Here is a 57,671-nt window from a genome sequence, read left to right as displayed (position 1 = left end):
AGCTGAATCATCAGAGAAGTTAAACTTCATTGTCTTATCAAATGAACTCACTGCTTCTTGCACCTCTCTTCCAACATTCTACTAGCAAGCTTTTTTCTAACCGCTCATCTAATACCATTATTCTACACTACATCGCCTGATTATAAAACGGATTTGACAGATTCTTCGACAGTTGCCAGTGCTTCTTCTAGCTTTTCCGGTTGTTTACCGCCTGCTTGTGCCATGTCTGGACGTCCGCCTCCGCCTCCGCCGCAGATTTCAGCTGCCTGCTTCACAAGTTTCCCTGCATGCAGACCTTTTTCGATGACGTCTTTTGTTACTCCTGCTGAAATGTTTACTTTTCCGTTTTGAACGGCTCCGAGCACAATGACAGCTGATCCTAATTTGGCTTTTAAGTCATCAACCATTGTTCTTAAATGGTTCATGTCTTTCGCGTTTACTTTTTCAGTTAACACTTTCACTCCGCCGATTTCTGTCACTTTCTCTAAAATAGAGCCTGCTTCAGCCTGGCTTAATTTTGCAAGAAGAGATTCGTTTTCTCTTTGAGCCTCTTTTAAATCTGCCTGCAATGCGGCGATACGTTTTGGTACGTCTTTCGTATTTGACTTCAGCTCACTCGCTGCCTGTTCTAAAATGGCCAGCTGGTCATTTAATTCTTCGTATGCACCTTTACCAGTCACAGCCTCAATCCGGCGTGTTCCAGCACCAATACCCGATTCAGACGCAATTTTAAACAACCCGATTTCCGCCGTGTTTTGCACGTGACAGCCGCCGCATAGCTCGATGCTGTAATCGCCTACCTGGACCACGCGGACAATATCGCCATACTTCTCGCCAAAGAGCGCCATTGCACCCATTTCTTTTGCTTCAGCAATCGGCTTCAGGTCAATCGCAACAGAGATGCCTTCCCAGATTTTTTCGTTCACGATTTTTTCAATCTGAGACAATTCTTCTTTTGTCACTTGTCCAAAGTGAGAGAAGTCAAAGCGAAGTCTGTTTTCATTCACCAATGATCCCGCTTGGTTCACGTGGCTGCCCAATACATCTTTTAGCGCCTGATGCAAAAGATGTGTCGCTGTATGGTTTTTCACAATGCCTTTTCGAAGAGCTGATTCCACTTCTGCAGTGACTTCAAGTCCTTTTTTGGCTGTACCGCTTACAACCACTCCCTCATGGACATGCTGACCGTTTGGCGCCTTTTTCACATCTTTAATGTCGATGATGACTTCAGCGCTTTTTAATGTCCCTTTATCAGCCACTTGTCCGCCGCTTTCCGCATAGAAAGGTGTTTCATCTAACAAGATTTGTACCGTATCGCCTTCATGTGCTTCTGTGACAATTTCACCATTTTGAAGCAATTCGACAATGTGGGCATCTGCCGTTAGATTTTCGTAGCCAACGAATGTGCTTTCTACTTTAATATCTCCTAGAGCGCCGCCTTGAACCTGCATACTGCCGACATCTTGTCTCGCTTTTCTTGCACGTTCACGCTGCTTCTCCATCTCAGCCTGGAAGCCTTCTCGATCCACTGTCATGTTCTCATCTTCTGCGTATTCTTCTGTCAGCTCGACAGGGAATCCATACGTGTCATACAGTTTAAAGACATCTTCACCTGAAATCTGCGTGTTGCCTTTGTCTCTTTCTTTTTTGATGACTTCTGACAAAATAGCTAACCCTTCGTTCAGTGTTTCATGGAAACGTTCTTCTTCATTTTTGATGACTTTCGCAATAAATTCTTCTTTTGCTTGTACATCTGGGTAGAAATCCTTCATGATTTCCGCCACAACTGGAACTAGGTCAAACATAAACGGGCGATGGATGTGAATGGTTTTTGCATAACGCACTGCACGGCGAAGCAAACGTCTTAACACATACCCTCGGCCTTCATTGGAAGGAAGCGCTCCATCACTTACAGCAAAGGCAACCGTCCGGATATGGTCAGCAATGACTTTAAATGCTGTATCCTTTTCCTTTGTCTCGCCATAGCTTTCTCCAGAGATGGTTTCAACTGCACGAATAATCGGCATGAATAGATCTGTATCAAAGTTCGTTGGTACGTTTTGAATGACGGATACCATTCGTTCAAGACCCATCCCTGTATCAATGTTTTTCTTCGGCAGCGGCGTGTATGACCCATCTGGATTATGGTTAAATTCAGAGAACACAAGGTTCCACACTTCTAGATAACGCTCATTTTCTCCGCCAGGATATAATTCTGGATCGTTCATGTCGTCACCGTATGATTCGCCGCGGTCATAGAAAATTTCCGTATTCGGTCCACTTGGGCCCTCGCCAATATCCCAGAAGTTTCCTTCAAGACGAATAATACGTTCTTCAGGAACACCGATTTTATCTCTCCATAGAACATACGCCTCTTCGTCCTCTGGATGGACAGTGACAGATAACAAATTCGGGTCAAAGCCAATCCACTCGTCACTTGTGAGGAATTCCCACGCCCATTCAATCGCTTCTTCTTTAAAATAATCACCAATAGAGAAGTTGCCGAGCATTTCAAAGAACGTATGATGGCGTGCTGTCTTTCCTACATTTTCAATATCATTTGTACGAATTGATTTTTGCGCGTTGCAAATACGCGGATTTTCAGGTACGACGCGGCCATCAAAGTATTTCTTTAATGTTGCCACGCCGCTGTTGATCCACAAAAGTGTCGGATCATCATGCGGTACGAGTGACGCACTCGGTTCTACAGCATGTCCTTTTTCTTTAAAAAAGTCTAAAAACATTTGGCGTACTTGAGCTGAAGTTAAAGTTTTCATTCAAAAATCCTCCCTTATCATTCATCAATCTCCACACAAACGAAAAAACATCCCGCCCTATGCAAGCACAAAACGACTTACACAGGGACGAGATGCTCTCGCGGTACCACCCTGATTATAGACCTATTCGTCTATCACCTTCACATCCGATAACGCCGGAAGAGAGCGGCAGTGTTTATCTGCACTCGGGACTAGCTTCCGTTAAAGGTCTGATAAGGCTTTTCTCAGCAAAATAAAGCCTCTCTCTGCAACAGCTTTTTAACGTACTCGGGTCCGTCATTGAATTCAGTATGTATGAATCGAAATTATTATAGACAACTCGGCTCCTCTTGTCAATGAACGCTTCGTCTCATGAGGATATATTGCACAATGATCACCCTGATTATAGCAGCTGTAGGTACCGCTAAAATCATCCCAATTAAGCCAAATAACTCTCCTCCTGCGAGCAAGACAAGCATAATGACGACAGGATGCATATGGAGACTTCTCCCTACGATGATCGGACTGAGGACGTTGCTTTCTAAAAATTGCAGCACTGCTACTGTGATCAGCACAATAATAACCGATTTGACCGAGATGGTAAACGCGATAAAGACAGCGGGAATCGCGCCAATAATCGGTCCAAAATACGGAATGACATTCGTTGCGCCAATCAGCATACCTAGGACAAGCGGATACGGGATATGAAACAGCCAGAGCACAATGGCTGCTGCACCGCCGATTAAGGAACAGACAAGCAGCTGCCCTCTAATATAATTACCAAGCGATTCATCAACTGCCTTCACAAACGCATGTCCCCTCTTCCGAAATGAGGGCGGCGTTAAATACCATGCAGCCTGCTTCATCGTATTCATGTCCTTCACCATATAAAAAACAAGAAAAGGAATGAGCGCTGCAACTAATGCGTAATCAAGTAATACTTTACAGCTAAGAATCATCCGCTCAGCGCCGTTAGCTGCATATGTCTCCGATTGAACAATTAAGCGATCCAAGCGGTCGTGAAGTCCGTCAGGCCAATGGCTTGTATGACGATGAATATGTGATAAAGCGCCATTATACGTTTCAGCAAGCACAGGAATTTGTTCTGACAGCTCATTTAACTGCTTGATCATGACAGGCGCCCCTTTATAAACCGCAAGCCCAATCCCGCCAAAAAACAGTACATAAATCAATAAGAGACTAACAGTCCTTGGTAAGCCCCCTGCGTGCAATCTTTCCACTATCGGATAAAGCAGATAAGAAATAAAAATAGCAATGAGAAGCGGAATCAGAACCGCCTTTAACAACAAAAAAATAGGCATCCATAACTCGTCGAGCTGCAGTAAAATGAGCAAGGATGCAAGGACAAGCAGGACCCCTGCAGCATATATCAGAAATTGGATCGGACGTTTCTTCACCTTTTTCACCTCTTTTCTTATTGTTTAACCTTCTTCTGCAATTATCCATGTAAATAAAATTTGTCCTAACTTTGTTAAAAATGAATACACATGAAACATACAGCTCCATCAAAAGTCACTAAAATATCTCCACTGAATATTCCATCATGTACAAGAGGAGGTTTTTCATGATCACATTCGAAGAAGTCAACAAGCATTATGGCCAGTTCCATGTACTTAAGGACATTAACCTACATATTCAAAAAGGTGAGGTGGTCGTGATCATCGGTCCTTCAGGATCAGGTAAAAGCACGATGCTCAGATGCATCAATCGTCTTGAAAGCATTGATGAGGGAAAGGTACTCGTTAACCAAGTGCCTGTTCAGCATCCGAAGACCAACATTAATCTTGTCAGGCAAAATATCGGGATGGTGTTTCAGCATTTTCATCTCTATCCTCATAAAACGGTGCTTGAAAATATTATGCTTGCGCCAATGAAGGTGAAAAAGGTGAGCAAGGAAGAAGCGAGGGAAACAGCCGAATTTTATTTACATAAAGTCGGCATTCCTGATAAGGCTGACGCCTACCCTTCAAGACTCTCAGGCGGACAGCAGCAGCGTGTTGCCATTGCAAGAGGGCTTGCGATGAAGCCAGAGGTCATGCTGTTCGACGAACCGACATCCGCACTGGACCCAGAGATGATTGGAGAGGTACTAGATGTGATGAAGCAGCTCGCCCGAGAAGGAATGACCATGGTTGTCGTCACACATGAGATGGGCTTTGCCAGGGAAGTGGCCGACCGCATTGTCTTTATTGATGAAGGCAGAGTTCTTGAAGAGTCAACACCGGCTGCATTTTATGAGAAACCGCGTGAGAAACGCGCTCAGCTCTTTTTAAGCCGTATTTTAAATCACTAGGGGGAAAGATTTGATGAAAAAAATGAAACGCTTTGGCCTACTACTCTTTATGACTTGCTGTATTGCCGCTTTAGCTGCTTGCGGATCTGCTGAAAAAGGCTCAACTGATGCAAAACAAGGAAGCTCTTTAGAAGCCATTCAGAAAGACAAAAAAATCATATTCGGAGTCAAGAATGATACACGTCTCTTCGGTCTAAAAAATCCTAGCAGCGGAGATATCGAAGGATTTGATATCGATATAGCAAAAGCCATCGCAAAGGAAATGCTCGGTGATGAAGGAAAAGCAGAATTCAAAGAAGTGACATCGAAAACGAGAATCCCTTTACTGCAAAAAGGAGATATTCATGCGATCGTCGCAACCATGACGATTACCGAAGAGCGTAAAAAAGAAGTCAATTTCTCAGATGTTTACTTTGAAGCAGGACAATCACTGCTTGTGAAAAAAGGAAGCGACATTCAATCGATTGATGATCTTAAAAAAGGGACGAAAGTGCTTGCAGTGAAAGGATCTACTTCTTCTCAAAATATCCGCGAAAAAGCACCTGAAGCGTCTGTATTAGAATTTGAGAACTATCAGGAAGCTTTTACAGCTTTAAAATCAAACCAAGGGCAAGTGCTGACAACTGATAATGCGATCTTATTTGGTATGGCAGATGAGGATTCAAATTACGAAGTCGTCGGCGGCACCTTTACAGATGAGCCTTATGGCATTGCTGTAAAGAAAGGGGATCAGGAATTAACAACTGCGATCAATAAAGCCCTAAAAACCTTAAAAGACAATGGAGAGTATGACAAGATTCATCAAAAATGGATCAAAGAATAACCGTTTGACTTGTTAAGACCTATTATCTTAGGGTGAGCCGCTCATTGGCTCCCCTGTTGATCAGGAAGGAAGTGAACTGATTGCTGCGGTTTTCCATTCTCACTGAAAACTTCAATCTTTATGTAGAAGGCTTTAAATATACCATTGGTGCAAGTGTCATTGCTTTGATTGGAAGCTTTTTGATCGGTACACTCATTGCCATTATGAGAATTGCGCCACTCAGGCCGCTCAACTGGTTAGGAACGGCTTATGTGGAATTTATTCGGAATATTCCGTTATTATTGATTACATTTGTTTTCTTCTTTGGTTTACCCGTGCTAGGTATTGTAGCAGATGGCTTCACCGCTGGCACCATTGCCCTTGCCATTTATACTTCTGCCTTTATTGCTGAAGCCATTCGCGCAGGGATACAAGCTGTACCGCTTGGACAAATGGAAGCCGCCCGCGCTTCAGGTCTATCCTATGGCGGGACGATGCGGTATATCATTCTGCCGCAAGCGATTAAAATTGTCATTCCCCCTCTTGGGAATCAATTTATTAACCTTGTCAAAAACTCCTCTATTTTAGGTGTCATTGCAGGGTTTGATCTCATGTATCAAGGAGACCTCATCGCTTCTAGAACATTTGTGACATTTGATGTCTACATCTTTGTTGCCATGTTCTATCTGCTATTAACAATTCCGCTCAGTATAGGCGTTGGTTATTTAGAAAAAAGATTAGCAAGAAGCCACTAGAAAGGAGGAAACACCATGGATTTTATAGGTGCCTACCAGCCTGATCATCTCGCCTTTTTACTTGAAGGATTTGCTGTCACCTTAAAAGTGGCTTTTATCTCCATCATTTTGAGCTTTCTCATTGGATTAGTCATTGGCACATTGCGGTTCGCTCAAATTCCGGTTTTATCAAAGATACTTGCAGTCGTCGTAGAAACCATTCGAAACCTGCCGCTCTTATTGATCATCTTTTTTACGTATTTTGCACTGCCCGAAATCGGCATTAAGCTGAGCATTACAGCCTCGGCTATTGCAGCTTTAACCGTATTTGAATCAGCGATGCTGTCAGAAATTATTCGAAGCGGTTTAAAATCAATTGATAAGGGGCAGATCGAAGCAGCCAGGTCTTCTGGTTTAACCTATATTCAAACGTTAAAAATGATTATTATGCCGCAGGCTTTACGCCGAATGGTGCCGCCAATTGTCAGTCAATTCATCTCTCTTTTAAAAGATACGTCGCTTGCTGTTGTCATTGCACTTCCAGAACTATTGCATCACGCTCAAATATTAAACGGTCAGAGCCAATCTTACTTACTGCCCATTTTCCTATTAGCGGCGATGATGTATTTTGTCGTCAATTTCAGCTTATCACTACTTGCACGCCGATTAGAATACAGGCAGGCATAAAAAAGGACATCCGCTTTTGGCGGATGCCTTTTTGTTTACATCATTCTCATAACACGTTTTCTTAGCTTTTTCATATCCCGCTTTGATGGCATATCATATCGACTTGCAAAGTGATATGCGAGTGCACCTGCACCAAGCGTTAATAGTGAAGAAGTCATTTTGCCCATTCGAAATTCCCCCTTAACACTTATAGTTGAATTGAACGTTCATCATCACTAAACAGATCATCTAAGCTGCTTAGTGTCCCGTCTTCTTCCACTTGGTGTGTAGATATTTTGCCTTTTGACAGCGTCAATTCAATAAAACAGCCCCAGCAATAATATTGATTGACCCCAATTTTTCCGATGTCTTTACATTTGCAATTTGGGCAAATGAGCATAATCAGCACCTCTTTACGTTCGGTTTAGAACAAGTGCTTCCTTTTGAACGTTGATCAAGGTTCCGGCAGCCTGCAGCTGTTTTCGAATCCCTGATAGCTCTGTAAAGAAGCCGTCCGAGAGTTCATATGCTACGATTGTGCCCGAATTTGTGCAAAAGTATACATCTTCCAAAATGCCTAAATTTTCACCGTCAGGCGACTGCATCATTTTCTTTTTCAATTTCGAAAATAAGAAGGATGGGGCAGAGGAATCCATGCCTACTCCCTCCTGGCGGCTCACATATAAGCCTTTGTCTGTCAGCTGATCACCAGCAGAGAATGGAATGAGTGCACAGTCTTTCTTTTTCCCATCTAACACATATCCTCCGCAGCTGCCTCCGGCTAATAAGCAAATATCTTTAATGGAACCAAGTGAATGAGACAGCTCACCTGTATAGATTGACATTCCTTCAAGCTCTCGACATGTTCTCAAAATGTGCTCAACCACCTTTTGCGGAACAGTCTTATCGTGTGCGTTTGCTTCGATACTCATACGAAGAAATGGCTTCCATGAACGTAATATGAGGATTTCTTTTCACGCTAAAAAGGCTCCCGTATGGAAGCCTTTTATTCATGCATAAAATCAAACGGAGTGATTCCCTCCATGCCAATATTTGCGTCATGTACGCTAAACGGAAGCTCTTTTTGGAGCGCTGCAAGCTCCGCATCCATAACTTCATCAGTTTGCATCAGCCGCATCGTTAAGGACGTTTGTCTGAGCGAATCCTCATTGTTTTTCACACCCCACTCCAGCGCTGATTCCTCGCCGCACAGGATTAAAAACTTTTTACTTCGTGTAATAGCTGTGTACAGCAGATTTCGCCGCAGCATTCTGTAGTAGCTTCTCACGACTGGCAGCACAACGATTGGGAATTCACTGCCTTGTGATTTGTGGATGGAGCAGCAATAGGCATGTGTAAATTGATGAAAATCCTTTTTTGTAAAGGTGATTTCATTCCCATCAAAGGAGATCACAGCCATGTCTTCTTTTTCCGTGTTTTCTTTCGCATAAAAAATCGAGACAATTTCGCCGATATCACCGTTAAAAATATTATTTTCCGGCTGATTCACAAGCTGAAGCACTTTATCACCGGTCCGGTACACCACATCACCAAACGGGATTTCTCTGCCCTTTGGTTTTTTTGGATTCAAAATGTGCTGCAGCATTTTATTGAGCTCATTAATGCCTGCTTTCCCTTTATACATTGGCGCAAGCACTTGAATGTCTTTTGCTGAATAGCCTTTTTGAGCAGCATTGCTGACGACTTTCTCAATCACTTCTTTCATTTGATCAGCTGAGCATTTTATGAAAGATCGATCCTTTGAACGTGCGGTAATATCTTTTGGCAGGACGCCATTTTTCATATCATGTGCAAGTTCAACAATGCTGGAGCCGTCTGCCTGCCGGTAAATATCTGTCAGTGTAACAGCTGGTACGGCTTGTGAGGCAAGTAAATCCCTTAACACTTGGCCTGGTCCGACAGATGGAAGCTGATGTTCATCTCCTACCATGATCACTTGGATATGATCAGGAATCGCTTTAAACAAGTGATTCGCAAGCCAAATATCCAGCATACTTGATTCATCAATGATGACAAGCTTTCCTTCAATCGGCTGTTCCTCATCATGCGAAAAGCCCTCTGATCCGTTCCAGCCGAGCAAACGGTGAATGGTTACAGCTGGAAGCCCTGTTGATTCTGTCATCCGTTTAGCTGCTCGTCCAGTTGGCGCCGCAAGCACAAATGGAAAGGATTCATCTTTTTTGTAATCACTCGGATCAAGAGATACACCGTGAAGATCGCTGTAAAGCTCAACAATCCCTTTAATGACCGTTGTCTTCCCAGTCCCAGGTCCGCCTGTTAAAAGCAGCATCGGGGACATGAGTGCCTTTTGAATCGCTTCCTTTTGTGTCGGCGCATACTGGACGCCCAGCCGTTCCTCGAGCTCGCCAAGTGCGAGCAGGAATTCTGATTCAGGGAATTGATCTGCATATTCCGTTTGGGAGACGATTTTTTGTATCCGTTTGGCGACACTTTGCTCCGCATAAAATAAGGACGGGTGATAGCAGCGCTCATCTTCAATGATCATCTCTTTCCCTTCGCCAAGTGCAATGATCTGATTGGCGACATCCATTTCCGTCACTTTGTACTCATTGCCTGTCTGATTAAGCAGCTTGCGGGTTTCAACGATCAAATCTTTCGTTTGTATGTACGTATGACCGTCCTGAAGACTTGCTGTTTCGACTGTATAAAGCAGGGCTGCACGGATTCGCTCTGGGTCATTTCCTGAGATGCCGGTTCTAGCGCCAAGCTCATCCGCCTTAATAAATCCGATCCCTTCGACATCCTTGACGAGCTGATACGGGTTTTCCTCAATCTTTTGCAGCGTTTCACTCTCGTACACTTGGTATATCTTCATGCTGAGCTGAGGACCAAAGCCATATTGATTCAGGCTGATCATGATTTGTTCCAATCCTTGATGTTCCTGGAGCGCTGCGGCCAGCTTATCTGCCTTCTTTTTTGATAAGCGCGGAACATCATACAAAACAGCTGGGTCACGCATAATTTTATGAAGCGTCTGGTTGCCAAGCTGCCCCACAATTTCTTCCGCCGTCTTTTTCCCTATCCCCTCAAATAAATCACTTGAGAGATAATGAATGATTCCTTGCTTCGTTGTCGGTACTTCCTTTTGAAAATGAGTGGCCTGAAACTGTTCACCAAATTTCGGATGGCTTGTGACTTTGCCATAGAAGATGTAAGTTTCTTCCTCATGAAGTGCTGGGAAGTAGCCTGTGACAGATGCTGTTTTTTCCTCTAAGTTTTCCGATGTTTCAATGACTTTCACCTTTAACACCGAGTATAAATTACTTTCATTATGGAAAATAACGGCTTGAACTGTCCCCTTTAAAAACGGTTCGTCCTCAAGCTTCATTTGATCTGGATGTTCCTGCACAGGTCTTCCCTCCTTCCGTCTATTCTGCCTCTTGAATCAGCTTTTGCGCATGTAGTGCCAGCATATGGTCAGGCTGCACGTCAAGGGCTTTTCCTAGCATCTCAAGTGCTTCGTCTTTTTTCTCTAAGTATGCATACGCAACCCCTAAATTATAAAAGGCATCTGCATGCTGCGGATCACGCGCGACCACCTCGGTAAAGGTTGTCACCGCTTCTTCCAGCAATTGTTCATTGGCTAAGCACATGCCAAATTGGAATCTTGCTTCATTATCTTCTTCATTCAGTTCGATGGCACGCTGAAGATAGGGCATCGCAAGCTTCGGCTGCTCTAATTTGATGAGCGTCTGCCCCAGCATATAAAATAAATCACTATTTTCCATGCCAGCTTGTAGTGCTTGTTCAAAATAGTCTTTTGCTTTCATAAAGTCTTCTTTTAATGTGTATACATTTCCTGCCCCGTAATAGGCTGCAGCTGCGGCGTGATCAAGTTCAATGGCTTTTTGAAAGAAGTTTAACGCGCGTTCAAATTCATTGATGCTTGAAAGCAAATTCGCAAAGTTAATATATGGAACCGGGTCTTTTGGGCTTTCTTCAATGGCTTTCGTAAAAGCTTCAGCTGCTTTTTCGATGTTGCCTTGATTTAAGGCTTCTATGCCAATTTCGTTATGATTCATTCGCTCTCTCATCCTTTCATTAAAAAACCTCAACAGCGACGTTGAGGTTTTGAAAACATGTTACACATACGACAGCTTTTGACCGTCCTTAAAAACATCGTCAATTGTTCCGCCGCCAAGGCATTCGTCGCCATCATAAAAGACAACTGCTTGTCCTGGAGTCACAGCACGAACGGGTTCATCAAAGATGACCATCGCTTCTTGCTCACCTGTCATTTTGACCTTCACATGGTGATCTTCTTGACGGTATCTGAATTTGGCTGTGCATGTTAATTCACCATTTTCGCCGACAATATGAGGACGAGTCCAGCTGATATTGACGGCTGAAATGCTTTCAGAATATAAAAGTGGATTGTGGAAACCTTGTTCAACAAACAAGATATTTTGTTTCAAGTCTTTTCCAACGACAAACCAAGGATCACCGCTGCCGCCAATGCCAAGACCTTGGCGTTGACCGATCGTGTAATACATCAGTCCATCATGTTCACCTTTGACTTCTCCGTCCATTGTCTGCATCACGCCAGGCTGCGCAGGCAAATATTGACTGAGGAATGTTTTAAAGTTTCTTTCCCCAATAAAGCAAATACCCGTTGAATCTTTTTTCGTTGCTGTTGCGAGCTCTGCTTCTTTTGCCAATTCACGAACCCTTTTCTTCTCTAAATCTCCGATTGGGAACATGACTTTATCAAGCTGTTCCTGAGTCAGCTGATTTAAGAAATACGTTTGGTCTTTGTTGGCATCAAGACCCCTTAGCATTTTGACTTCATCACCAGTTCTGTCGACGCGCGCATAGTGGCCTGTTGCTAAATAATCTGCACCGAGTGACAATGCATGCTCGAGGAACGCTTTGAACTTAATTTCTTTGTTACACATGACATCTGGGTTTGGCGTTCTGCCCGCTTTATATTCATCAAGGAAATATTGAAACACTTTGTCCCAATATTGCTTCTCGAAATTCACCGCATAATAAGGGATTCCAATTTGGTTACACACGCGGATGACATCCTCATAGTCCTCCGTTGCTGTACATACACCATTTTCATCTGTGTCATCCCAGTTTTTCATAAATATGCCGATTACATCATAGCCTTGCTCCTTTAACATAAGAGCAGCAACTGATGAATCGACTCCTCCGGACATACCGACCACAACTCTTGTGTCTTCTGGTCTTTTTGTCATCTTCATCAACTCCATTTTCAATGAAACAGCATGTGCGTTTCGTTCTTCAGGTGCCTGGCTGTTTCATTTTTCACACACGAACAAAAGAGGAACGTTTATTTGGCTAAGCGTTTGACAACAGCTGCTATCTTGCGTGCCGCCTGTTTCACATGATCCTCTTCATTCCCAAGACCGAAGCTTATTCTGACTGAGGACGTCAGCTTGTCTGCTTCTTCGCCATACATGGCGCTTAACACGTGCGAAGGAAGGACGGATCCAGCCGTACATGCAGATCCACTTGAAACAGCAATTCCTTCCATATCTAAATTCACAAGTAACGATTCGATGGAAACGCCCGGGAAATGAACATTTAAAATATGAGGCAATGTCTCTTTCGGGTGCCCATTGATAGAGAAAGTAAGTGATTCCTCTTCGAATACTTGCAGCATAGTTTCTTTGAGCTTACCATAATGCATGGCTTTTTCTCTTCTATTTTGCTTCGTTAATTGAACAGCTTCTGCAAGTCCCACGATCCCTGCCACATTTTCAGTGCCAGCACGGCGTTTTCTTTCTTGTTCTCCTCCGAATATTTGCGGAGAAAGTTTCACGCCTTCGTTTACATATAAAAAGCCTGTTCCCATTGGACCATTTAGCTTATGGCCAGAAGCAGATAAGAGATCAATATGAAGGTCTGCTACATCAATAGGCATTGTTCCAAACGCCTGCACGGCGTCTGTATGAAAATGAGCAGTGTGATTGTGTAAAAGCTCGCCAATGTCTTTGATTGGCTGAATCACACCTGTTTCATTATTGCCGTACATGATGGTCACAAGAATCGTATCATCTCTCAGTGCTTGTTTTAGTTGTTCAAGATGAATCAATCCAGTTTCATCCACATCTAAATATGTCACGTCAAATCCTAGCTTCTCTAGGCGTTCACATGTATGCAGCACCGCATGATGCTCTGTTTTTGCTGTGATGATATGTTTTCCTTCATGCTGTCTTGCCATGGCCACACCTGTAATCGCCAGGTTGTCCGCCTCTGTCCCTCCGCTTGTGAGGATGATCTCCTGCGGTTTACAGTGTAATTCTCCTGCAATCACTTCTCTTGCTTCATCGAGCCACTTTCTTGCCTCGCGCCCATATGAATGAATACTAGAGGGATTGCCAAATATCTCTGTAAAGTAAGGCATCATCTTGTCCACAATACGCTGATCCATCGGCGTTGTGGCCGCATGATCTAAATAGATTCGTTCCATTTCCGGTACACCTCTGATCTAAATATAGAACATATACGCGTCTTGATTCCCGTCATCTGTATAGCTTGCCAAGTCTTCAAGAGTTGTATTGTCTAGTACGTCTTTTACTGCATCACGAATCCTAATCCAAAGTTCACGCTTTGCTGGTTCTTCGTTTTCGATGACTTCGACAGGACTAATCGGTCCTTCTAATACTCGAATAATATCACCGGCTGTGATCTCGTTTGGTTCATGTGCAAGAACATAGCCGCCATATGCACCGCGAATACTTTTCACAAGACGGGCATTACGAAGTGGTGAGACAAGCTGCTCTAAATAATGCTCAGACAAATTATTGTTTTGAGCGATTGATTTTAATGATGTGGGGCCTTCGCCATGTTTTTTGGCTAATTCGATCATGATCGTCAGACCATATCTGCCTTTAGTTGAAATTTTCAAGTTAAACACCTCTGCGTTTTCTATTCTATGTCATCAATTATTTTTCTGATTTCATATACGCTGATATATAGACCAAAAGCAATTATATCATACTTTCAGCCAACTTTCATTTGCCGGTTCTGCGCTTTAGGAGGACGCATCCCTTTTCTATTTGAAGAAATTTCGGTACTCTATACAAACAAGACATTGCTTTAGGAGAGATAATCATGAAACCTTTAGCGTACCGGATGCGCCCAAGTCATATTGAAGACATCATTGGGCAGGAACATCTCGTTGGAGAAGGTCAAATTATTAGACGAATGGTCGAGGCAAAACATTTATCCTCGATGATTTTATACGGACCGCCGGGCATCGGCAAAACATCGATTGCGACCGCGATCGCTGGCAGTACAAGCATTGCGTTTCGGACATTGAATGCAGTCATTCATAACAAAAAGGATATGGAAGCTGTCGCCGCTGAAGCGAAAATGAGCGGCCAAGTCATCCTTATTTTAGACGAGGTTCACAGGCTTGATAAAGGAAAGCAGGATTTCCTTCTTCCTTATTTAGAAAATGGCATGATCATTTTAATTGGCGCAACGACGGCTAACCCCTATCATGCGATCAACCCTGCCATCCGAAGCCGGACACAAATATTTGAGCTGAAACCGCTTGAAACAGAGCAAATCAAGGCTGCGTTAACAAGAGCGTTACAGGATGAACATCGCGGGCTTGGCGGTTATGAGGTGACAGTGAACGATGAAGCGATGAATCATTTTGCCAATGGATGCGGCGGAGACGTACGCTCTGCTTTAAATGCGCTAGAACTAGCTGTCTTATCGACAAAAGCAGATGAGGCTGGGCATATTATGATCACTCTTGCCGCAGCAGAAGAATGTTTACAAAAAAAGAGCTTCTCACATGATAAGAATGGTGATGCTCATTATGATGTCCTCTCGGCTTTTCAAAAATCCATTAGAGGATCTGACGCAGATGCGGCGCTGCATTACCTTGCCAGACTGATTGAAGCAGGAGACCTTGAAAGCATTTCAAGGAGATTACTCGTGATGGCTTACGAAGATATTGGTTTAGCTAGTCCGCAGGCAGGTCCTCGTGTGTTAAGCGCTGTTCAAACAGCAGAAAGAGTCGGCTTCCCGGAAGCACGAATCCCGCTGGCTAACGCAGTCATTGAACTGTGTCTTTCTCCTAAGTCCAACTCGGCATATAAGGCGGTTGATGCGGCACTGGGTGACATTCGATCAGGGAAAATTGGTGAAATCCCTGTTCATTTAAAGGATGCTCACTACAAAGGAGCTACAGCACTCGGCAGAGGTGTCGATTACTTATACCCACACGATTATGAAAACGGCTGGGTGAAGCAGCAATACTTACCTGATCCGCTGAAAAACAAGCAATACTATGAACCGAAGCAAACAGGCAAATTTGAAGGCGCACTGAAACAGGTATATGAGAATTTAAAACGCCAAAAATAAAAAAAGCCCCCTGCATGTTAGCAGGCGGGCTGTTTATTTATCCTTCACACGTGTAATTGGAATATCTTTTAAAAGCTGCATAATGACATGACCACCCATGATCAGCCCTGCAACAGATGGGACGAACGCATTGGATGATGGCGGCATTTGTGCCTTGCGAATCTTCGCTTCATCATTTCCAACTTCTTTTCTGACATCTTCGCGAATCACAATCGGACTTTCATCAGAGAAAATGACTTCAATTCCTTTACGAATCCCTTCTTTGCGCAGACGCGTTCTCACGACTTTTGCAATTGGATCGGTATGTGTTTTTGAAATGTCATCAATTTTGAAGCGGGTCGGATCTGTTTTGTTTGCAGCACCCATACTCGAAATAATGTTCACATTGCGTTTCAGGCACTCTTTCATTAAATGAATTTTATAGTGAATCGTATCTGACGCATCGATGACATAATCAAGCGGATACTCAAAAAATTGCTCATATGTTTCCTCTGTATAAAACATCTTTAGTGCAACTACTTCACATTCTGGATTAATATCAGCGATTCTCGCCTGCATTAAGTCAACCTTTGGCTGACCAACTGTTGAAAGCAATGCTGGAAGCTGACGGTTCACATTTGTAATATCAATATCATCTTTATCAACAAGAACAATACGGCCAACGCCTGAACGAGCGAGTGCCTCAACTGCAAATGAGCCAACGCCGCCCACACCAAGCACTGCAACTGTACTGTTTTTTAATATATCTAAGCCTTCCTTGCCTATAGCAAGCTCGTTTCTTGAAAACTGATGTAACAAGTGCCTCACTCCACCTTTATTTAAAATGAATCGAAAGAATCATATCATATTCAAACTTCTTCGTCATCCTTCTGAAAAAGAAAAAAACACAAAAAAGTCCCGACAACGCCGCCAGCTTTTCCTTCGTTTTGAACCCCGCACCATGCAGGTGGGTGCTTTCTTCCTGACTTTATAAGTCCTCTAAAGAGGCATTTATGCAGAAAGGAAAGGCAAGCTCCCGTATAAAAAAATGTTCGGTCAAAACTAGGTAACCACCGTACGTATCAGGACTTTATTTATTGATTGAAGAAAGCATATCATAGGCATGCCGCTTTTTCAAGCGTTTACATGCCCATATCCATGCGTCTATTTTACTGTTTTACCTTTGTTTTAATGGCTAAACTTAGCTCATCAAGCTGCGCTTCGCTTACAGTGCCAGGAGCATCTGTTAGCACACAGCTCGCACTTGCCGTTTTCGGGAACGCAATGGTATCTCTTAAGTTAGAGCGGCCGGCAAGCAGCATCACTAAGCGGTCAAGACCAAGCGCGATTCCGCCATGCGGAGGAACTCCATGCTCAAAAGCATCTAGAAGGAAGCCGAATTGTTCATATGCCTCTTCTTTTGAAAACCCAAGTAAGCTAAACATTTTTTCTTGAATATCCTTTTCGAAAATACGAATCGAACCTCCGCCAAGCTCATAGCCATTCAGCACAAGATCGTAAGCCTGTGCCTTCATGTCTTCCGGGCTTGTCTCAATTAATTCAAGATCGTCGCGTACTGGCATTGTGAAAGGATGATGGGCAGCATAGAAGCGGCCTTCTTCTTCATCTTTTTCAAGCAGCGGCCAATCAACAACCCATAAGAAGTTGAATAGAGACTCATCAATGAGTTCAAGCTCTTTGCCGAGTTTTAGGCGAAGGGCACCAAGTGCATCATGGACAACAGACGTCTTATCTGCAACAAAAAGTAACAGGTCACCTTCTTCGACTTGCAGCTGCTCCTTTAATTCTGCCTGCTTTGCTTCATCAAAGAATTTAGCAATCGGTCCTTTTAATTCTGTCCCTTCTGCTTTTAGCCAAGCTAGACCTTTTGCACCGTAGTTCGCTGCAAATGCACCAAGGGCATCAATGTCTTTTCTTGAGTAGTTGGCTGCAGCACCTTTGACATTGATGGCTTTCACAGCTCCACCATTTTTCACTGCTCCGCTAAAGACTTTGAAATCGGAATCTTTTACCGTATCTGAAATGTTGACAAGCTTCATCTCAAAACGTGTATCTGGCTTATCAGATCCATAAGAATTCATTGCTTCATCGTATGTCATACGAGGTAATGGCAATGTCAGGTCTACGCCTTTGACATCTTTCATCACCTTTGCCATCATCTCTTCGGCAAGCGTCATAATGTCCTCTTGACTCATAAAGGACATTTCAATATCGACTTGTGTGAATTCCGGCTGACGGTCAGCACGCAAGTCTTCATCTCTAAAGCAGCGGGCAATTTGGTAGTAACGATCCATCCCTGAGACCATCAGCAATTGTTTAAATAGTTGCGGAGACTGAGGCAAGGCATAGAACTCTCCTTCGTGTACACGGCTTGGAACAAGATAGTCACGTGCACCCTCTGGCGTACTCTTCGTTAAAATCGGTGTTTCAATATCTAGAAAGCCGTTGTCATCTAAGAAATGGCGGAATGCTTTTGTTACTTCATGTCGCATTTTCATCGTTTCAAACATAGCAGGACGGCGAAGGTCTAAGTAACGGTATTTTAAGCGCACATCTTCTGATACCTCGTCCGCTTGATCTGAAATCACAAAAGGAGGGGTCTTCGCTTCATTTAACACGCTGACCGTTTCGACTTGAATTTCAATTTTCCCTGTTTTTAAATTTGGGTTGATTGTTGCTTCTTCTCTTGCGACAACCGTTCCTTTAATATCAAGGACATATTCATTACGAATCGACTCTGCTGTCTCAAGCGCCTCTTTTGATAGGTCTGGATTGAAGACAGCTTGTACAATCCCTGTACGGTCGCGCAGATCAATAAAGATTAATCCGCCAAGGTCACGTCTTTTTTGAACCCATCCTTTTAATACAACGGTTTGACCGATTTGGTCTTCTGTTACTTCTCCACAATAAAAAGTTCTACCAAACACAAACATTCCACTCCTTCTTTACGCCTTCTTGTGGGCCTTCATCATTTGAATCAGCTCATCAAGCTTCACTTCAATTTGTTCACCCGTTGTCGTATCTTTTACATTCACAATGCGCTGCGCCAGCTCATCTTCACCAAGGACTGCAATAAACTTGGCTTTTAATCGATCAGCCGCTTTAAATTGCCCTTTTAATTTCTTCCCTGTATAGTCCATTTCACTTGAAATGCCTTCTTTTCTCAGACGATTTAATAATGAAACAGAGTAATCCTTCGCTTCATCACCGAGTGCAGCAATGTATAGATCAATGCCATCTTGCAGAGGAAGATCAATCCCTTCAGCATCGATTGCTGATAGGAAACGCTCAATACTCATAGCAAAACCGATTCCTGGTGATTCAGGACCGCCAATTCCTTCAACAAGTCCATCATAACGGCCGCCGCCGGCTAATGTGGTAATCGCGCCAAAGCCTTCTGCATTACTCATGATCTCAAATGCCGTGTGATTGTAGTAATCAAGACCGCGCACTAAGTTCGGATCGACGACATATTCAATGCCTATATCTGTTAAGTATTGTTTGACCTTTTCAAAATAAGTCCGTGATTCTTCATTTAAGTAATCTTGAATGGATGGAGCCGTTGCCATCAATTCGTGGTCACGATCCTTTTTACAATCAAGAATTCGCAGCGGATTTTGATGTAAACGGGTTTGACAGTCATGACAGAATTCATCAATTCTTGGCTCAAAGTGCTCGACAAGTGCTTTGCGGTAGTCTGCACGGCTCTCTTTGTCACCAAGGCTGTTAATGACGAGCTTTAAGTTAGAAAGGCCTGCTTTCTCATAAACACTCATCGCAAGTGAAATGACTTCTGCATCAATGGCAGGATCCTTTGAACCGATCGCTTCAATCCCAAATTGATAAAATTGACGATATCTCCCTGTTTGCGGACGTTCATAGCGGAACATCGGTCCAATGTAATACAGCTTTGTTGGCTGCGCGGGCTGTGCAAATAATTTATTTTCAACATAAGAACGTACAGTTGAAGCCGTTCCCTCTGGACGAAGGGTGATGCTGCGTCCCTTTTTATCTTCAAATGTATACATCTCTTTTTGAACGATATCGGTTGATTCGCCTACTCCCCGTGCAAACAGCTCTGTATGCTCAAAAATCGGTGTACGGATTTCTTTGTATTGAAAGGCTGCACATGTATCTCTTGCAATTTGTTCAACATACTGCCAGCGTTCTGACTCTCCAGGTAAAATATCCTGTGTGCCTCTTGGAATATTAAAACTCATTTTTCGTCCTCCTACGACCATCATTCATTTTTTATGTGGACATATAAAAAACCCCCGCCTCTACTATGTGTATAGTAGGGACGAGAGTTATACCCGTGGTGCCACCCTAGTTGGAACATGATCCAGCCATGTTCCCGCTCAAATCCTTAACGCAGATTCACGTTCTCCGCCTATTGACTCATTTTTAGAGCGTTCAGCAGGAAACCTACAGAGTGTTCTTTCGTGATAAATGCCATGCGGATTCGCTTTCAGCCTAAGGCGATTCCTCTCTGCTCACGCAATTTACCCTACTATTCTCTATCATCAGTTCCACATTTTAAATTTTCAAGTGTGTTGATTTATATTATAATAAGGTCGGTGCTGCCACTCTGTCAACCCTTGCCGTGCCTCTTTTTCTTTTCCAGCTCTTCTTTTGACGTACATCCGTATTCAGATGCGGTTTCTTCAAGGAAGCCTGGTTGATCCATTTCGTCGTGCTGCCAGCGATCGATATCACGGTGTCCATTATATTGCACTCGTCCTAATTTTCTGCTTAATCTCATGTTTGTACATCCTTTTATCACGTTTTTATTTAGTATAAACAGATTGATTCATTTTTATTAGGGAAACTGCAAGGAATTAGTCCATTACATAACGAATTTACATTCATCGGTTTTACAAGGGAGGGGAAAACACCGTTTTGAATCTAAAAAAACACAATCAAATGTTGATGCTTCTTACCTGTTTTGTTCTCATCGCAAGTACTTTGCCTATGACACATGCTACAGCACAAACAGATCAAGCTGTGGTTGCAACAGATGAAATCAATGTGAGAACGGGCCCTGGTTTAAGCTATGGAATCGCAGCTGTTGTGAAGCGCGGAGAAAGCTATCCCATTCTCACTAAACAAGGAGAATGGGTGCAGATCCAATTGTCGAACGGTCAAAAAGGCTGGGTCGTCTCATGGCTGATTACGACATCTGGCAGCCAAAAGTCTGCTAAACCAAAGGCGCAAAATCAAAGCGTATCAGGCAGCAGTTCCATTACATCGACAGCCTCGGATCTTCGCATACGGACAGGCCCTGGGACTTCCTATCAAGTCATCGGAACTTTCCCGCAAGGCGCTTCCGCTAAAAAGCTGAAAACAAACGGCGAATGGACAAAAATTTCGTATAAACAAGCAGAAGGCTGGGTTCACTCTGATTATGTGTCAGGCGGCCAAAAAGCTTCTCAATCAAGCTCTGGCGAGTCCTCTCGCTCTAAACAGACAGGCACAGTTGGCGTATCGAGCTTGAATGTAAGGCAATCGGCGGCACCGAATGCACAAGTCGTCGCTTCACTTGCCCGCAACACACAGATCACCATTTTGCGCGAGCAGAACGGCTGGTATGAAATTGAGGCAAAAGGCGTAAAAGGATGGGCTGCAAGCTATTACATCGTGACAAGCAATGGAGCGAGTTCGGCTGGTGAAAAGAATTCATCTTCTTCGGCTTCCCAAAAGAAAGCATACATGGTCTACGATGGCACCAACATCCGAAAAAGCGCTTCTACCTCTGCCGGGATTGCAGAAAGAGCAACAAAAGGCGCTGCCTATCAAATTGTTCGTACGCAAGGTGACTGGTACGAGGTGACACTATCTAACGGCGGAACTGGTTATGTGGCAAGCTGGGTCGTTCAAACGAATAAAAATAGCAGCGAGGCACCAAGACCACAGCACGATTCATCGTCTGGAACTGGGTCTTTAAAAGGAAAAACGATTGTTCTTGATCCTGGTCATGGCGGAAAAGACAGCGGCACGATTGGCGCAGATGGTGCATTTGAGAAGAACATTACCATCAAAACCGCCAATTTACTGGCAGGCAAATTAAGGGCATCTGGTGCAAATGTTTATTTAACAAGAAGTGATGATACTTTTATCAGCCTTCAATCGAGGGTCGCGACATCTCATTACAGAAATGCAGATGCATTTATTAGTCTTCATTATGATAGTTTTATGGACCCAAGTGTCAGAGGAAGTACAGCGTATTATTATCAAGCAGCAAAAGACCAGCAATTAGCGACAAATGTCCATACAGAAGTCGCTAAACGCTCTCAAATCCCTGATAAGGGTGTCAAATTCGGAGATTATTTTGTTTTAAGAGAGAACAAACGCCCTTCTCTTTTATATGAACTCGGCTATTTAAGCAATCCTCAGGAGGAAGCGATCATTTATAGCGCCTCTTACCAAGAACGAGTCACAGAAGGAATGACGGAAGGATTAAAACAATATTTCCGTTAAAAAGAAAGAGGCCTCTGCGCCTCTTTTTTGTTTGATCGCAAAAGAAAAAGACTCTAAACAAACTCCTGCATGAGTTTATCTACAGTCTAAAGCGAATCTATTCTTTGCTATCCATCCAGATGGTGACGGGCCCTGAATTGGTCAATGACACATCCATCATCGCGCCAAAGCGACCAGTTTCTACATGAATGCCTTTTTCTCTAAGGGCTTTATTGAAACATTCGTAAAGGGAGTTCGCGGCATCTGGCTTGGCTGCTTTCATAAAATTCGGTCGTCTGCCCTTTCTCGTATCACCATAAAGGGTAAATTGAGACACAGACAGGACGCTTCCTTTTACATCCAATAACGAATGATTCATTTTCCCGTTTTCATCTTCAAAAATACGTAAATGTGCAAGCTTTTCTGCTAAATAAAGCACATCTTCTTCTGTATCTTCATGTGTGACACCAACGAGCACCATATACCCTTCATTGATGGCACCTGTGATCTCTTCTTCTACCTTCACAGATGCACTTGTCACACGCTGCACTACAAGCCTCATAGACGATATACTTCCTTTCTTAATTCATGAATCGGCGAACAGAGTAAATGTCTTTGATTTGTTTAATGCGCTCTACTACTTTGTGCAAATGGTTAATGTTTTGAATAAAGATCGCCATATGGATCGTCGCCACTTTGTTACGGTCAGACTTCCCAGAAACTGAAGAGATGTTCGTTTTGGTTTCATTGACTGCTTGAAGCACCTCATTGAGTAAGCCGCGTCTATCATATCCTAATATTTCAATTTCCACATTGTATTCTTTACGGTTTCGAGCAGGCTGTTCATGCTCCCACTCTACTGGGATTAACCGTTCCTGCGCTTCTCCTGTCTTCACGTTCGGACAGTCATCACGGTGAACAGATACGCCCCTGCCTTTCGTAATAAAACCAACAATGCTATCACCTGGAACAGGATTACAGCACTTAGATAAGCGGACAAGCAGGTTATCTATCCCTTTGACTCTTACGCCTGCTTCTCGTTTTTTCCCATGATACGTCTTTGACTCTACTGTCACTTCTTGAACAGTTTTCTCTTGTTCTTCTTGATCTCTTTGTTTTCTTTCTTTTTCTGTTAAACGATTGGCGACTTGGAGTGCAGTAATTCCGTTATAACCAACCGCTGCATACATGTCCTCTTCATTTGAAAAATTAAATTTGTCAGCCACTTTTTGCAGGTTTTCAGCTGTCAGTATGTCTTTGACATCAAACTCAAGGTTTTTGATTTCTTTCTCCACGAGTTCTCGGCCTTTTTCGACATTTTCTTCACGGCGCTGTTTTTTGAAAAACTGTCTGATCTTGTGCTTCGCTTGGGAGGTTTGGGCAAGTTTGACCCAATCCTGACTTGGCCCATAGCTGTGCTTTGATGTCAGAATTTCAATAATGTCACCTGTTTTCAGTTTGTGATCGAGCGTGACCATCTTACCGTTGACTTTAGCACCGATCGTTTTATTCCCAATTTCCGAGTGAATCCGGTAAGAGAAGTCAATCGGAACTGAACCTGACGGCAGTTCAATGACGTCTCCTTTTGGTGTAAACACAAACACCATATCAGAGAAGAGATCGATCTTTAACGATTCCATAAATTCTTCTGCATCTGTCGATTCATTTTGGAATTCAAGGATTTCTCTAAACCAAGAGAGCTTCTTCTGGAAGACAGCTTCCTCCGTTGATTCTGCTGACTCTTTTCCTTCTTTGTATGCCCAGTGCGCTGCAATTCCGTACTCTGCAATTTCATGCATTTCCACTGTACGGATCTGAACTTCAAGCGGGTCACCTTTTGGCCCAATCACTGTTGTATGAAGGGATTGGTACATGTTCGGCTTTGGCATCGCAATATAATCCTTAAACCTGCCTGGCATCGGCTTCCAGCATGTATGGATAATCCCGAGCACGGCATAGCAGTCTTTAATGCTGTCAACCAAAATACGAACGGCCAGCAGATCATAAATTTCATTAAACTGCTTATTTTGCAGGACCATTTTGCGATAAATACTATAAATATGCTTTGGTCTGCCGGAAAATTCAGCCTTGATGTTCACCTCAGACACACGGTCTTTCACTTCATTAACAACCTCGTCCAAGTATTCCTCACGTTCCGCTCGTTTGCGCTTCATGAGATTCACGATCCGGTAATATTGCTGAGGATTTAAGTAACGGAGCGCTGTATCTTCAAGCTCCCACTTAATCTTGGAAATCCCTAATCTGTGCGCAAGCGGTGCAAAGATTTCAAGGGTTTCATTTGAAATTCTTCGCTGCTTCTCCTGAGGAAGGTGTTTGAGCGTTCTCATATTGTGCAGACGGTCTGCCAGTTTAATCAAGATGACGCGTATATCCTGCGCCATTGCCACAAACATTTTTCGATGGTTTTCGGCCTGCTGTTCTTCTTGTGATTTATATTTAATCTTCCCGAGCTTTGTTACACCATCAACAAGCATCGCAACTTCTTCGTTAAAATGCTCTTTTAAATCCTGTAATGTCACATCTGTATCCTCGACAACATCGTGCAGGAAACCGCCTGCAATGGTCGATGGGTCCATTTCAAGGTCAACAAGAATCCCCGCCACTTGAATTGGATGGATAATATAGGGCTCACCAGATTTCCGGTATTGCTCCTTGTGTGCATTTTCAGCATATTCATATGCTCGCTCTATAAATTGAATATGTTCAGCGGACAGGTATTCTCTTGCCTTGTCAATGACCTGCTGCGCCGTTAAAACTTGTTCGTTCGCCATGGAATCACCTTTTTAAATGAAAACTGTATTGTAGTTTATTATCAAGAAAAATTCGATAGATGTAAAGAGAAGAAGTCCGCTAAAAGATTTTTGATAGGAAAAAAGCACCCTTCTTACCGAGTGCTTTTTGCGTAAAACTCCATTAGTATTGCATTAACGTCAAGATGTCGTAACCGTCAAGCTTCTTTCTGCCGTCCAGATACGTCAGCTCAATCAAGAATGCAATCCCTGCCACAACGCCGCCTAATTCCTCTACAAGCTTGATGGACGCTTCAATTGTTCCACCAGTCGCAAGTAAGTCATCTGTAATCAATACACGCTGACCAGGACGAATCGCATCTTTATGAATCGTTAATACATCTTTACCATATTCTAAGCCGTAATCGACTTTAACGACTTCACGAGGAAGCTTTCCTTCTTTACGAACCGGTGCAAAACCTACACCAAGTGCGTATGCTACAGGGCAGCCAATAATGAATCCACGCGCTTCAGGTCCAACAATGAGATCAATGTCTCTTTCCTTCGCGTATTCAACGATTTGATCCGTTGCATAACGGTACACTTCGCCTTTATCCATTAACGTTGTAATATCTTTAAATTGTACACCTTCCTTTGGGTAGTCAGGTACAACTGTCACATATTGTTTTAAATCCATCTTTTCCTTTTCCTCCTCGTACGTCAAAGCACAGGTGAGACTTCGCTCATCATGCTATTCAGCCATTCCTTCAGCTCTTTGGCTGAGGAATATGTTAGTGTTTGATCGAGTTCCATCAATCGTTGTTTTGCTGTATAGGATGCCGATGCCGTTAAATCTTTTTTAGGGGCATCACGTACTATTGACAGCACACCATCCTCTATTTTAACAAAACCGAGTTCAAAAAACACCTTTGTCATAAAAATCATTGTATCTTTTGTCCAGCCTCTATGTTTCGCAAGCTCCATTCCTTGCTCTTTGAGGGGAAAACTTCCTCGTTTTAACAAGAACCCATAAAACCATTTGAATTGATCACGGCTAGGGAAAGAGGACATAAAATGATCTTCTTTTCTTTGAAAAACCGTATAAACTCTAGCTGGCTTTTGGTTTTCTAAAAGTTGCCTTAGCAAATGCTCATCTGCAGGAACATCCGCAAAGACGACATACTTGCCCTCTACATCGAACGTTGAAACATTTTCTGCATGGACATGATGAATCGGGATATTGACTTCCTGTTTTGTTTCTTCGTCAAAACAGACCACCACATATTTTTCTGGTTCAAGCGTGGAGATTGTCTTTTCCCAATCCTTTTTGCCGCGCAAATCAAACAGCTGCCATTCATCTACTCGGGCATCTTTTAGCATGAGCTGAGGTTTCTTCCGATTATTCCATTCATTGATGGACATTTCACCAATGACGGAAATGCGGCTGCCTGTGACAATTTCTTCTTTTAATTGACCTTGATGAAAACCGACACAGTCAAGTAGCTTGTCTTCGTCTTTCAGAGACATTTTAATATGATTCTGATTTGCCCCAATTGTTCGGATCTCTTCAAGCCTCGCATCTTCAATCATGATGAACGGCTTTGGATTCTGCATGCCAAATGGTGACAGCATCCCCACTTCTTCAATCGCTTCAACCGTCAATTCGTCTACCTTGCATACGGCATCGACCCGCTGAATCGGAATAAAATCTTCTTCTGTCAACGTTTCATTCGCATATTGATTTAATCTTTCCCTTAGTAAAGGAACATCATCCGCTCGAAGTGTCATACCCGCAGCCATCGGGTGCCCGCCGAAATGCGGCAGAATGTCGCGGCATTTGCTTAAATGGAAAAATAGATCGAAGCCAGGAATACTCCGCGCTGATCCTTTTGCCATTTGCGTCTCTTCATCTATTCCAAGCACAATCGCCGGACGTGAAAATCTATCCGTCAATTTAGAGGCAACAATTCCGACAACACCCGGATTCCAGCCAGCTTTCGCTACAACGATCGCAGACTGGTCATCACCTGTCTCTTCCACCATTTGAATGGCTTCTTCTGTGATCGTACTCACAATTTTTTGACGTTCTTTATTGAGTTCTTGTACAAAACCAGCGAGCTCTTCTGCTTCATCCTTATCCTCTGTCATGAGAAGATGAACAGCTGGATCTGCCTGCTCAATTCGCCCTACAGCATTCAGCCTTGGCGCAATTTGAAAGCCGACCGTTTCTTCATTTGCTTCTTCAAGAGTAGCTCCCGCTTCTTTCAATAACGCTTTCAGCCCCGGTCTATTCGACTGCCTAAGCTGCACAAGCCCTTTTTTGGCGAGCCATCTATTCTCATCATGAAGCGGCACAAGATCCGCTATTGTCCCAATTGCCGCAAGATCTAACAGCTGAGCTGGCAGCTTTCCAAGGAGTGCATGCGCCACTTTAAACGCTACGCCTACACCGGCAAGTTCTTTAAAGGGATACTCACAGCCCGGCTGCTTAGGATGGACAATCGCAAGTGCCTCAGGCAGCTCCTCACTTGGTTCATGGTGATCTGTAATGATCAGGTCTAACCCTATTTCTTTTGCAATACGTGCTTCATTTACAGCTGCAATGCCTGTATCGACCGTGATGACAAGCGATGCGCCTTGCTCTTTGATATATCGGAAAGCCTGTTCATTAGGCCCGTAGCCTTCTTTAAATCGATCTGGAATATAAAAGTCTACTTTCGCAGACCGCTCTTTTAATGTATGTAAAAGCACAGACGTACTTGTCACACCATCCGCATCATAGTCTCCGAAGATCACAATCGATTCCTGCTCTTCGATCGCTTTGTTGATGCGCTCTACTGCTTCTTTCATTCCTTTTAATAGAAATGGATCATGAAATTCGGCTTTTTGATCAAATAAAAAAGACCTCGCTTCTTCTACTTCTTCGAGTCCTCTTTTTACAAGAAGCGATGCAGTCAGCGCTGAAATATTCAGATTTTCAGAGAGTGATTTCACTTTTTCTTCGCTTGGATGTTCATATTCCCAGCGCATTTTGGATAATAACATAAATTCACCCCTCAACCACACTATTATACTAGAGTGGCCTGAGGGGTTTCAATTTTTATTTTATGAAATTGTGCTGGAAGATTATTTTTCCTTCCGGTCAAATGATGCTGGCTGTTCTTTTAAAGGCGTCACATTCGGTTTCTTTTGAACGTCTTTGTCGATCTTTTTATTCGAAACAGCAGATGCAGGTGCGGCTGCACGCTCAGCTTTTAAAGCCTTTAGTTCACGTTTTAGTTTCACAATTTGGAAAATCCCTGCGAAAGCCACAATGAGTCCGCCCATGAGCACAGAACCAATAATGACAAGAATCAGCGGCCATTCAGCCGTTCCAAATAAGTAGTCAACTTGCACTGGCCGCACATTGATCACGGCAAATACTGAGACAATTAATACGAAAATAAATGCGAAGATGATGGTCCATTGTTGTTTGTTCATCTACATATCCCCCAAGCTTTTTCTTTTATTCTTCCCTTTTCCTTGTCCTTTTTAAACACAGAAAGAAAAGAGCGGAAGAAAATCTATCAGAATGGGCATGATTAGCTGCTGAGTTTTTCTTTAATGAGGTTCTTTATTTCTTGTCTTTCTCCAGAAATAACAAGGGTATCCCCTTCTTCAATGACCGTATCAGGTCCTGGATTTAAAATCTTCTCATGTGATTTTCTCACGATAGCGATGACTGTTACTTGATCGTTTTGGCGGACATTGAGGTCTCCGATTGTCTGCTGAACAGCTGGTGCATTCTTTTCAATCTTAAACCATTCAATCATCAGTTCATCAATGGCTACCTCTACAGTTTCAAGCGCTTTCGGCTTATATACCATGCCGCCTAAAATAGCTGCAATTTGTCTTGCTTCTTCATCGTTTAGCAAAATACCAGAAATAGATTCTTCATGGTCGTCCTCTTGAAAATGATACATTTCTCTTCTGCCGTCATCGTGTGTAATGATGGCAAGCTTCTCATTATTTCTTGTGATCATTTCGGCTTTGTGACCGATACCTGGCAGTTCAGTTTCCCGAACCTTCATAACAGCCCCTCCAATGAATAAAGCCAAATGCCTCAAACGGACACTTGCTTTCTATACTGATCTAAACGTATGTCATTATAGCAAAAGACCATTTCAAGATCAATGAAACCCGAAATGTTTTTTTCGAATCGACTGCTGATCCGGAGAAACTACAGAAAAAGACTGCCAATTAGGCAGTCTCGCTACATTAAATATCTTGCTCAGTATCAATCTTCGCCGGTTTTTTCATCTCACGGCCTTTCCACATGAGCCAAATTTGCGCTGCGATATATAGAGATGAGTACACCCCTGTTAACAGACCGACAAGTAAGGCGATGGAGAAGTTTGTAATAGATGCTGATCCAAAGATAAGCAGTGCGATCACAACGACAAGTACGGTTAATACCGTGTTGACAGATCGCGTAAAGGTTTGCTGTAAACTCAAGTTCACAATGTACGAAAGATCTTCAATGGTTTTTGGTTTGCGTTTCTTCATTTGTTCACGAACCCTGTCAAAGGTGACGATCGTGTCGTTGATCGAATATCCGATGACTGTGAGAATCGCCGCAATGAAGGTGACGTCCACCTCTAAACGCGTAATACTAAAGAAGGCCACGATAAAGAACGCATCATATAGTAGTGAGATAATCGCTGCAATTGCCATTTTATATTCAAAACGAATGGATACATATAAAATGATCCCGATTGAAGCAATGATGACAGCATATAATGCATTTCGGGCAAGTTCTTTTCCAACAGTCGGAGACACTGTACTTACGTTCGGCTCCGTTCCGTATTTATCTTTGAAGTAATCTTTCACTTCAGCAATCTTTTCTTTGTTCGGCACACCGACAAATCTCGCTGCTGCCTGATTTTCTTTTTGACCCGATAACACGACACTGTCTGTCTCAAGGTCCAGTTTTTTAAAGTCTTGCTCGATTTGTTCAGTTGACAGCTTGTGATCACTTTGGATATCAATTCTAGTTCCACTTGTAAAGTCAATTCCGGCATTCAGCTTGAAGATGGAAAGAACGATGATTCCCGCAATGGTGATAGTAGTTGAGAAAATCATAAATCCTTTACGTTTGCTGACGAAATCCCACTTATCAAATGGCGTTTTCGGCTCGGTATTTTCTGTTGTTTCGTGAATGTTCATAATGTCTTTTTGACGAACACCAAACCAGCTTTTTCTCCGGTCAAGATAGCGGCTTTCAACAAGAAGACCAAGAAGGAATCTTGATAGGAAGACAGCTGTGATAAAGCTTGTTAAAATCGAGAGGATGAGCATCGTTGCAAATCCTTTTACAGAGCTTGTCCCGAAGAAGAACAGCACGCCGCCGGCAATGATACTTGTTAAGTTTGCATCAAAGATGGTCGCAAATGATCGGCGGTTCCCTGATCTAAAAGCAGAACGGACAGATTTGCCGAGCTTGAGTTCTTCTTTGATCCGCTCATAAGTAATAATGTTGGCATCAACAGCCATCCCTACCCCTAGAATCAGTGCCGCAATTCCAGGCAGAGTCATGACTGCACCCATCCAGTCAAACACTTGAAGCGTAATGTAAATATAAGCTGAAAGTGTGATGACAGCAATAAGACCAGGTAATCGGTAATAAAGCAGCATGAATAAGAAGATAAATGCGATTCCTACAATTCCTGCGAACACCGTTTCGTTCAGTGCTTGTTCACCAAACTGTGCACTCACAGATGTTGAATATTTTTCTGTTAATTTCACTGGCAATGCCCCTGCATTTAAAATACTTGCAAGGTCCTTTGCCTCTTGGACAGTAAATTTCCCTTCAATTTGCACGTCACTGCTGTTAATTTCTTGGTTCACATTCGGCGCAGAGACATACTTGTGGTTTGATTTTGAGACTTCTTTTTTGAAGGAATCTCCTTTGTGGTAATCAAGCCAAATGACAAGCTGGTTATTCGGCGCCATCGCCGCTACTTTTCTTGTGACGTCACCAAATTTTTTCGCATCCTTTAGTTTAACCGTCACAATTGGCTCATTCGTTTGACTGAATGTTTGTTTTGCACTGTTTTCGACCAAGTCAGCCCCGTTTAGGAGTTCTTTATCATTCGTATCTCTGAAGGATAGCTGTGCTTCAGTGGAAAGAATCTCCCTAGCTCTGTTTTGATCTTTTACCCCCGCAAGTTGCACGCGGATACGATTGTTGCCTTCAATCGAGATGTTCGGCTCACTTACACCTAACACATTGGCTCTTCGGTTTAAAGCCTCCACTGTACTGACGAGGACACTATTTGTAATCTTGTCCTCTTTTTTCACTGGATGTACATCATACAGGACTTCAAATCCACCCTGCAAATCCAGCCCTAGCGTCATATCTTTCGCAACAGGCTTTGTTAGTAAGCCTACGCCAGTTCCGATTAACAGAACCACTAAGAAAAACGCAAGAATGCGCCCTTTTTTCATTATGTATTTCCTCCTTAAACACCTGAATCCATTAAGATGGCTTATTTCAACAGTTCATCTAGCATATTCTTGCCATCTTCACTGTCCAAAAAAGCAGACGTTTTAAACGACTGAACGGTTGCATAGTTCATAAATTCGCCAATTTTCACAGATAAAATATCTGCAACCATTTCATGAATCGGATACTCTTGTTTTTTCTTCCACTTCTTATTCTCTAAGTATGACCATAATTCCTCTAAATCTACATCTTTATAGCCCAAAACGATGAATTCTTCAAGCTTACTGAACAGAAAAGGCTTTAAATGGTCTTTGTAAATTGCAGCCGGATGTTGTGTCAATGGGATGCTCCCCCTTTTCAGTTTTTATCGAGAGACTTGTCATGCTTGGACGATATACACGCATATCTTATTGTATATGATTCTATGTCGTTTGAGAAGGCAGGTGATCTTTGATTTGACGAAGCAAACGTTTTTAAAGGGCACGATTATTTTAATTTTAGCAGGTTTTATCACGAGAATATTGGGTTTTGTCAATCGGATTGTGATTGCAAGGTTCATTGGCGAAGAAGGAGTCGGGCTTTATATGATGGCTGCCCCTACCTTTTTTCTCGCTGTGACGCTGACACAATTTGGACTGCCTGTCGCTATTAGCAAGCTTGTCGCAGAAGCAGAAGCCCGGGGTGACAAACAGAAAACTAAACGTATTCTAGTCATGTCCCTTGCGATAACAGGGACACTCAGCCTGATATTCACGCCGCTCTTTTTATGGTTTGCACCCATCATGGCAGAAAATATGCTGACAGATCCTAGAACGGTCTATCCACTTCTTGCTATTACGCCCGTTGTCCCAGTCATCGCCATTTCCAGTGTGCTGAGAGGATATTTTCAAGGCAGACAGCAAATGAGCCCGCTTGCCATATCTCAAGTACTGGAACAGGTCGCAAGAATTTCTCTAGTGGCAGTATGTACAACAGCTTTCCTTCCTTATGGGATTGAATACGCGGCAGCTGGTGCGATGATTTCATCTGTCATTGGAGAGATGATTTCACTTGCATATTTACTGATTGCCTTTCGTTATAAAAAGACCATTCGTATTCGAAAACGATTTTTTAAGGCGATTCATGACGGTAAGGATACGTTTAAGCAGCTGATGAGTATTGCCCTGCCAACAACAGGCAGCCGTTTCATCGGGAATATTTCGTGGTTTTTAGAGCCGATAGTTGTCGCGCAAAGTCTTGCTATTGCTGGATATGCGGCTGTAGAAGCGACACGGCAGTATGGGGAGTTGACTGGTCTTGCGCTGACCCTTTTGACACTGCCTAGCTTTATTACGTACTCTCTATCCACTGCATTGGTCCCGGCGATCAGTGAAGGAATGGAGCAGAACAAACGCAAAACGGTCGAATACCGGCTGAAGCAGGCGATGCGTCTTTGTCTACTCAGCGGAGGCATTTCCTGTATTATTCTTTTCGTTTATGCAGAAGATTTAACGCTCTTTATGTATGGTTCATCGCATGCGGCTATCTATGTGAAATTCATGGCCCCATTTTTTCTATTATATTATTTTCAAGGGCCGCTTCAAGCTGTCCTGCAAGCACTCAATTTAGCTGGCGCGGCGATGACGAATAGTCTGATAGGTGCTGTTGTGAAAACAGGGATGATTTTTGTCCTTGCTTCACAGCCGGGCTTTGGCATTATGGGGGCAGCACTCGCGATATTAATCGGCATCGTCCTTGTCACGCTGCTTCATGCGGCAACTGTCGGTAAAGTACTGCCTATTCATTTACCAATGAAGGAATATGGGATATGCGTTCTTGTGATCATCGGCACCGGGGCTGTCAGCCTTTGGCTGAAGTCTCAAGTAAACGGGCTCTTTTCTGCCCCTATTGAGCTTGTGATGCTGATCTTTGTTACGTGTATGCTATATGTCATTCTATTAATCTGTCTAGGGCTAGTGAAGCGTGAAGAGCTTCGCCGCCTCCCATTCATTGGGAAACTGCTTTAGCTCATCTCTTCTTGATCACTTCATCTTTCAAATCAATATAAAATGTCTTTTGATTAAAGCTGCAGTAGGAAATCTGATCAATTTCATGATAGCCCCTTTTGGCAAGCTCATCTTTCAGCCACTGTTCATTTTGATTAATTTGCTTCAGATGATCGTGCTGTACAACACCATCTGCAATAAGTGGCAGCTCAAGCGCTCCGTGTGTGTGCTTGTTTTCTTTTTCAACGACCGCAAGCTTTCCGGATGGCTCTAAAATGGCGTAAGAGACATCCTGAATGCTATCGATGTTGTTTTCTCTTAATTGAATAAGCAGGTCATCAAAATTGTATCGCTGTTTTCTCATCGCCCCCTCGTCGATTTTCCCATTGATGATGAGCAGGGCCGGTTTGCCGTCTAGAAAGCGCCGGACACCTTGGAATTTCAATGAGAGGTAGGCGAGTGTGATTTGAATGAAGGTTAACAGCAGGATCGGCCATACCGTATGTAACATGTGATCTTCGACTTCTTCTATGGCGAGAACTGCAATTTCTGCGATCATCATAAAAATGACAAGATCTAAAATACTCAATTCGCCAATTTCTCTCTTGCCCATTAACCGAAAAATAAACCAAACAAGAAAATATAAAATGATTGTTCTCATGGAGATAATCAAGATGTCCTGCATGTGATGTAAACCTCCTTCTCCACCATAGCTTGTGTCAAAACACTTTATTTATGTAGAAAAGAAAGCCTCTGTTTTTATCGTGAGAAACATGTCTATTTTTTCTTCATGGTGAATACATTTTAGTAAAAGACAAGCTTCGGTCAATTGGAGAGGAGACGAATCACATGCAGGAAACGAAACAAATCGGAAAAGGGATTTTATCCGGCTTAATGGCCATTTTTATCGTGATGATTGTCACAAGTTTACTTGTATCGCTCATGCTTACCTTCACAAGTATGCAGGAATCATCGTTTAAATGGATGATTATGATTTTGTCCTTTGTGGCACTTTTATTAGGAGGGATCATTTCTGGAGGAAAAGCAAAGGAGCGCGGCTGGCTCATTGGCGCGATCACTTCTATGATCTTTTCTCTCACTGTATTCTTATTTCAATATTTAGGGTTTGGAGAAACCTTTTCACCAGAGCAGTTTATCTATCATGGGGCATTTCTAGGGATTTGTATGCTGGGCGGAATGATTGGCGTCAATCTTCGAGGCAAATAAAAAAAGAGCGAATCATATCGCTCTTTTTTTATGGCTATGTATCGGAGGATTAACCTTTGTCAGCTAATTCTCTAATAGCACGTCGATCGAAAGTTAAACGGTTGTTCTCGCTAGTTTTGATGACCACTTTTGATTCATCAATGTAGTCGATTTCACCGTGTAAACCACCGATTGTGACGATTTTATCGCCTTTTGATAAAGATTGCTGCATCTGACGCACAGCTTTTTGTTGCTTTTGCTGTGGACGGATTAACAAGAAGTAAAGCACAGCAAACATGACAACAATCATAATGATTGAACCCATACCACCATCCATTCTATTTCACCCCTTTCTAAAGCATTATAAAGCCTTTCGTTTATGCGTTAAAAGTTTTTCGCATTCGGTTCGTTAAAGCCATAACGTTCAAAAAACTCTTCTTTAAAATCACCTAAACGATCCTCACGGATAGCTTCTCTCACTTGCTCCATTAATTTTAACAGAAAATGAAGATTATGATAAGTTGTTAATCGAATTCCGAACGTTTCATTTGTTCGGATTAAATGTCTAATATAGGCGCGTGTGTAGTTTTTACATGTGTAGCAGTCACAATTTTCATCGATTGGTCTGAAATCACGCTCATATTTTGCATTTTTCACAACAAGACGTCCTTCGCTTGTCATCAAGGTGCCGTTTCTTGCAATTCGCGTCGGCAATACGCAGTCAAACATATCTACACCGCGAATGGCACCGTCAATTAAGGAATCTGGTGAGCCGACACCCATTAAGTACCTTGGCTTGTCTGCCGGTAACAATGGCGTTGTGAACTCCAGTACACGGTTCATCACATCTTTTGGTTCACCAACAGATAAGCCTCCGATGGCGTAGCCTGGGAAATCAAGTGAAACCAGATCTTTTGCACTTTGTTTACGAAGCTCTTCGTATTCTCCGCCTTGGACAATTCCAAACAGCCCTTGATCCTCTGGACGCTGGTGCGCTTCTAGACAGCGCTCTGCCCATCTGCTTGTCCGCTCCACAGAACGTTTCATGTAGTCGTACTCTGCTGGATATGGCGGACATTCATCAAATGCCATCATAATATCAGAGCCAAGCGCATTTTGGATGTCCATGGCCTTTTCAGGAGAAAGGAACAGCTTGTCTCCGTTTAAGTGATTACGGAAGTGGACGCCTTCTTCTTCAATTTTTCTAAATTCACTCAAAGAGAATACTTGGAATCCGCCTGAATCGGTCAGAATCGCTCGATCCCAGTTCATAAATTTGTGCAGCCCGCCTGCTTCTTTCACAATGTCATGACCCGGACGGAGCCATAGGTGGTACGTATTGCTTAAGATGATGCCTGCATCCATTGCCTTTAGTTCTTCAGGTGCCATCGTTTTGACTGTAGCCAGTGTACCTACCGGCATAAATACAGGTGTTTCAAAGGAGCCGTGCGGTGTATGAACGCGTCCTAGTCGTGCACCTGTTTGTTTGCATGTTTTAATGAACTCATAACGTATCGGTAATTGCGACAAAAATGAGCCCTCCTGTCTTTGTTGTATGATGTTATTGAATCAGCATGGCATCGCCAAAGCTGAAGAATCGGTATTCCTCTTTTACAGCCTCATTGTACGCTTTTAGTACATGCTCTCGTCCAGCTAATGCGCTGACAAGCATGATTAACGAGGATTTTGGCAGATGGAAATTCGTGATCATGCCATCAATGGCCTTGAATGTATAGCCAGGGTAAATAAAGATTGACGTCCAGCCGCTTGACGCTTTGAATTCGCCGTCATGCGCACTTGCAATGGTTTCGAGCGTTCTCGTTGACGTTGTCCCAACTGAAATAATCCGTCCGCCTTCCTTGCGAACGCGATTGAGCTCTTCAGCTGTTTCTTCATTCATTTCGTAAAACTCTGCGTGCATTTCGTGTTCTTCAATACGTTCTGCACTGACCGGACGAAAAGTACCAAGCCCCACGTGCAGTGTAATGAAAGCTATATGCACACCTTTTGCTTTCAGCGCATCCAGCAGCTCGTTTGTAAAGTGAAGACCAGCAGTTGGAGCAGCAGCGGAGCCAACCTCTTTTGAATACACCGTTTGATAGCGTTCACGATCGTCCAGCTGCTCTTTAATATAAGGAGGCAGCGGCATCTCACCGAGGGATTCAAGTACTTCATAAAAAATGCCTGTATACTGAAACTTAACTTTTCTTCCGCCATGTTCCATCTCTTCTGTACATACCGCTTGAAGCCGTCCATCACCAAATGTGATAACCGTTCCTTTTTTCACCCGTTTGGCTGGTTTTACAAGTGTTTCCCAGTTGTCTCCCTCCTCTTGTTTTAATAGAAGAAGTTCAACTTTTGCACCTGTATCCTCTTTCATTCCAAACAAACGTGCCGGCAGAACGCGTGTATTGTTTAAAACGAGACAATCACCCGTTTGAAAATAATCGGTGATTTGTGAGAATGTATCATGTGTCATCGCACCCGTTTGTTTGTTTAAGACCATCAGTCTTGATGCATCTCGTTTTTCAAGCGGCACTTGTGCAATCAATCTTTCTGGTAAATCAAAATCAAATAGTTCTAGCTTCATTTCCTTCACCTATTCTGTAGTTAACTAGTTAACGTTATTTCATCCGTCCAAAGATATTAAGTAATATGGTTAGCACAATGCTAATGGCAATGCATGTGATCACAGGAAAAAAGAACGTCACATTTCCTTTTTTCACAAAAATATCACCTGGAAGCTTACCAACCAATTGAAATACTAATCCTGCGGCAAAAAGGACACCACCTAAAATCATCAATATTTTAGGGAATTCAGTCACGAATCGGAACCTCCATTTGAAAATGTTCATACGCTTCTCTTGTGACGACCCGTCCTCTTGGTGTTCTTTGCAGGAAACCAATTTGCAGTAAATACGGTTCGTACACATCTTCAATCGTATGTGATTCTTCTCCAATTGTCGCTGAGATTGTATCAAGCCCTACAGGACCGCCTCTAAATTTTTCGATCATACTTAAAAGCAGCTTATGATCTATATGATCCAGACCAAGCCTGTCGACTTGAAGGCGCTCAAGGGCATCTTCCGCAATGTCCTCGGTAATCGCATGATTCCCAAGCACCTGCGCAAAATCTCTTACTCTTCTGAGCAGACGATTGGCAACCCTTGGCGTGCCCCGGGAACGTCTTGCGATCTCTTCGGCTGAGCGAAGATCGATCCCAATCTCAAACAGCTCGGCTGTTCTTGCCACAATGTGAGCCAAATCTCTTTGCTCATAGTATTCCAATCTTGCATGTACCCCAAACCTGTCACGAAGCGGTGCTGTTAAAAGCCCTACACGGGTCGTGGCACCTACAAGTGTAAATGGCGGTAAATCAAGCCGTACAGAGCGCGCTGTATCTCCCTTGCCAATGACGATATCTAAACAAAAATCCTCCATTGCCGGATAAAGCACTTCCTCAATTGAGCGCTGCAAGCGATGAATTTCATCTATAAACAACACATCACCTGGCTCAAGAGAAGTTAAGATTGCCGCCAAATCGCCAGGACGTTCAATCGCTGGTCCAGATGTTGTACGCAGCTGAACATTCATTTCATTGGCGATAATCGACGCAAGCGTTGTTTTCCCGAGTCCAGGCGGTCCATATAAAAGGACGTGATCGAGTGTTTCCTGCCTCATGCGGGCAGCTTCAATAAACACACTGAGGTTATCTTTTACTTTTTGCTGACCGATATATTGGCTAAGTGTCTGTGGCCGCAGACTTTGCTCAATGGCTGATTCATGGTTGTCTGCTTCAGTTGAGACGAGCCGTTCATCCATGAGACATCACCCTATTTCAACATTTTTTGTAAAGCTTTTTTCACATATTGATCGGTTGTGAGATTCTTTTCTTCTTTTAATAATGGAAGAACCTTTTTAATTTCACGATCACCGTATCCAAGAACATGTAAGGCTTCAAGCGCTTCGTCTAATGCCGTTTGCTGCGTTTCGACCTGAATATGGTCCTCGTGATTAAATAGGTTGCCAATCATTTCCGGTACGACATCGGCTAGCTTTCCTTTTAGATCGAGAATGATTTGGCGAGCTGTCTTTTTGCCAACACCAGGGAACTTAATCAGGAACGCTTCATCTTCACGTTCTATCGCTGAAATGACAGCGCCAGGATCACCGGAAGCAAGAATCGCTAGAGCCCCCTTCGGCCCAATCCCCGTGACATTTAACAGTTTTGTGAACAGCGCTTTTTCTTCTCGCGTTTGAAATCCATATAACGAAAAAGCGTCTTCCTTTATGTAATGATACGTATAAATCGTTTCTTGTTTGTTTACTTGATAGATAAACGGGTTTGGGGTATAGACTTGATATCCCACTCCGCCGTTTTCAATGACAACATATTGCGGGCACACATAATCAATGGTCCCTTTTACAAACTCTATCACCGTTTTCACCTCTTTGACTGTTCTTCATTGTAACATAAATCGAGAAGAAAACCGCAATAAAAGTTAACATACGTTCGCTCAATGCATTTTTACGATAAAACCACGAAAAACAGCTTACGGCCTTCACACCAGCAAGCTGTTACACGCTTTAAAACGATATTTCATTTCGGTAAGGCTTCATGACTTCAAGCACATGCTCAAATTCATCCTTTGTTCGAAAAGGAATGCCTTGCTCAAGCTGCTCCTCCACATGACTTTCTAAACGGGACGTATCAATTTGAAAAAAGAGATGAATAGGCTCCGCCCAGCCGTCAGGCCTTCCATGAAACGTAGAAATCACACCGTCCTCTGATAATCCGATATATCCATTTGCTTTACTTAATGGAGAGATATCATCAATTTGCTTTCTAAAAAGCGCAAAATCCTCTCTCTGTTCTACTAGCGTCCAGCCTTTATACTGTGCCCAGAATGTGTCTTTGTCTTCTAATGATGCCCGGTGTCTTTCAATACTCACATCTCCGTCTAGATAGACTTTTTCAAGCTGCACGGTGATAGAGTTTGACTGCTTTTGCAAGTGTTCTTTTCCTTCCATATCCGCAGCGAAAAAAAGCACACTTGTCATGATAAGTCCTGTAACGAAACATTTCATCTTCACTTTCACTATTTACACCTCTTTAGAACATGAGATCGATGCATGACATATGTAGTTTGACCCATTTTTCTAAACATTAACCAAATCGATGAATGAATATATGGGAAGAGTCTTTCGTTGTATCCTTCATTCGTAAATGGTATGTTTTATACAATCCATTGCTTTTCGAATGACTCGGTTTTTTCATCATTCGTTTTTCAGCCGCATAAACTGAAACCAAAGAAGGTGAAGTCAATGTCAGATGTTAAAAGATTAGCCGAATCGATTCAGTATCATGAAGATAAACGTCTTCATAAGCTTGCCTTTAAACCGGCAGAGCTTGAACTGTGCGGCAAAGGAAGAAGTGCCTATGTCTTTTCATACAAAAAAGACGGCAAGAAAATGGCACTAAAAGTCTTTTTCCCTTCTTATCAACATATTGCCCGCAAAGAAGCCGCCATTTATGAAAAACTTTCTGGTTCGTCTTACTACCCTGAGATTTATGAATCTGGGGATCAGTATATTTTAATGGAATATATTAAAGGCTACACATTCTATGAATGCCTCACAAAGGGGATTCCTATTAAAAAACAAATGATTGAACAAGTCGATGATGCGCTAGAAGAAGCACGCGAGAAAGGATTGAATCCTTCTGATATCCATCTGCGGAATCTGATCTTAACAAAGGAAGGCCAGGTCAGGGTCATCGACGTAGCCCGTTTCACACAAACAAAAGCATGCCATCAATGGAATGATTTAAAAGCCGCTTACGCTTATTATCAAAAACCTTTTTTCCCTAAAAAAGCACCGCGTCTATGGCTTGAAGTGATTGCTTATTTGTATAAAAAGAACTGGCTGTCCCGCGGTCAGCTTAATAATCGAAATGATTTTTCTGCATAATGAAAGCCGCTCAGAGAGAGCGGCTTTCTGTTTTAATCTGTTTCTACGTGGATGCTATTCACATTTAATAAGTTAATGATTTCATTATTCAGCTTAAACCAATGATTAGCTTCTTCAATTTTCTTATACACATCATAGGTAGCTGGGCGTTTTAGCTCGAAATCAAGCACTTCCCCATTGTTCATATGAAATGTTACCTTAAATACTTTCATCATAAGATCACCTTCCACTCTTTCTTGTTAGCTGGCCAAATAGATCGGCTCTTTTCATTCATTCTCTATTCAACTCGTTTCCCCTCCTTCTTTCCTTTCAAACACAAGAAGTTTAAATTTTGTTTAAATTCAAACAACATCTCTATCCCTCTGCTTTGCAAAGAAGTATATTATTTAAAAAGGAGGCTGTCTTCATGAAACGGCAAAAGAAACGAACATCTCCCGAAAGACAAACCGTCTTTTTTCATTTAACAGATGCCCTCATTCCGAGTTTGGACATGATGGTACTTGCATTAAAAGCATTTTTCCACCTCTTAAGAAAAGCCTTTTCCGCCATCTGATAAAACCCCGCACAACATATGTGCGAGGTTCTTTTTTTAGGATGAATAAATTTGACTTCCTTGGCTGATAAACTCCTTCGCCTTCTTCTCCATCTCTCTTTTCACTTCTTCTGATTGATTGCGAATATCATGGGAAATTTTCATACTGCAAAACTTCGGTCCGCACATCGAGCAAAAATGGGCAGTCTTAGCGCCTTCCGCAGGCAATGTTTCATCATGGAACGCCATAGCTCTTTCTGGATCAAGTGACAGGTGGAATTGGTCACGCCACCTAAATTCAAACCTCGCTTTCGATAAAGCATCATCGCGCTTTTGAGCAGCAGGATGTCCTTTTGCTAGATCAGCGGCATGTGCGGCAATTTTATAGGCAATCACACCTTCTCTCACATCTTCTTTGTTCGGCAGACCTAAATGCTCTTTTGGCGTCACATAGCATAGCATCGCTGTTCCATACCAGCCGATCATGGCCGCACCGATGGCGGATGTAATGTGATCATATCCCGGGGCAATATCTGTTGTAAGAGGCCCTAACGTATAAAATGGTGCCTCTTTGCAAATCTCCATTTGCTTGTCCACATTCTCTTTGATTTTATCCATCGGAACATGTCCAGGCCCTTCAATCATCACCTGTACATCATGTTTCCAAGCGATCTCTGTCAATTCACCTAACGTTTCAAGCTCTGCAAACTGCGCCTCATCATTGGCATCAGCAATCGAGCCTGGTCTCAGACCGTCTCCAAGTGAAAAAGCAATATCATACGTTTTCATAATCTCACAAATGTCTTCGAAGTGGGTATAGAGGAAATTCTCTTGATGATGGGCAAGACACCACCTTGCCATAATGGCACCGCCTCTTGAAACAATTCCGGTCACCCGATCGACTGTCAGCGGAATATACCTTAACCTCACGCCCGCATGAATCGTGAAGTAGTCTACTCCTTGCTCTGCTTGTTCAATTAATGTGTCTCTGTACACGTCCCACGTCAAATCTTCTGCCACTCCATTTACTTTTTCAAGCGCCTGATAAATGGGAACGGTTCCTACTGGGACTGGGCAATTCCGTATGATCCATTCTCTCGTTGTATGAATGTCCTTTCCTGTAGACAGGTCCATCATGGTGTCTGCACCCCATCTGATCGCCCATGTCATCTTTTCTACCTCTTCATCAATGGATGATGTCACAGCTGAATTGCCAATATTCGCATTGATTTTGACGTGAAAATGCCTTCCAATAATCATCGGTTCACTTTCAGGATGGTTAATATTCGCTGGAATGACTGCTCTTCCGCTGGCTACCTCCTCTCTCACAAACTCAGGGCTTAGCTCTTCTCTTAACGCGATAAACTCCATTTCAGGCGTAACAATACCTTTTTTTGCATAATGCATTTGCGTCACACAGGCACCTTGTTTTGCGCGGAGCGGCTCATGATGAAAATCAGTATGAACATGATGAAAGGACTCTTTTTCCTTAGAACGATATCCGTTATCTTCTGGTTTCACATGGCGCCCTTCATAGCTTTCTGTATCCCCTCTTTCTTCGATCCATGCTGCCCTAAGGCGTTTTAATCCCTTAGTGACATCAATATGGGCTCTCTCATCGGTGTACGGTCCACTCGTATCGTACACACGAATCGGTTCATTTTGAATGTTCCCCGCCTGTGTCACAGTTTTTGAGAGGGCAATCTCCCTTTTTGGCACTAAAATGTCAGGTCTTGATCCTTTCTCATACACCTTTCGGCTGCCGTCAAAGCTTGATAATAAGGATTGAGTTGTTGGGGTATTTTTCTTTTCTTTCATTTGCTGTTCTCTCCTTCTCTTCTTGTCACCGGACAGGATGGAATCAGCACCAGCAAAAAAACCAGGCTCTATGAACAGAACCTGGTTTCGTCGACAGAAATAAACATGAATGTCATTCATATGACCCATGTATCATCTTCAACTTCCCCACGCTGGTACGAGCCAGATCAGGTCCAAAGGGTTAAGAAGCATACACTTCTCTCTCAGCCCAACTGCGGGCACCCCTAGTCACATTTATTGATTTCCACAACAGTGTAGCATAGAGATGCCATGAAAAAAAGAAGTTTTAGGAAAATAGTTCCTTTCCACTACAAAAGAGATACAGCAAGCTTGATATGCACCTTTATATACATCATCTCTCCCAATCATTTCGATAAAATATGAAATAATCATTGATCCTTTTCTCCTATTATGTATAGTTAATCTAAACTGAGAATTTTTATACAAATTTTCCCAAAGGAAGTTCTAGTCGATTGCAAACATTTCTCGCATTTATCGTCGTAGGATTGTCAATTCCTCTGCCAGTTGGAGCGATCACGGTTGAAATGACAAAAAGGGATTAAAAAACGGATTCTTTATGGATGCTGAATTTGCTCAGTTTTTATCACTGCCATTTGTCCAAATCCCGCTCTGGCTGATCGGAGCAGTATTCTTAATAATTCGGATCAAGACATCCATTTAGCTGGCGAAAAAGTCAATAAATCATTCGCAAAAACGTACAGAAACGGCTTGCTTGTCGCGGTATCCCCTGGAAACCTTGTGTTCTGGGTTTCTGTATTCGGTGCTGTACTGGCAGATGCATATCCAAAAACAGATTCATCTGAATTTATGCTGGCTTCAGGCGGTATTTTGGCAGGGATTCTCCTTCATGACATCGGTCTTCTCCCCCTTGTATCCTTAACAAGAAAGGTATTTTATTACTTGGATTTGGCTGTTTCTTTAACGATTTTTATACAAGCATCAAGGGTTATTTTTAAGAAAAGGCTAAAGTTCTTGAGGAACTTTAGCCTTTCTTATTCTCCAACCTATCGAGTCATGCCTGTTTGGCCTGTTTCAAATTGTGTTCTTCTCATATCTCTAAAGCGTGTGAAAGCACCCTCGTCTTTAATGACTTGGACAGCTCTTCCATCTGCATAACGAGTCGCTGCTTCTTCAACTTGTGATACGCCCTCTGACGTCAAACGTCCATCTGATTTAATGGCAATATACACATTTTCATCTGTCACCATCACCTGTGAGTCTGCAACGTGGTTCATTTTATTGACACGGTTGGCAATTTTTCTTGAACGCTGGACGTTCTCTTGTTTATCGTAGCCAGAGAACGACATTTGGTTATGATAGTTCATATCTCCATGACTGTAGCGTCCATCTCCACCTGCGAGAGGCATTCGATCATCGGCTTGAGGACGGGTGCGATAATCAACATTCGTTGTGTTCCCACCGTTCATCCCCTCCATGAGTTCAGAAACTGGCCCTTGATGATCTTGATTATTGTCAGCCGCACGGTTATTCGAATGATATCCGACTGGCTGACCTGATTGATTATGACGTGTATCTACACCTGCATTATCATTTGTACCACATGCCGTTAACCCAATAGGAAGAAGCACTAATGCGATCGTTTTTTGCCATTTTTGTCTCAAACGAAAAACCCCCTGTACAAATTCAATCTCATGAGCGCGAAACAGGCTCTGTTTTAGCATGTACAGTTTGGGAAAAAATCAAGCTGTCAGTTATAAACAAAAAAAGGAACGATTGAGATCGTTCCTTCCAGATTGTTAAAATGATCTTTATTTTAGCCCTTTGTCTCTTTTTCAGCGTGATAGAAAACCTTTGCAGTCTAGGAAGGGCGAGCACCGGAGCGGAGCGAATTTGACATTCGTGAGCACCGGAGCACAGCCCTGACAACGAATGCGAGGGTTTGTCTACACGCTGAAAGGAACGATTGAGATCGTTCCTTCTGTCATTCCTCTTCTTCGTCTTCTTCTGGTCTTGCAAAAACAGATTGACCTGGATATGGCTGCATATAAGGCTGAGCTGGAAAAGCCCCCATTTGGCCATAAGGAACAGGATTCGGATAATGTCCTGGCCACGGCTGATGCTGCTTCATGCCATCATCACATCCGCAGTCTTCCTTGCCATAAGCTTCATTTGAAACGTTTGGATAAAAGCCTTGATTCACGTTCGCATTGGCATTTGGGTGCATATGGTGGTGCCAGTGATGCCCGTCGTTTGCATGATGTTCATAATGTTCCCCGTAATAAGCTGGCGCTTGATACGCAGGATAATACGGCTGAGCTGGGTATGGATATGGCATCATGTGATGGTGATAATATGGCTGGACAGGATAACAAAGACCTGAACCTGGTAAAATTGGCGATGCTGGCACCATTTGTTGCGGGTATGGATACATTGCCGGCATGTAATGTCCATGACCAAAACCATAATAAGGATCATATGAATCATGATGCTGGTGATGGTGATGATGCTCTTTATTCTCAGCCATTCCTCCTACCGCTGCGCCTCCAACATTCGGCATTTGCGGGAAATTAGGAAGGTTTGGGTAATTGCTTTGCTCCATATCTTTTCCCTCCTCCTTTTGATGCGGAATATGAATAAACGGATCATACCCCTTTGCCACTTCATCTTTTAGATGGCCTTTATTTTCATCATAAAAATGGTCCTTGTTATTTTTATGGTCCTTATTTTCATGATGAAAATGTTCCTTGTTATCTTTATGGTCCTTATTTTCATGATGAAAATGTTCCTTATTATCTTTATGGTCCTTATTTTCATGATGAAAATGTTCCTTGTTATCTTTATAGTCCTTGTTTTCATGATGAACATGATCTTTGTGATCCTTTTTGTCATGAACATGATCTTTCTTTTCATGAACGTAATCTTTTTTCTCATGATGTTCTTTTTTGGGAGGAGGCGTGAATGGCTGGTAGAGATTGGTCTGATAATAGTTCACATCGACTTGTGGAAAAACTGGATGCTCGATCTTTGGCACTGGCGGTACATAAGGTACCGGTTCATTTGGCTTTTCTTTCGGCTTCGTATCTTGCACTTGCACGACATCTTTTGGCTTTTCTTTCACATACGGATGTTCTTTCGGCTTTGGCATTTCTTTTGCTTTGTGATGATCTGTTTTTACAGGAACACCACTAGATGGAATCTTGATCTTCATACCCGGCATGATCAAATCTGGGTTACTGAGTTGTGAATTTAGTTTTTTCAATTCTTGAAAGTCGACTCCGTATTTCTTTGAAATTTTCCAAAGGGAGTCTCCTTTTTGCACAATATGAATTTTCAACGTTTTCCCCTCCTATGCAAAACGTGAACGTAACGGTTATGTCAGAAGTACAATATGTTTCACCATAAATTTATGCCTATTTACAAGCCGATATGATAAAAACTTGTTTTCTGATAGGAGGGGCTGATTTATTATTTAATGGCGAGCATTTTATTCAGTGCAAGTAAAGCCTCTTTGGTAATGTCTTCATTGACCTGAATCAAACCGACCGGATCACCTTTATCAATGCTTTCTAGTGACCATAACAAATGAGGAAGATCGATCCGATTCATGGTCAAACATGGACACATATCCGGATTGAGGGATTCAATTTGTTTATCTGGATGCTGATCGATTATCCGCTTGACTAAATTCATCTCTGTTCCAATCGCCCACTTGCTTCCTGCTGGCGCTTCCTTAATCGTATCAATAATAAATTTCGTGGAACCGGCAAGATCAGAAGCCCTGACGACTTCATGCGTGCATTCTGGATGGACAAGGATTTGAATGTCACGGTCTCTTTTTCTCGTTTCTTCAATATTCCGCACCGTAAATTTCTCATGGACAGAGCAATGGCCTTTCCATAAAATCATCTTGATGCGAGAAAGCGGCTGATCGGTGATGAGCTTTTCTTCTATTTGATCCCAGACAGCCATTTCTTCTAGTGAAATGCCTAAATCGAATGCCGTATTACGCCCTAAATGCTGATCAGGGAGAAACAGAATCCGCTCTTTTTGTGTGAGCGCCCACTCCAGCACTTTTTTAGCGTTTGACGATGTAACAGTCGCCCCGCCATGCTTGCCGACAAATGCTTTAATATCCGCTGTTGAGTTGACATACGTGAGCGGTAGGATCGTATCTCCAAACAGATCAGTGAGCTGCTCCCATGCTATATCCGTTTGCTTCATGTTCGCCATATCAGCCATTGAACAGCCTGCTCTCATATCTGGCAATAGGACCTTTTGATTCTTAATTGACAGCATATCTGCCGTTTCAGCCATGAAGTGAACACCGCAAAACACAATGTACTCAGCCTCCTGATTGTCCGCGGCTATTTGTGCAAGCTGCAGTGAATCGCCTGTTGCATCTGCAAATTGGATGACTTCATCCTTTTGATAATGATGCCCCGGTATAAAAAGCTTTGATCCAAAGGCCCGTTTAATGTCTAACACACGCTGCTTCATCTCATCAACAGAGCGGTGTTTATATTCTTCTGGCATCATGGCTGCATGTTGATTTGCGAGTACATCAAGCAGTGACATGAGTTGTTCCTCCTTTATGACTGAATTCCATATTCATACTAAAATCAAATGCTGGAGCAGAATGTGTCAAAAAACCAAGTGAAATAAAGTCGACACCTGTCCCCCTGTAACTTGGCAATGTCTCTAACGTGATGCCTCCTGAAGCCTCCGTCAGAATTGTCTCCGGCGTCATTTGTTTAAAACGTTTCACTTCGTCTGGAGAGCAGTTGTCAAACATGATGACATCGGCTTTTGCATCAATGGCTTCCATTAGCTGCGTTTCTGATTCAATTTCTACTTCAATTTTCACCATATGACCGGCATATGCTCTTGCTTTATCTACAGCTTCACGAATAGAGCCGCATGCGGCAATATGATTATCTTTAATCATCACTCCATCTGATAAGCCGAAGCGATGATTCTTTCCGCCTCCTGTCTTCACAGCGTATTTCTCTAACATGCGCAAGCCGGGAGTCGTTTTTCTCGTATCACAAATCGTAATCGACGGATCCGCTAATCGCTGCACCGCTTCATGTGTTAATGTGGCGATACCTGTCATGCGCTGCAAAACATTCAAAATGACCCTTTCTCCTTTTAATAAGTCGCTGACCGGCCCCTTTATTTTCGCCAGCACAGCGCCTGAATGAATCCAATCACCTTCCTCAAAAAACAACTCAGCTTGAATCTGTTCATTCAGCAGGCGGTACCCTATGTCAATGACTTGAGAACCTGCCAATACACCCGATTGTTTTGCGATGATGTATGCTGTTCCTTTCTTTTCTCCAAAAATGGCATCAGCTGATACATCTCCAAAGCCAATATCTTCTGTGAAAAAATGAGTCATCATTTGTTTTAACTGTAAACGTTCCATTTGGCACCGATCCTTTCATTTTTCATCATATGAATGTGGCCTTTTTCATGGACAATCTGCATGCCCCGCCACAAAGCATCATTCCGATTTGGATAATCCATTCGAAAATGGCCGCCTCTGCTTTCTGTACGAAGTAATGCAGACTTCACAAGGCAAATCGCTAATGCCCATTGATTGCTTAATTCGATCTGTTCACTTGTGATATTCTTCACATTCGTTTGCTGATAAGGGACTTGCTGTAATACTTGAAGCAAGGCCTTTAGCCCTTTTTCGTCTCTTACAATTGCGGCATATGTCATCATCCATTGTCTCAACTGATCCTCTGAAATCGCTGGGACGGACCATACTTCTTGAATAGAAAAAGATGGGACTATTTTTTTCTGTTTAGGTACCTGTTCAATTCTCCGTGCCGCTTTGTGTCCTAAAACGAGACCTTCCAAGAGAGAATTACTCGCTAATCGGTTCGCTCCGTGTAAGCCTGTACAGGCCGCTTCTCCGATAGCAAAAAGAGATGGAACAGTGGTTTCTCCATATTCATTCACGCAGATTCCGCCCATTAAAAAATGCATACCAGGGGAAACTGGGAGCCTGCCGCTTGCCATATCGACACCTGCCCGCTGACACATCGCATTAATTGCTGGAAAACGAGCTGAAAAATGTGGAATCTCGCGGATATTGAGATACAGATCATGACCTAATTGCTGCTCATGAAAAATAGCTCTAGCGACCACATCTCTAGGCGCTAATTCAGCTTGTGGGTGAATGCCTTTCATCATCCTCCTGCCTGTTTCATCTTCTAAATAGGCTCCCTCTCCCCGGACTGCCTCTGAAACGAGACCGACTGCTTTTCCAGCGATCGTCAAGAGGGTGGGGTGGAATTGAACAAATTCAAGATCTGCTAATTGTGCCCCGGCTCGATAGGCCATCATCAGTCCGTCTCCTGTTACAGAAGGGTCATTTGTGTTTGTTTCATATAGGGAGCCGCAGCCGCCCGTGGATAAAACAACTGCATCTGCGGTCATGGTATGGACGTGTCCTTTCTCATCTTTCCACACCACCCCTATGCAGGTTCCTTCATGGACCAATAGATCAATGACATGGTGATATTCGTATAAATGAATATGTGAGCCAAGCTGACTTTTTAAATACTGCACGAGGGTTTTGCCTGTTTGGTCTCCTCCTGCATGCAAAATGCGATGAGCCGTATGTGCCCCCTCTTTACCTAATTGCGGCTCGCCCGTCTCCGTCTGATCAAATGGACAGCCTTCTTCTACGAGCTGCTCCACCAATTGCTTTCCACGACTTACGATCTCTTGTACCGCCCTCTCATCATTGTGATCACAGCCGGCAGCTAATGTGTCTTGTACATGCTGATGAACTGAATCCTGTGCTGAAAAGGCAGCAGCGATTCCTCCTTGTGCAAGCATGGAATTACTAGAGGAAAATTGTTTTTTTGTCATCATGATAACTTGGCAGCTTTCTGAAATGGTTTTTGCAAAGGAAAGCGCTGCAATGCCTGATCCCACCACAATGACTTTTTTGATTGATGACACCTTCGCCCCTCCTGTCATTTACACCTGTCTTGACACATATCATTACACAACACTACAATAAATACAAGAAAAAATTTTCTCATAGGAGATGGATGGATTGGTTTATTTAGATTACGCAGCTTCTACACCTGTTTCAGAGGAAGCACTGCATGTTTTTCAGCAGCTAAGTCAAGATTGCTACGGGAATGCAAGCAGTCTTCATGATGCAGGTGGAAGAGCAAATGACATACTGACTTACAGCAGACAATCATTCGCTGCCATTCTTGAGGGCGAACCAGACGGCATCTACTTTACAAGCGGCGGAACAGAATCCAACCTTCTTGCGATTCAATCGATTGCAAATGGTCTGCCAGCACACAGGCAGCATGTCATCACAACTTCTGTAGAGCACCCTTCTGTTCATCATGCGGTTAGTAGCTTAGAGCGTCTTGGCGTGAAGGTCACAATCATTGAACCGAATCAAGATGGGATCATCACTAAGGACATTCTCAAAGAAGCATTATTGCCTGAAACAGGACTAGTATCTATTCAGCATGCTAATTCAGAAACAGGGATTATCCAGCCGCTTGCTGAATTAGCACCCCTTTTAAAAGAAAGGCACATACTTTTTCATACAGATGCCGTGCAAACATTCGGAAAGATTCGTGTGTCCATCAAGGAGCTTGGGGTTGATGCCGTTTCCATCTCTAGCCATAAAGTGTATGCACCTAAGGGCGCTGGTGCTGTCTATATGGGCGCACATGTTGCTTGGAAGCCTTTATATTCAGGTGCAGTTCAGGAAAATGGCTTCCGCCTTGGAACAGTGAACGTTCCATGCATCGGTGCTTTTGCTGCTGCGAGCGAACAATTGATGCTTAAGCTAGATGAGCAGCATCAACAGAATGAGCTGCTTCGTGATTATTTTCTTCAGCAGCTGAAAATGAGACAACTTCCTGTTCGTACACTTCAAAACAATGGCAATCGCCGCATGCTGCCTCATATTATTGGTTGTTTTTTTGAAGGGTTTGAAGGACAATATGTAATGTTAGCATGTAACCGGCATGGGATTTGTATATCGACTGGAAGCGCATGTGCTTCAGGTTATCATCATCCTTCCCCCGCTGTGAAGGCATTGCACATATCAGATCGTGATGCCCTTCAATTCATTCGACTATCATTTGGATCGAAGTCATCAAAAGAGGACATCGATCAGCTTTTGCATACATTTGAACAATTGCAAAAGGAGAAGAAAGGAGCATAAGACGTGGAGCAAGAGAGGAAACTCATTGGCGAAGAGAGAAGAAACGCCATTTTAGAGTGGCTGAAAGAAACAGATACACCGCTCACCGGAAGTTTTTTGGCTAAAAAGGCGGCTGTCTCTCGACAAGTCATTGTACAAGATATGTCACTATTAAAAGCAAAAAACGAACCCATTATTGCCACAAGTCAAGGCTATGTGTATATGGCACCGCAGCATGCGCCAGAAAGAGAAATTGAACAAATCATCGCCTGCAAGCATGATCCTGTTCGCACAGAAGAGGAACTGACCTTGATTGTAGACTTTGGTGTGACAGTGAAAGATGTGATCATAGAGCACCCTGTTTACGGTGAACTAACGGCCTCTATTCGCGTCAGTACTCGCAAGCAAGTAGCTGATTTCGTTCATCACATTTCTAACACGGGCGCCTCCTACTTGTCAGAACTAACAGACGGCGTGCATTTACATACACTCACTTCTTACAGTCAAAAGCAGCTTGACCAAGCCATTCAAGCGCTCGATGACGCTGGTTTTTTAATTAAAGACTAAAAAAATAGTGTCCTGCAAGGGACACTATTTTTCATTCGTTAGTTCATATGTTTGGTAGCTGCCGAGCAGTTTGACCTCACAGCCAATCGCTTCTAATTCCTGAATCGCGCCAGGGACAAGGACATCATCCATTTCTTTTTCTATATCTATAATAAATAAATAGTGTCCAAGACCTGTTTTTGTCGGACGAGATTCAATTTTTGACAAGTTGAGATTCCGCCAAGAAAAAGCAGATAACACGCGATGCAATGCACCTGATTGATCATCCTTTGGCAGACTGACCACAATGGTCGTTTTTGGCTTCGATGAGAACCCAGCATTCATTGGGAACGACGCCTTAGGATCTTTATGTAAAATAACAAAGCGTGTATGATTGTGCGGATAATCATGAATGTCTTTTTTTGCAATCGTTAAACCATACGTTTGTGCGGCAATTTCATTGGCAATGGCCCCAGCAGCCTCATCCGGATGCTCACTGATATATTTTGCTGCATAACCTGTTGATTCTACTGGACGATGCGGAATATCTGGGTACTGCTTTTTCAGAAATTGATGACACTGGGCAATCGCGTGCGGATGTGATTGGATCACATCTAATGTCTCCCAGCTTTCCGCTCTTGATGGGTGGACAAGCAAATGCTGCCGAATCGGTGCTGTCATTTCACCAACAATGGACAGCGCTTCCTCATGAATTAAATAATCAATCGTTAAGTTCACAGATCCTTCGAGTGCATTTTCAAGTGGAACGACCGCCAAATCTACTTCGCCTTTTGACACAGCATCCATACATTGCGGAATCGTTGCATAGGCACGCTGCACTGCATCTGTTGGAAAGCAAGAGCATACGGCCAAATGAGTAAATGTTGCCTCTGGTCCAAAATAACCTACAGTTAATTGCTTCATCTGCTATGATCTCTCCTTTTACGCCCCAGAACCTAGAATTTCAACTTTTTCGACAAATTCAAGTTTTCTTAATTGATTCATGACTGTATTGATATCATCTGCCATACCAGCCGTGCTAATGGATAGGGTGACATTCGCTCTTCCCTGCAGCGGAATCGTTTGGTGAATGGATAACACATTACAGCCAGAGTCCGCCACAATTTGAAGCAGCCTTGACAAAGCCCCAGACCGATCCTCAAGGTGGAAAAACAATGTGATGATCTGCTCTTTCACCATTGTATAAAATGGAAAAACAGCATCTCTGTATTTATAAAAAGCACTGCGGCTTAAATCCGCTTGTTGAACAGCATCGGCAACTGAATCCGCTTTTTTGCGATCGAGAAGCTTTTTGACTTCAAGCGTTTTTCGCATCGCATCTGGAAGGACATCCTCTCTTACTAAATAGAACGTTTCTTCTTTCACCTGTTTTCTCCCCTTTTAAAAACGGGAGAGCCCATGGACTGGACCCTCCTTTTGATCAATCAATAAATTCAAATTCAAATTCAAGCAGACGAATGATGTCGCCGTCTTTTGCACCACGCTCACGCAAGGCATCATCGACACCCATTCCGCGCAGTTGTCTAGAGAATCGTTTCACGGACTCATCTCTTGAGAAATCTGTCATCTTAAACAGTCGCTCAAGTGCTTTACCCGTTATGACAAACGTACCGTCAGGATCTCTTGTGATTTCAAATGGCGCGTCTCCCTCATCAAACCTGTACATCACGCGGTTATCAGACAGTTCCTCTTCATTATAGAGCGGGAATTCCGGTGTTGTTTCAAGCTGATTGGCGATTTCAAATAAAAGCTCACGAAGCCCTTCTCTTGTGATCGCACTAATTGGGAACACTTTATAGTCATCCGTTAATTTTTCTTTAAATGCCGCTAGATTGTCAGCTGCATCTGGCATGTCCATTTTGTTCGCTACAATGATTTGTGGACGCTCAGTTAATCTCATATTGTATTGCTCAAGCTCTTCATTAATCGTCACATAATCTTCGTACGGGTCACGTCCTTCAAGTGCTGACATATCAATGACATGGACAATAACCCGTGTCCGCTCAATGTGGCGTAAAAATTGATGACCTAAGCCAACGCCTTCGTGCGCTCCTTCGATCAGTCCTGGCAGATCCGCCATGACGAAGCTTCGGTTATCATCTGTTTCGACAACTCCTAGGTTCGGCACAAGCGTTGTGAAATGATAATCCGCAATTTTCGGTTTCGCAGAAGAGACAATTGAAAGCAGTGTCGACTTCCCGACACTTGGGAAACCAACAAGTCCAACATCTGCAAGTACTTTTAGTTCTAAGATGACGTCACGTTCTTTTCCCGGCTCACCGTTTTCAGAAAGCTGCGGTGCAGGGTTTGCCGGTGTTGCGAAACGTGAATTTCCACGTCCGCCTCGTCCGCCTTTTGCAATGACTGCCCGCTGTCCATGCTCTGTTAAGTCAGCGAGTACTTGTTCCGTCTCTGCATCTGTCACGACCGTACCGGGCGGAACTTTGACAATCATTTCTTCCGCATTTCGGCCATGCTGGTTTTTACTCATTCCATGCTCGCCGCGATCCGCCTTAAAATGGCGCTTATAACGAAAGTCCATCAACGTTCTGAGTCCTTCGTCTACTTCAAATACAACATCTGCACCATTTCCGCCGTCGCCGCCAGCTGGTCCGCCTTTTGGCACATATTTTTCACGACGGAACGCCACCATACCGTTTCCGCCGTCACCGCCTTTAACATACACTTTAACCTGATCTACAAACATAACTTCCTCCGTTTCTCTGCATCACATATCTCGTTCTTGCCTCAAACAAAGCTCAATCATGGACTCATGACTTGTCACATGAAATTGAGCTACACTCATACATGGATAGTTTGCGTCATGAAACGCATTTAACGCATCCAAACTTGTTAATTTTCCTTTGAAATCAAAATATAAGACCACATCATTCTCTTCTTGATCTGTTTGGAACGTGACCGTTAAATGATTTTCAGTTTTTTGGCAAACTGATTGATCGAATATCGAAAACAACTCCTGTGATACCGTTAGCAGCTGCGATTCATATGCTGATAAGTCTCGGGTTTCACCAAGCACTTCATATTCTAGGGTGATAAAATGCGACTCCCAATTAAATGTTAGAAAGTAATAGGCCAATTGGGGAATTTTTAAATTTGAGAGTTTGGATTCATGCTGTGCTTCAATGACCATTTCTTCTATAATTTCAAACACCCGGTCATATTTTTCTAATGTCAAGTTTCCCTTAATCAGCTGCAATTTATTCATCCAGTCGTGTCTTGAACGACTGAGCAGATAGATCAATTCATTTGTTAATGCAACGTGAGTTAATTTTTCGTTTTGTTTACTTGGTATCTCTTCCATTATCGCACTCCCAATCGTTTGGTCTCTCTTTTAGGAGTCTTATCATCACTATGTCTCCCTGAATTATAACAGAGAAGACAGCATAGAAAAACACTAGTTATGTGAGGAAAGGTTGTTTTTTCTGATCTATAGGAGAAAATGAGGCAAAGTCAGCAAACGTTCTTTGATATTTATGGAGTGCATCTTCTTTTATCATCTTCGATACTACTTGTAAAAAGTGAAAAAAACTCCAGTCAATGACCGGAGTTTTTAGCAATTATTGTGCCGCAGGATATACGCTCACTTTTTTACGGTCACGACCGAAACGTTCGAATTTAACCGTTCCGTCGATTTTAGCGAAAAGAGTGTCGTCGCCTCCGCGTCCAACGTTTTCACCTGGATAGATTTTCGTTCCACGTTGACGATAAAGGATAGAACCACCAGTTACGAATTGACCATCAGCACGTTTAGCGCCTAAACGTTTAGACTCAGAGTCACGTCCGTTCTTTGTAGAACCTACCCCTTTTTTAGATGCGAAAAATTGAAGATCTAATCTAAGCATGAAGTTCACCTCCTATTTTTTTGTAGATATTCTCACATAATCGTGATAATCTCGTTCGATTGTCTCTAAGGAAACGACCATGCCTTCTAAAAGCAGCTGGGCTTTTTCAAAGGATACTGGATCTGTATCAGCTGGCAATTCAAAAGAGAAATAGCCGCCTTCTTCACCAATATCGAGCAGTGGATCCATTCCTGTCAGTGCAATAATTGAATTGACTGAGCCGAAAACAACAGCAGATACACCTGCACAAACGAGATCCTGACCTTTTTCAGCAAACTCGGCATGTCCAGTCATCTGAAAAGACGTAATGCTTTCATCTGCTGCCGACCGAGTAATGGTTGCTTTGATCATATCACTCACACGCCTTAAGCGTTGATTTTTTCGATAACAACTTTAGTGTAAGGTTGACGATGACCTTGTTTCTTGTGGTTGTTTTTCTTCGGTTTGTACTTGAACACAGTAATTTTCTTACCGCGACCTTGTTTTTCAACTTTAGCCGTTACTGTTGCTCCAGCAACTGAAGGGTTACCCACTTTGACAGTGTCTCCGCCGACAAACAATACGTTTTCGAAAGTTACTGTTTCACCTGCTTCAGCAGCTAGTTTTTCAACATAAACAGTTTGACCTTCTTCAACTTTTACTTGTTTACCACCAGTTTCGATAATTGCGTACATCTCTGCACCTCCTAATAAACTCAGACTCGCCGAATACAGGGGGCCTTAGGCTCTTTACACCTGCTTCGCGCGGTTGTAGCACGGGTGCTACATATCCATAACATTAAAAAATATATCAAATTAGACGCAGAATGTCAACGTATTTTCATCACTAGTACGGCAAAAGGAGCTCTTCCATTGAGGAGGTGGTTCTTCGATCTGAAAAATACGCATGGAGCAGTTCATTTTCGTCAAGCTGGCTCATTTTCACGCCATCTCTTTCAATAATAATCGGATGCTTACAGCCTCTTTGGAATCGCGCCATTACTTCATATACTTTTTCCTCAGCGCTCGCTCTCAGCGGAATAAGCTTTTCTACCTTTTGCTCTTTTTTACCGTAATAGCGTTCTAGTAAAAAGCGGACCCTGACGTAATGCCGCTGCCGGTGTTCCATTACGAGTGAATAGGCTAAAAAAGTGAGCAGCACCCAGCCGTTGAATTGCAGCGGCGCAAACAAAAGCAACCCTGCAGTCAATAGAACGAAAAAGACAAGTGAGCCTTTTATGGCAAGGGTATGTGCACGTTGGAAAGGGTAATATGCTGATAAGAGCAAAAAGAATAATTTCCCGCCATCAAGCGGCCAAATAGGCAAAAGATTCACAAGAAAAATCGCCATATTATAAAAAGTGAACATCGTAAAAATGTCGTGCGAAATAAGAGAAGTTTCCATGAAAATCCATGCCATAAGCTGGAGCGGTACATGCTGGAGCGGCCCGCATAAAATGACCGCCAACTCTTCCTTTAGCGGACGGTTCCCATGCTCTTCTACTTCTACCGCTCCGCCAAATGGCAGTAAAAAAATCCGCCGAATGCGCCAATGATAATAGCAAGCAGCCGCTGCATGTCCAAGCTCATGGACAAAGACGATGATGAGCAGACAAAGCAGCGGCTTGATTTGACCAGAGAGAATCGCAAACGCCATCACAATCCACAGCAGCGGATGAATGTGAATTTTCGTCAGCATGACCAGCCATCTATTCAAAGGTCATCACCTGAATAGGATCGATAAACTGTTCATTTTGCTTAATGGCAAAGTAATATGTGCCCTTTCCTTGATCATCAAGTGAGATCTGGCCAATTTTCTCACCCTTATCGACAAAATCGTATAAGGCCACATCGGCTTCCTTTAATTGACCGTACCAGCTATAGCTGTTATCCGCATGCTGCACGACCACTGTAAGCCCTGTGTCACTTTTCTTTTTCACTTCTACTACATAGCCTTCCTTCATACTATCAATTGCTTCAGCCGATGTTTCGACTTTGACACCTGCTCCATTTTGCGTAAAGGATTCCTGCACTTTTCCAGAAGCAGGTACAGCCAGTTCTTGGTTCGCTTGTACATCTTTTTGGTCTGCCTTTTTGTCGGTTAAAAAGGCAAGGGGGTTTCCAACTGTTTTCTCAAACCAGTGATTGGCAGCAGCAAATTGAAAATCTTGCTCAAAGGTCTGCGTAATGATCGGCTTCAGCTGCTGAAACGGCCCTGCC

General features: G+C 43.0%; 59 protein-coding genes, 1 other RNA gene, 1 riboswitch and 3 other annotated features (2 of these 64 cut by a window edge). Of the genes, 12 read left to right on the top strand and 48 right to left on the bottom strand.

Features of this window, described 5'->3' with window-relative positions:
* From ACP7A0_RS07130 to ACP7A0_RS07120, 3 genes are all read right to left on the bottom strand, one after another.
* Window positions 1-51, bottom strand: partial view of an IreB family regulatory phosphoprotein gene (locus tag ACP7A0_RS07130; protein ID WP_024718370.1) — the beginning only. It extends 216 nt beyond the left edge of the window; only the first 51 of its 267 coding nucleotides appear in the window; its start codon is at window positions 49-51; the stop codon falls past the left edge of the window.
* Window positions 52-140: 89 nt separating this feature from the next.
* Complete coding sequence (gene alaS, locus ACP7A0_RS07125) at window positions 141-2,777, bottom strand: alanine--tRNA ligase (protein ID WP_106031251.1); 2,637 nt, start codon at window positions 2,775-2,777, stop codon at window positions 141-143.
* A gap of 80 nt (window positions 2,778-2,857) precedes the next feature.
* Window positions 2,858-3,066 (bottom strand) — a binding site (T-box leader).
* Between the two features lie 43 nt (window positions 3,067-3,109).
* Window positions 3,110-4,174 (bottom strand): AI-2E family transporter, encoded by a 1,065-nt coding sequence (locus ACP7A0_RS07120; RefSeq protein WP_426004671.1) that lies wholly within the window; start codon window positions 4,172-4,174, stop codon window positions 3,110-3,112.
* Window positions 4,175-4,341: 167 nt separating this feature from the next.
* On the opposite strand from ACP7A0_RS07120, the gene ACP7A0_RS07115 reads away from it, so the two are divergent.
* The 4 genes from ACP7A0_RS07115 (at window position 4,342) to ACP7A0_RS07100 (ending at window position 7,293) form a co-directional block, all read left to right on the top strand.
* The gene (locus ACP7A0_RS07115) at window positions 4,342-5,070 is read left to right on the top strand and encodes an amino acid ABC transporter ATP-binding protein (RefSeq protein ID WP_060596857.1); all 729 of its coding nucleotides are present in this window, start codon (window positions 4,342-4,344) and stop codon (window positions 5,068-5,070) included.
* Window positions 5,071-5,083: 13 nt separating this feature from the next.
* Window positions 5,084-5,893 (top strand): transporter substrate-binding domain-containing protein, encoded by an 810-nt coding sequence (locus ACP7A0_RS07110; RefSeq protein WP_426004669.1) that lies wholly within the window; start codon window positions 5,084-5,086, stop codon window positions 5,891-5,893.
* Window positions 5,894-5,973: 80 nt separating this feature from the next.
* A complete protein-coding gene (locus ACP7A0_RS07105; protein WP_060596859.1) occupies window positions 5,974-6,627 on the top strand; it encodes an amino acid ABC transporter permease in 654 nt (217 codons plus the stop codon).
* A 15-nt stretch (window positions 6,628-6,642) separates the two neighbouring features.
* Window positions 6,643-7,293, top strand: coding sequence for an amino acid ABC transporter permease (locus tag ACP7A0_RS07100; protein ID WP_060596860.1), 651 nt, complete (start codon window positions 6,643-6,645; stop codon window positions 7,291-7,293).
* Between the two features lie 35 nt (window positions 7,294-7,328).
* On the opposite strand, the gene ACP7A0_RS07095 is transcribed toward ACP7A0_RS07100, so the two are convergent.
* The 8 genes from ACP7A0_RS07095 to cymR all read right to left on the bottom strand — a co-directional run bounded on the left by ACP7A0_RS07095 (window position 7,329) and on the right by cymR (window position 14,191).
* Entirely contained in the window at window positions 7,329-7,460 is a 132-nt protein-coding gene (locus ACP7A0_RS07095) for a YrzQ family protein (protein ID WP_003216198.1), read from the bottom strand.
* A gap of 20 nt (window positions 7,461-7,480) precedes the next feature.
* Complete coding sequence (locus ACP7A0_RS07090; protein WP_003216308.1) at window positions 7,481-7,672, bottom strand: hypothetical protein; 192 nt, start codon at window positions 7,670-7,672, stop codon at window positions 7,481-7,483.
* Between the two features lie 13 nt (window positions 7,673-7,685).
* Window positions 7,686-8,204 carry a prc-barrel domain-containing protein gene (locus ACP7A0_RS07085; RefSeq protein WP_106072390.1) on the bottom strand — a complete coding sequence of 173 codons (519 nt, stop codon included), beginning with the start codon at window positions 8,202-8,204 and terminating at the stop codon, window positions 7,686-7,688.
* A gap of 74 nt (window positions 8,205-8,278) precedes the next feature.
* Window positions 8,279-10,663 (bottom strand): SF1B family DNA helicase RecD2, encoded by a 2,385-nt coding sequence (gene recD2, locus ACP7A0_RS07080; RefSeq protein WP_375566044.1) that lies wholly within the window; start codon window positions 10,661-10,663, stop codon window positions 8,279-8,281.
* Window positions 10,664-10,682: 19 nt separating this feature from the next.
* Window positions 10,683-11,336: a tetratricopeptide repeat protein gene (locus ACP7A0_RS07075; protein ID WP_106036922.1), complete on the bottom strand. Its 654-nt coding sequence runs from the start codon at window positions 11,334-11,336 to the stop codon at window positions 10,683-10,685.
* A gap of 60 nt (window positions 11,337-11,396) precedes the next feature.
* Window positions 11,397-12,515, bottom strand: coding sequence for a tRNA 2-thiouridine(34) synthase MnmA (gene mnmA / locus ACP7A0_RS07070; RefSeq protein WP_060596862.1), 1,119 nt, complete (start codon window positions 12,513-12,515; stop codon window positions 11,397-11,399).
* A 95-nt stretch (window positions 12,516-12,610) separates the two neighbouring features.
* Window positions 12,611-13,753 carry a cysteine desulfurase family protein gene (locus ACP7A0_RS07065; RefSeq protein WP_375566046.1) on the bottom strand — a complete coding sequence of 381 codons (1,143 nt, stop codon included), beginning with the start codon at window positions 13,751-13,753 and terminating at the stop codon, window positions 12,611-12,613.
* Between the two features lie 18 nt (window positions 13,754-13,771).
* On the bottom strand, window positions 13,772-14,191 hold the full coding sequence (gene cymR, locus ACP7A0_RS07060) for a cysteine metabolism transcriptional regulator CymR (RefSeq protein WP_012010726.1): 420 nt from the start codon (window positions 14,189-14,191) through the stop codon (window positions 13,772-13,774).
* A 206-nt stretch (window positions 14,192-14,397) separates the two neighbouring features.
* Here cymR and ACP7A0_RS07055 point away from each other — a divergent pair, with 206 nt between their 5' ends.
* Window positions 14,398-15,663: a replication-associated recombination protein A gene (locus ACP7A0_RS07055; RefSeq protein ID WP_034661526.1), complete on the top strand. Its 1,266-nt coding sequence runs from the start codon at window positions 14,398-14,400 to the stop codon at window positions 15,661-15,663.
* A gap of 33 nt (window positions 15,664-15,696) precedes the next feature.
* On the opposite strand, the gene ACP7A0_RS07050 is transcribed toward ACP7A0_RS07055, so the two are convergent.
* The 5 genes from ACP7A0_RS07050 to ACP7A0_RS07030 all read right to left on the bottom strand — a co-directional run bounded on the left by ACP7A0_RS07050 (window position 15,697) and on the right by ACP7A0_RS07030 (window position 20,425).
* Window positions 15,697-16,461 carry a tRNA threonylcarbamoyladenosine dehydratase gene (locus ACP7A0_RS07050; protein ID WP_044140034.1) on the bottom strand — a complete coding sequence of 255 codons (765 nt, stop codon included), beginning with the start codon at window positions 16,459-16,461 and terminating at the stop codon, window positions 15,697-15,699.
* A 92-nt stretch (window positions 16,462-16,553) separates the two neighbouring features.
* Window positions 16,554-16,734, bottom strand: a non-coding RNA gene (ssrS, locus tag ACP7A0_RS07045) — 6S RNA.
* Window positions 16,735-16,811: 77 nt separating this feature from the next.
* The gene (gene aspS, locus ACP7A0_RS07040) at window positions 16,812-18,590 is read right to left on the bottom strand and encodes an aspartate--tRNA ligase (protein ID WP_106039645.1); all 1,779 of its coding nucleotides are present in this window, start codon (window positions 18,588-18,590) and stop codon (window positions 16,812-16,814) included.
* Window positions 18,591-18,608: 18 nt separating this feature from the next.
* On the bottom strand, window positions 18,609-19,883 hold the full coding sequence (gene hisS / locus ACP7A0_RS07035; protein ID WP_060596864.1) for a histidine--tRNA ligase: 1,275 nt from the start codon (window positions 19,881-19,883) through the stop codon (window positions 18,609-18,611).
* A 73-nt stretch (window positions 19,884-19,956) separates the two neighbouring features.
* Window positions 19,957-20,196 (bottom strand) — a binding site (T-box leader).
* Between the two features lie 58 nt (window positions 20,197-20,254).
* Entirely contained in the window at window positions 20,255-20,425 is a 171-nt protein-coding gene (locus tag ACP7A0_RS07030) for a YrzK family protein (RefSeq protein WP_003216250.1), read from the bottom strand.
* Between the two features lie 161 nt (window positions 20,426-20,586).
* On the opposite strand from ACP7A0_RS07030, the gene ACP7A0_RS07025 reads away from it, so the two are divergent.
* Window positions 20,587-22,140 (top strand): SH3 domain-containing protein, encoded by a 1,554-nt coding sequence (locus ACP7A0_RS07025; protein WP_426004751.1) that lies wholly within the window; start codon window positions 20,587-20,589, stop codon window positions 22,138-22,140.
* A gap of 97 nt (window positions 22,141-22,237) precedes the next feature.
* Here the strand turns inward: ACP7A0_RS07025 and dtd are convergent, their stop codons facing one another.
* The 8 genes from dtd to ACP7A0_RS06985 form a co-directional block, all read right to left on the bottom strand.
* Window positions 22,238-22,681, bottom strand: a complete 444-nt coding sequence (gene dtd / locus ACP7A0_RS07020) for a D-aminoacyl-tRNA deacylase (RefSeq protein WP_060596866.1) — start codon at window positions 22,679-22,681, stop codon at window positions 22,238-22,240.
* 19 nt (window positions 22,682-22,700) lie between these two features.
* A complete protein-coding gene (locus ACP7A0_RS07015) occupies window positions 22,701-24,911 on the bottom strand; it encodes a RelA/SpoT family protein (protein WP_060596867.1) in 2,211 nt (736 codons plus the stop codon).
* 142 nt (window positions 24,912-25,053) lie between these two features.
* On the bottom strand, window positions 25,054-25,566 hold the full coding sequence (locus ACP7A0_RS07010; protein ID WP_034661543.1) for an adenine phosphoribosyltransferase: 513 nt from the start codon (window positions 25,564-25,566) through the stop codon (window positions 25,054-25,056).
* A 23-nt stretch (window positions 25,567-25,589) separates the two neighbouring features.
* On the bottom strand, window positions 25,590-27,914 hold the full coding sequence (gene recJ, locus ACP7A0_RS07005; protein ID WP_426004660.1) for a single-stranded-DNA-specific exonuclease RecJ: 2,325 nt from the start codon (window positions 27,912-27,914) through the stop codon (window positions 25,590-25,592).
* Window positions 27,915-27,995: 81 nt separating this feature from the next.
* Window positions 27,996-28,349, bottom strand: coding sequence for a LapA family protein (locus tag ACP7A0_RS07000; protein WP_095285506.1), 354 nt, complete (start codon window positions 28,347-28,349; stop codon window positions 27,996-27,998).
* Between the two features lie 101 nt (window positions 28,350-28,450).
* A complete protein-coding gene (locus ACP7A0_RS06995) occupies window positions 28,451-28,939 on the bottom strand; it encodes a cation:proton antiporter regulatory subunit (RefSeq protein ID WP_034661552.1) in 489 nt (162 codons plus the stop codon).
* Between the two features lie 187 nt (window positions 28,940-29,126).
* Window positions 29,127-31,355 (bottom strand): protein translocase subunit SecDF, encoded by a 2,229-nt coding sequence (secDF, locus tag ACP7A0_RS06990; protein ID WP_375566054.1) that lies wholly within the window; start codon window positions 31,353-31,355, stop codon window positions 29,127-29,129.
* A 41-nt stretch (window positions 31,356-31,396) separates the two neighbouring features.
* Window positions 31,397-31,693, bottom strand: coding sequence for a post-transcriptional regulator (locus ACP7A0_RS06985; protein ID WP_003216788.1), 297 nt, complete (start codon window positions 31,691-31,693; stop codon window positions 31,397-31,399).
* Window positions 31,694-31,808: 115 nt separating this feature from the next.
* On the opposite strand from ACP7A0_RS06985, the gene spoVB reads away from it, so the two are divergent.
* Window positions 31,809-33,359 (top strand): stage V sporulation protein B, encoded by a 1,551-nt coding sequence (gene spoVB, locus ACP7A0_RS06980; RefSeq protein WP_060596872.1) that lies wholly within the window; start codon window positions 31,809-31,811, stop codon window positions 33,357-33,359.
* 1 nt (window position 33,360) lies between these two features.
* Here spoVB and ACP7A0_RS06975 read toward each other — a convergent pair whose 3' ends face one another.
* The gene (locus ACP7A0_RS06975; protein WP_060596873.1) at window positions 33,361-34,023 is read right to left on the bottom strand and encodes a DUF421 domain-containing protein; all 663 of its coding nucleotides are present in this window, start codon (window positions 34,021-34,023) and stop codon (window positions 33,361-33,363) included.
* Window positions 34,024-34,187: 164 nt separating this feature from the next.
* On the opposite strand from ACP7A0_RS06975, the gene ACP7A0_RS06970 reads away from it, so the two are divergent.
* Window positions 34,188-34,565, top strand: coding sequence for a TIGR04086 family membrane protein (locus ACP7A0_RS06970; RefSeq protein ID WP_034661565.1), 378 nt, complete (start codon window positions 34,188-34,190; stop codon window positions 34,563-34,565).
* Between the two features lie 49 nt (window positions 34,566-34,614).
* Here ACP7A0_RS06970 and yajC read toward each other — a convergent pair whose 3' ends face one another.
* The 7 genes from yajC to ACP7A0_RS06935 form a co-directional block, all read right to left on the bottom strand.
* A complete protein-coding gene (gene yajC, locus ACP7A0_RS06965) occupies window positions 34,615-34,881 on the bottom strand; it encodes a preprotein translocase subunit YajC (RefSeq protein WP_003216659.1) in 267 nt (88 codons plus the stop codon).
* Window positions 34,882-34,928: 47 nt separating this feature from the next.
* The gene (gene tgt, locus ACP7A0_RS06960; protein ID WP_060596874.1) at window positions 34,929-36,074 is read right to left on the bottom strand and encodes a tRNA guanosine(34) transglycosylase Tgt; all 1,146 of its coding nucleotides are present in this window, start codon (window positions 36,072-36,074) and stop codon (window positions 34,929-34,931) included.
* Between the two features lie 31 nt (window positions 36,075-36,105).
* Window positions 36,106-37,134 carry a tRNA preQ1(34) S-adenosylmethionine ribosyltransferase-isomerase QueA gene (gene queA, locus ACP7A0_RS06955; RefSeq protein ID WP_034661572.1) on the bottom strand — a complete coding sequence of 343 codons (1,029 nt, stop codon included), beginning with the start codon at window positions 37,132-37,134 and terminating at the stop codon, window positions 36,106-36,108.
* 34 nt (window positions 37,135-37,168) lie between these two features.
* Window positions 37,169-37,369, bottom strand: a complete 201-nt coding sequence (locus ACP7A0_RS06950; RefSeq protein ID WP_034661574.1) for a DUF2905 domain-containing protein — start codon at window positions 37,367-37,369, stop codon at window positions 37,169-37,171.
* The gene (ruvB, locus tag ACP7A0_RS06945; RefSeq protein ID WP_060596875.1) at window positions 37,362-38,366 is read right to left on the bottom strand and encodes a Holliday junction branch migration DNA helicase RuvB; all 1,005 of its coding nucleotides are present in this window, start codon (window positions 38,364-38,366) and stop codon (window positions 37,362-37,364) included. Before ruvB ends, ACP7A0_RS06950 begins: the two co-directional genes overlap by 8 nt.
* 11 nt (window positions 38,367-38,377) lie before the next feature.
* Window positions 38,378-38,983, bottom strand: a complete 606-nt coding sequence (ruvA, locus tag ACP7A0_RS06940) for a Holliday junction branch migration protein RuvA (protein ID WP_034661580.1) — start codon at window positions 38,981-38,983, stop codon at window positions 38,378-38,380.
* 148 nt (window positions 38,984-39,131) lie between these two features.
* Window positions 39,132-39,632, bottom strand: coding sequence for an intercompartmental signaling factor BofC (locus ACP7A0_RS06935; RefSeq protein ID WP_181185478.1), 501 nt, complete (start codon window positions 39,630-39,632; stop codon window positions 39,132-39,134).
* 237 nt (window positions 39,633-39,869) lie between these two features.
* Here ACP7A0_RS06935 and ACP7A0_RS06930 point away from each other — a divergent pair, with 237 nt between their 5' ends.
* On the top strand, window positions 39,870-40,514 hold the full coding sequence (locus ACP7A0_RS06930) for a serine/threonine protein kinase (protein WP_034661587.1): 645 nt from the start codon (window positions 39,870-39,872) through the stop codon (window positions 40,512-40,514).
* A 32-nt stretch (window positions 40,515-40,546) separates the two neighbouring features.
* On the opposite strand, the gene ACP7A0_RS06925 is transcribed toward ACP7A0_RS06930, so the two are convergent.
* Complete coding sequence (locus tag ACP7A0_RS06925) at window positions 40,547-40,729, bottom strand: hypothetical protein (protein ID WP_003216799.1); 183 nt, start codon at window positions 40,727-40,729, stop codon at window positions 40,547-40,549.
* Window positions 40,730-40,920: 191 nt separating this feature from the next.
* On the opposite strand from ACP7A0_RS06925, the gene ACP7A0_RS06920 reads away from it, so the two are divergent.
* A complete protein-coding gene (locus ACP7A0_RS06920) occupies window positions 40,921-41,067 on the top strand; it encodes a hypothetical protein (RefSeq protein ID WP_164847176.1) in 147 nt (48 codons plus the stop codon).
* A 36-nt stretch (window positions 41,068-41,103) separates the two neighbouring features.
* Here the strand turns inward: ACP7A0_RS06920 and thiC are convergent, their stop codons facing one another.
* The 6 genes from thiC to nadB form a co-directional block, all read right to left on the bottom strand.
* Entirely contained in the window at window positions 41,104-42,864 is a 1,761-nt protein-coding gene (thiC, locus tag ACP7A0_RS06915) for a phosphomethylpyrimidine synthase ThiC (RefSeq protein ID WP_034661590.1), read from the bottom strand.
* Window positions 42,865-42,991: 127 nt separating this feature from the next.
* Window positions 42,992-43,100: riboswitch (TPP riboswitch) on the bottom strand.
* A gap of 789 nt (window positions 43,101-43,889) precedes the next feature.
* A complete protein-coding gene (locus ACP7A0_RS06910; RefSeq protein WP_060596878.1) occupies window positions 43,890-44,507 on the bottom strand; it encodes a YhcN/YlaJ family sporulation lipoprotein in 618 nt (205 codons plus the stop codon).
* Between the two features lie 320 nt (window positions 44,508-44,827).
* On the bottom strand, window positions 44,828-46,180 hold the full coding sequence (gene safA / locus ACP7A0_RS06905; protein ID WP_426004654.1) for a SafA/ExsA family spore coat assembly protein: 1,353 nt from the start codon (window positions 46,178-46,180) through the stop codon (window positions 44,828-44,830).
* A gap of 131 nt (window positions 46,181-46,311) precedes the next feature.
* A complete protein-coding gene (gene nadA, locus ACP7A0_RS06900; RefSeq protein ID WP_060596880.1) occupies window positions 46,312-47,421 on the bottom strand; it encodes a quinolinate synthase NadA in 1,110 nt (369 codons plus the stop codon).
* The gene (nadC, locus tag ACP7A0_RS06895) at window positions 47,408-48,271 is read right to left on the bottom strand and encodes a carboxylating nicotinate-nucleotide diphosphorylase (RefSeq protein ID WP_060596881.1); all 864 of its coding nucleotides are present in this window, start codon (window positions 48,269-48,271) and stop codon (window positions 47,408-47,410) included. The genes nadA and nadC overlap by 14 nt, the downstream gene beginning before the upstream one ends.
* Complete coding sequence (nadB, locus tag ACP7A0_RS06890; RefSeq protein ID WP_426004651.1) at window positions 48,253-49,824, bottom strand: L-aspartate oxidase; 1,572 nt, start codon at window positions 49,822-49,824, stop codon at window positions 48,253-48,255. Before nadB ends, nadC begins: the two co-directional genes overlap by 19 nt.
* Window positions 49,825-49,921: 97 nt before the next feature.
* Between nadB and ACP7A0_RS06885 the strand changes: the two genes are divergently transcribed.
* A complete protein-coding gene (locus ACP7A0_RS06885; RefSeq protein WP_066030595.1) occupies window positions 49,922-51,064 on the top strand; it encodes an IscS subfamily cysteine desulfurase in 1,143 nt (380 codons plus the stop codon).
* A gap of 3 nt (window positions 51,065-51,067) precedes the next feature.
* Window positions 51,068-51,610 carry a transcription repressor NadR gene (locus tag ACP7A0_RS06880; RefSeq protein ID WP_060596884.1) on the top strand — a complete coding sequence of 181 codons (543 nt, stop codon included), beginning with the start codon at window positions 51,068-51,070 and terminating at the stop codon, window positions 51,608-51,610.
* Between the two features lie 24 nt (window positions 51,611-51,634).
* Here ACP7A0_RS06880 and pheA read toward each other — a convergent pair whose 3' ends face one another.
* The 9 genes from pheA to ACP7A0_RS06835 all read right to left on the bottom strand — a co-directional run.
* Complete coding sequence (gene pheA / locus ACP7A0_RS06875) at window positions 51,635-52,513, bottom strand: prephenate dehydratase (protein ID WP_060596885.1); 879 nt, start codon at window positions 52,511-52,513, stop codon at window positions 51,635-51,637.
* A gap of 18 nt (window positions 52,514-52,531) precedes the next feature.
* A complete protein-coding gene (locus tag ACP7A0_RS06870; protein WP_003216269.1) occupies window positions 52,532-52,975 on the bottom strand; it encodes an ACT domain-containing protein in 444 nt (147 codons plus the stop codon).
* A gap of 55 nt (window positions 52,976-53,030) precedes the next feature.
* Complete coding sequence (gene obgE, locus ACP7A0_RS06865; RefSeq protein ID WP_066030594.1) at window positions 53,031-54,317, bottom strand: GTPase ObgE; 1,287 nt, start codon at window positions 54,315-54,317, stop codon at window positions 53,031-53,033.
* Window positions 54,318-54,338: 21 nt separating this feature from the next.
* Window positions 54,339-54,932 (bottom strand): sporulation initiation phosphotransferase B, encoded by a 594-nt coding sequence (locus ACP7A0_RS06860; protein WP_034661629.1) that lies wholly within the window; start codon window positions 54,930-54,932, stop codon window positions 54,339-54,341.
* 256 nt (window positions 54,933-55,188) lie between these two features.
* Complete coding sequence (gene rpmA / locus ACP7A0_RS06855; RefSeq protein ID WP_003216586.1) at window positions 55,189-55,473, bottom strand: 50S ribosomal protein L27; 285 nt, start codon at window positions 55,471-55,473, stop codon at window positions 55,189-55,191.
* A 12-nt stretch (window positions 55,474-55,485) separates the two neighbouring features.
* Window positions 55,486-55,824, bottom strand: coding sequence for a ribosomal-processing cysteine protease Prp (locus ACP7A0_RS06850; RefSeq protein ID WP_034661634.1), 339 nt, complete (start codon window positions 55,822-55,824; stop codon window positions 55,486-55,488).
* Between the two features lie 14 nt (window positions 55,825-55,838).
* Entirely contained in the window at window positions 55,839-56,147 is a 309-nt protein-coding gene (gene rplU / locus ACP7A0_RS06845) for a 50S ribosomal protein L21 (RefSeq protein WP_003216781.1), read from the bottom strand.
* 12 nt (window positions 56,148-56,159) lie between these two features.
* Window positions 56,160-56,232 (bottom strand) — a sequence feature (ribosomal protein L21 leader region).
* Window positions 56,233-56,298: 66 nt separating this feature from the next.
* Window positions 56,299-57,168, bottom strand: coding sequence for a M50 family metallopeptidase (locus ACP7A0_RS06840; protein ID WP_426004646.1), 870 nt, complete (start codon window positions 57,166-57,168; stop codon window positions 56,299-56,301).
* Window positions 57,161-57,671, bottom strand: partial view of a peptidoglycan DD-metalloendopeptidase family protein gene (locus ACP7A0_RS06835; protein WP_426004644.1) — the 3' portion only. It continues 281 nt past the right edge of the window; only the last 511 of its 792 coding nucleotides appear in the window; its start codon lies off the right edge, out of view; it ends in the stop codon at window positions 57,161-57,163. Before ACP7A0_RS06835 ends, ACP7A0_RS06840 begins: the two co-directional genes overlap by 8 nt.

Origin of the sequence: Bacillus sp. DWP3-1 (assembly GCF_049896565.1) — a bacterium.
In the GTDB taxonomy this organism is placed as follows: domain Bacteria; phylum Bacillota; class Bacilli; order Bacillales; family Bacillaceae; genus Bacillus.
Note: the sequence above shows the minus strand (reverse complement) of the source record. Positions and strands in the feature narration are given on the sequence as shown.

Excerpts from the sequence above, each read along its gene's own strand:
- nadA (WP_060596880.1), bottom strand. The coding sequence starts at position 47,421 with ATGTCACTGCTTGATGTACTCGCAAATCAACATGCAGCCATGATGCCA.
- ACP7A0_RS07010 (WP_034661543.1), bottom strand. The coding sequence starts at position 25,566 with ATGGATTTAAAACAATATGTGACAGTTGTACCTGACTACCCAAAGGAA.
- hisS (WP_060596864.1), bottom strand. The coding sequence starts at position 19,883 with ATGAGTTTTAATATTCCAAGAGGCACACAGGATATTTTACCTGGAGAG.
- ACP7A0_RS06925 (WP_003216799.1), bottom strand. The coding sequence starts at position 40,729 with ATGATGAAAGTATTTAAGGTAACATTTCATATGAACAATGGGGAAGTG.
- mnmA (WP_060596862.1), bottom strand. The coding sequence starts at position 12,515 with ATGACAAAAAGACCAGAAGACACAAGAGTTGTGGTCGGTATGTCCGGA.
- thiC (WP_034661590.1), bottom strand. The coding sequence starts at position 42,864 with ATGAAAGAAAAGAAAAATACCCCAACAACTCAATCCTTATTATCAAGC.
- ACP7A0_RS07065 (WP_375566046.1), bottom strand. The coding sequence starts at position 13,753 with ATGGAACGAATCTATTTAGATCATGCGGCCACAACGCCGATGGATCAG.
- ACP7A0_RS07085 (WP_106072390.1), bottom strand. The coding sequence starts at position 8,204 with ATGAGTATCGAAGCAAACGCACACGATAAGACTGTTCCGCAAAAGGTG.
- ACP7A0_RS07115 (WP_060596857.1), top strand. The coding sequence starts at position 4,342 with ATGATCACATTCGAAGAAGTCAACAAGCATTATGGCCAGTTCCATGTA.
- ruvB (WP_060596875.1), bottom strand. The coding sequence starts at position 38,366 with ATGGATGAACGGCTCGTCTCAACTGAAGCAGACAACCATGAATCAGCC.
- ACP7A0_RS06975 (WP_060596873.1), bottom strand. The coding sequence starts at position 34,023 with ATGCAGGACATCTTGATTATCTCCATGAGAACAATCATTTTATATTTT.
- ACP7A0_RS07015 (WP_060596867.1), bottom strand. The coding sequence starts at position 24,911 with ATGGCGAACGAACAAGTTTTAACGGCGCAGCAGGTCATTGACAAGGCA.
- ACP7A0_RS06930 (WP_034661587.1), top strand. The coding sequence starts at position 39,870 with ATGTCAGATGTTAAAAGATTAGCCGAATCGATTCAGTATCATGAAGAT.
- ACP7A0_RS07100 (WP_060596860.1), top strand. The coding sequence starts at position 6,643 with ATGGATTTTATAGGTGCCTACCAGCCTGATCATCTCGCCTTTTTACTT.
- ACP7A0_RS07110 (WP_426004669.1), top strand. The coding sequence starts at position 5,084 with ATGAAAAAAATGAAACGCTTTGGCCTACTACTCTTTATGACTTGCTGT.
- ACP7A0_RS07090 (WP_003216308.1), bottom strand. The coding sequence starts at position 7,672 with ATGCTCATTTGCCCAAATTGCAAATGTAAAGACATCGGAAAAATTGGG.
- ACP7A0_RS07025 (WP_426004751.1), top strand. The coding sequence starts at position 20,587 with ATGTTGATGCTTCTTACCTGTTTTGTTCTCATCGCAAGTACTTTGCCT.
- pheA (WP_060596885.1), bottom strand. The coding sequence starts at position 52,513 with ATGAAGCAATTAACTGTAGGTTATTTTGGACCAGAGGCAACATTTACT.
- ACP7A0_RS07095 (WP_003216198.1), bottom strand. The coding sequence starts at position 7,460 with ATGGGCAAAATGACTTCTTCACTATTAACGCTTGGTGCAGGTGCACTC.
- ACP7A0_RS07075 (WP_106036922.1), bottom strand. The coding sequence starts at position 11,336 with ATGAATCATAACGAAATTGGCATAGAAGCCTTAAATCAAGGCAACATC.
- ACP7A0_RS06970 (WP_034661565.1), top strand. The coding sequence starts at position 34,188 with ATGCAGGAAACGAAACAAATCGGAAAAGGGATTTTATCCGGCTTAATG.
- yajC (WP_003216659.1), bottom strand. The coding sequence starts at position 34,881 with ATGGATGGTGGTATGGGTTCAATCATTATGATTGTTGTCATGTTTGCT.
- nadC (WP_060596881.1), bottom strand. The coding sequence starts at position 48,271 with ATGGAACGTTTACAGTTAAAACAAATGATGACTCATTTTTTCACAGAA.
- ACP7A0_RS06860 (WP_034661629.1), bottom strand. The coding sequence starts at position 54,932 with ATGGAAGAGATACCAAGTAAACAAAACGAAAAATTAACTCACGTTGCA.
- secDF (WP_375566054.1), bottom strand. The coding sequence starts at position 31,355 with ATGAAAAAAGGGCGCATTCTTGCGTTTTTCTTAGTGGTTCTGTTAATC.
- ACP7A0_RS07000 (WP_095285506.1), bottom strand. The coding sequence starts at position 28,349 with ATGAACAAACAACAATGGACCATCATCTTCGCATTTATTTTCGTATTA.
- ACP7A0_RS06935 (WP_181185478.1), bottom strand. The coding sequence starts at position 39,632 with ATGAAATGTTTCGTTACAGGACTTATCATGACAAGTGTGCTTTTTTTC.
- dtd (WP_060596866.1), bottom strand. The coding sequence starts at position 22,681 with ATGAGGCTTGTAGTGCAGCGTGTGACAAGTGCATCTGTGAAGGTAGAA.
- ACP7A0_RS06920 (WP_164847176.1), top strand. The coding sequence starts at position 40,921 with ATGAAACGGCAAAAGAAACGAACATCTCCCGAAAGACAAACCGTCTTT.
- ACP7A0_RS06850 (WP_034661634.1), bottom strand. The coding sequence starts at position 55,824 with ATGATCAAAGCAACCATTACTCGGTCGGCAGCAGATGAAAGCATTACG.
- alaS (WP_106031251.1), bottom strand. The coding sequence starts at position 2,777 with ATGAAAACTTTAACTTCAGCTCAAGTACGCCAAATGTTTTTAGACTTT.
- recJ (WP_426004660.1), bottom strand. The coding sequence starts at position 27,914 with ATGTTATTATCCAAAATGCGCTGGGAATATGAACATCCAAGCGAAGAA.
- ACP7A0_RS06995 (WP_034661552.1), bottom strand. The coding sequence starts at position 28,939 with ATGAAGGTTCGGGAAACTGAACTGCCAGGTATCGGTCACAAAGCCGAA.
- rplU (WP_003216781.1), bottom strand. The coding sequence starts at position 56,147 with ATGTACGCAATTATCGAAACTGGTGGTAAACAAGTAAAAGTTGAAGAA.
- rpmA (WP_003216586.1), bottom strand. The coding sequence starts at position 55,473 with ATGCTTAGATTAGATCTTCAATTTTTCGCATCTAAAAAAGGGGTAGGT.
- ACP7A0_RS07030 (WP_003216250.1), bottom strand. The coding sequence starts at position 20,425 with ATGAGATTAAGCAGAAAATTAGGACGAGTGCAATATAATGGACACCGT.
- queA (WP_034661572.1), bottom strand. The coding sequence starts at position 37,134 with ATGAAGCTAGAACTATTTGATTTTGATTTACCAGAAAGATTGATTGCA.
- obgE (WP_066030594.1), bottom strand. The coding sequence starts at position 54,317 with ATGTTTGTAGATCAGGTTAAAGTGTATGTTAAAGGCGGTGACGGCGGA.
- ACP7A0_RS07055 (WP_034661526.1), top strand. The coding sequence starts at position 14,398 with ATGAAACCTTTAGCGTACCGGATGCGCCCAAGTCATATTGAAGACATC.